Here is a 51355-nt window from a genome sequence, read left to right as displayed (position 1 = left end):
ATCCGTCACAATCAATCCATGACGGGGTTGTGCATCATGCACTGGCTTTTAACACACTGTTGAGTTCTCAAGAAACGGACGCGTACACCCTCACCGAAATCCCTTCCGGACCCCGGTGCGAGAGGCGCACATTTCGTTTCCTTTAGACTACCAGATCCGGACGATCCTTGTCAAATCGCCCGATCCGGGAGCTTCCGGACCTGCCTCGCTTGGAGGCAACCCTGCTAACTTACTCTAACTTTCGGCTCTTGTCCAACCGCGCGGCTGGCGCAACCCGGAAGTCGGGGTTTGTTCACAGGGATGTCAGGGCTGATTGGCCCCGCGTTGAAAACTGTAGCAGCCTCAGGCCCGTGGAAGGTCCATCTTCGGTAACGAATGGACCTTCCCCTCGTACGTACGGTTCAAACACTCAGGCCGGCGAGCTGAGCCTCCAGCCGCTCGATGTCGGCGGACGCCTGCTCGGCCCGGCTCCTGACCTTGTCCACCACGTCCTGCGGCGCCTTGGCCATGAACTGCTCGTTGCCCAGCTTGGCGGCCACCTGGGCGGCCTCCTTGCGCGCGGCCGCGAGATCCTTCTCCAGGCGCTTGCGCTCCGCGGCGACGTCGATGGCGCCGGCGGTGTCGATCTCCACCGTCACCGCGCCCACCGCGAACCGCGCCGTGGCGTTGAACGACTCCGACGGGTCCGTCAGGCGCAGCAGCGCCCGGATCGCCGACTCCTGGCCGGCCAGGGGCGTCCCGCTCAGCCCGAGCCGCGCGGCCACCTTCTGGCCCGGCTTGAGCCCCTGATCCGACCGGAACCTGCGGACCTCCGTCACCAGCTCCTGCAGCGCCTCGATCTCCGCCTCGGCCGCGCGGTCGGCGTAGCGCGCCTCGGCCACCGGCCACGGGGCCACGACGAGCGATTCGCCGCCGGTGACGGCCCGCCACAGCTCCTCGGTCACGAACGGCACCAGCGGATGCAGCAGCCGCAGGATCGCGTCGAGCACGTGGCCGAGCACCAGCCGGGTATGCTCCAGCCCCTCACCCAGCTGGATCTTGGCCAGCTCCAGGTACCAGTCGCAGACCTCGTCCCACGCGAAGTGGTAGAGCAGGTCGGACGCCTTGGCGAACTCGAACTCCTCGAAGGCCGTGTCGGCCGCCGTGATGACGGTCTGCAGGCGCGACAGGATCCACCGGTCGGCCGCGGTCAGCTCGGCGCCGTCGAGTGAGCCCACGGCGGCGCCGTTCATCAGGGCGAATCTGGTGGCGTTCCAGATCTTGTTGCAGAAGTTGCGGGAGCCGGCCGCCCATTCCTCGCTCACCGCGACGTCGGAGCCGGGGTTGGCGCCGCGCAGCAGGGTGAAGCGGGTGGCGTCGGCGCCGAAGCGGTCGATCCAGTCGAGGGGATCGACCACGTTGCCGAACGACTTGGACATCTTCTTGCCGTACTGGTCGCGGACCATGCCGTGCAGCGCGACGACGCGGAACGGCGGCTCGCCGTCCATGGCGTAGAGCCCGAACATCATCATCCTGGCGACCCAGAAGAACAGGATGTCGTAGCCGGTGACCAGCACGGACGTCGGGTAGAAGCGCGCCAGCTCGGGTGTCTGGTCAGGCCAGCCCATCGTCGAGAACGGCCACAGCCCGGAGGAGAACCAGGTGTCGAGGACGTCGGAGTCCTGCGTGTAGCCGGCCGGCGGCTCCTCGTCAGGGCCCACGCACACGACCTCGCCGGCGGGGCCGTACCAGACCGGGATGCGGTGACCCCACCACAGCTGCCGGGAGATGCACCAGTCGTGCATGTCGTCGACCCAGTCGAAGTAGCGCTTGGCCAGCTCCGGCGGGTGGATGCGGGTGCGCCCGTCGCGGACGGCGTCGCCCGCGGCCTTGGCCAGCGGCGCGACGTTGACGAACCACTGCAGCGAAAGCCTGGGCTCGACCACGGTCTTGCAGCGCGAGCAGTGACCGACCGAGTGCACGTAGGGCCGCTTCTCCGCGACGATCCTGCCCTCGGCGCGCAGCGCGGCGACCACGGCGGGACGGGCCTCGAAGCGGTCGAGCCCCTCGAACGGCCCGTGGGCGGTGATCACGCCGCGCTCGTCCATCACCGTCAGCGACGGCAGCGAATGGCGCCGGCCGATCTCGAAGTCGTTGGGGTCATGGGCGGGGGTCACCTTGACCGCGCCGGTGCCGAACGTCGGATCGACGTGCTCGTCGGCGACCACGGGGATCATGCGGCCGGTGAGCGGCACCTCCACCATCGTGCCGATCAGGTGGGCGTAGCGCTCGTCGGAGGGGTGCACGGCCACGGCGGTGTCGCCGAGCATGGTCTCGGCGCGCGTGGTGGCGACCACGATCTCGTCGGAGTAGCGGATCGAGACGAGCTCGCCCTCGTCCTCGCTGTGCTCCACCTCGATGTCGGACAGCGCGGTCAGGCAGCGGGGGCACCAGTTGATGATCCGCTCGGCGCGGTAGATCAGCCCGTCGTCGAACAGCTTCTTGAAGATGGTCTGCACGGCCCGCGAGAGCCCCGGGTCCATCGTGAACCGCTCGCGCGACCAGTCGACGCCGTCGCCGAGCTTGCGCATCTGGCCGAGGATGCGGCCGCCGGACTCCTCCTTCCACTCCCAGACCCGCTCGACGAACGCCTCGCGCCCCAGGTCGTGGCGGGACTTGCCCTGCTTGGCCAGCTCGCGCTCGACGACGTTCTGGGTGGCGATGCCGGCGTGGTCCATGCCGGGCAGCCACAACGTCTCGAGGCCGCGCATGCGCGCGCGGCGGGTCAGCGCGTCCTGGATGGAGTGGTCGAGGGCGTGCCCGATGTGCAGCACGCCCGTCACGTTGGGCGGCGGCAGGACGATGCTGTACGGCTCGCGCGAGCTGCCCGGGTCGGCGCGGAAGTAGCCTTCGGATACCCAGCGCTCGTAGCTACGGGTCTCGACGTCGGCCGGTGTGTACTGGGTAGGCAGCTCTGGCGTTGTCACAGTGACCAATTCTAGGGAGGCGGGCAAGCGAAACGCCCCATGGTTCGAAACCACGGGGCGTTCGCGGAACCGCAGGCGAGTGTCAGGCCGACTTCTCGCGCGGCGTGCGCTGCTGCTTGGCGGCGAGCTGGTCGCGCGGCACGAGCGTCGGGATGGCGTGCTCGAGCACCGACTCGCGGGTGATGACCACCCGGGCGACATCCTGCCTGGAGGGCACCTCGTACATGACGGACTGGAGCACCTCCTCCAGGATCGCGCGCAGCCCGCGGGCGCCGGTGCCGCGCAGGATGGCCTGGTCGGCGATGGCCTCGAGAGCGCCGTCGGTGAACTCCAGCTCCACCCCGTCGAGCTCGAGCAACTTGCGGTATTGCTTGACCAGCGCGTTGCGCGGCTCGGTGAGGATCTGGATGAGCGCCTCACGGTCGAGGTTGTGCACCGAGGTGATGACCGGCAGGCGGCCGACGAACTCGGGGATCATGCCGAACTTCAGCAGGTCCTCCGGCATCACGTCGCCGAAGATGTCGGCCGTGTCGACCTCTTCCTTCGACCGGATGATGGCGTTGAAGCCGATGCCCTTCTTGCCGATGCGCGACTCGATGATCTTTTCCAGACCGGCGAACGCACCACCGCAGATGAACAGCACGTTGGTCGTGTCGATCTGGATGAACTCCTGGTGCGGGTGCTTGCGGCCGCCCTGCGGAGGCACCGAGGCCGTGGTGCCCTCCAGGATCTTCAGCAGCGCCTGCTGCACACCCTCGCCGGAGACGTCGCGCGTGATCGACGGGTTCTCGCTCTTGCGAGCGATCTTGTCGACCTCGTCGATGTAGATGATGCCGGTCTCGGCCTTCTTGACGTCGTAGTCGGCGGCCTGGATGAGCTTGAGGAGGATGTTCTCGACATCCTCGCCGACGTATCCCGCCTCGGTCAGCGCGGTGGCGTCGGCGATGGCGAAGGGTACGTTGAGCATCTTCGCCAGGGTCTGCGCCAGCAGCGTCTTGCCCGAGCCGGTGGGCCCGAGCAACAAGATGTTGCTCTTGGCCAGCTCCAGGCCGTCGTCTCTGCCCCGGTCACCGGACTGCACCCGCTTGTAGTGGTTGTACACCGCCACCGAGAGAGCCTTCTTCGCCTTGTCCTGACCGATGACATAGGCGTCGAGGAACTCGTAGATCTCCCTCGGCTTGGGCAGGTTGTCCCACTTGAGCTCGGAGGACTCGGACAGCTCCTCCTCGATGATCTCGTTGCAGAGATCGATGCACTCATCGCAGATGTAGACGCCTGGACCGGCAATGAGCTTCTTGACTTGCTTCTGACTCTTTCCGCAGAAAGAGCACTTCAGCAGGTCTCCCCCGTCGCCGATGCGTGCCACCCCAGATACTCCTTTGCGTGGGACCGCCCTGCTTGCTCCCGCGAGCAGTGTCTCCGGACATCCTCCGGACTAGGCCGAACCGCTCAGGTTTCGACGTTACCGTCTTCTGGGCCCTCAGTGAGCCCCCTAGCGGCGAGTCGCACCGGAACGTGCCCTATAGGGCAGCGCTCCGGTGCGTCACGTCTCGTCTAGGAAGCTACGGCCTGAGCTCGTTTCTTCCTGGACGGGATAATGTCATCGATCAGACCATACGCCTTTGCCTCGTCCGCGTTGAGAATTTTGTCGCGTTCGATGTCCTTGCGGACTTCGGCGGATGGCTTGCCCGTGTGCCTGGCCACGATGTCCTCGAGCAGCGTGCGCATGCGCAGGATCTCGCGGGCCTGGATCTCGATGTCGCTGCCCTGGCCGCCACCCTCGGTGGACGGCTGGTGGATCAGCACCCGGGCGTTGGGCAGCGCGAAGCGCTTGCCCGGGGTGCCGCCGGACAGCAGCACAGCCGCCGCGGAGGCGGCCTGGCCGAGGCAGACGGTCTGGATCTCCGGCCGGACGAACTGCATCGTGTCGTAGATCGCCGTCATGGCGGTGAAGGAACCGCCGGGCGAGTTGATGTAGATGCTGATGTCACGGTCGGGGTCGAGCGACTCCAGCGTCAGCAGCTGGGCCATCACGTCGTTGGCCGACGCGTCGTCGATCTGCACTCCGAGGAAGATGATGCGGTCCTCGAAGAGCTTGTTGTACGGGTTCATCTCCTTCACGCCGTATGACGTGCGCTCGACGAAGGAGGGGAGAACGTAACGGCTTTGGATGTTCATGTCAGCTCCCCCTAAGAGACCGGGCCCGCAGAGGGCACCTGCCGCGCACTGCGCACGACGTGGTCGATGAAGCCATAGTCCTTGGCCTCCTCCGCCGTGAACCAGCGGTCGCGGTCGGAGTCGGACTCGATCTGGTCCAGCGGCTGGCCCGTGTGGAAGGCGATCCGCTCGGCGAGCGTCTTCTTCACGTAGAGCATCTGCTCGGCCTGGATGGCGATGTCGGCGGCGGTGCCACCGATGCCGCCCGACGGCTGGTGCATCATCACCCGGGCGTGCGGCAGGCCGTAACGCTTGCCACGCGCCCCCGCGGTCAGCAGGAACTGCCCCATGGAGGCAGCCATGCCCATCACGACCGTGGATACGTCGTTCGGCACGTATTCCATCATGTCGTAAATCGCCATGCCCGCACTCACCGAGCCCCCCGGCGAGTTGATGTACAGCGTGATGTCCCGCTCAGGGTCATCGGCCGCGAGCAGGAGGAGCTCGGCGCAGATGCGGTTGGCGATCTCGTCGTTGACCTCCTGTCCGAGCACAATGATGCGCTCGCGGAGCAGGCGCTGGTAAAGCTGGTCCTCAAGCCGGAAGGACGAGCCGTTCTCACGGCCTCGCGACTCAGGCTGATAGAAGGTCGGCGGGCTGGTCACAGCGTCACCTTCCGATGCGTCGTAATCGATTGGCTTTGCTTGTGACCTTAACGCGCGCCACCTACAGGTCATGCCCGGTCCCCCGGACTGTTCGCTGACGGCGCAGGTGCGTCCGTGCGCACACCTGTTCCCTTTGCAGGCCAATGCGGCTTTCGTCCCACGAGGGCCGGCCGGCGGCGGGCGACGTCCACCTCCCCTGGGCGCTCAGAGGGCGGATCAGGGTAGGGCAGACCGTGCAGGGGCGGTCGGAGCCGCGTACCGGCCCGTGATGCCGTCACAGGCCCTCTCAGCGCCCCCAAAGCGGAGGCCCCCGGACCGTTTCGGGTCCGGGGGCCTCGACGCCCAGGCGGATGTCACGCCTCGGGCTTGCCCTCGGCGTCGGCGTCCGAGTCGGAGGCGGCGGCCTCTTCCTCGACGACCTCGCCACCGTTGATCTCGGTGTAGATGGCCTTGAGGTCGACCTCGTTGCCCTCGGTGTCGACGACCTTGGCGGCGTCACCGAGCACCGACTTGGCCTTGTCGCGCACGATCTCGACCATGGCCAGCGTGAGCTGGTCGTTGTCGGCGAGGTGCTTGGCCAGCTCGTTCGGCTGCACGCCCATCTCCATGGCGCGGCGCACCACGAAGTTGGTCAGCTCCTGCTCCGAGACACCCAGCTCCTCGGACTTGACGATCTTGTCGAGCACGAACCCGACCTTGATCGCCCTGGCGGAGTTGGTCTCGAACTCGGCGAAACGCTCCTCCTCCGTCGTCTGGTAGAGGCGGAAGAAGGCGTCGCGGCTGAGACCGCTCTCGGCCACCTGGTGGTCGAGGTTGTGCTTGCGGGCATCGACCTCGGCCTTGAGCGCGCTCTCCGGCAGCGGGATGTCGATCTGGTCCAGCAGCGCGTCGAGCGCCTTCTCGCGGGCCTGGACGACCTGGTCGATCAGCTTGTTGCGGCGGGACTGCTCGCGGATGCTGGTCTTGAGCTCGTCGAGCGTGTCGAACTCGCTCGCGAGCTGGGCGAACTCGTCGTCCAGCTCGGGCAGGACCTTCTCCTTGACCGACTTGACGTTGATGATCACGTCGGCTTCCTCGCCGGCGTTCTCACCGCCGACCAGCTCGGTCTTGAAGCTCTTCTCCTCGCCCGCGGACATGCCCTCGAGCGCGTCGTCGAGGCCCTGCAGCACGGAGCCGGCGCCGACCTCGTAGGAGACCTCGCTGGCCTGCTGCTCCTCGATGTTCTTGCCGTCGATCTCGGCGCGCAGGTCCATGACGACGAAGTCGCCGTTGGCGGCGGCGCGCTCCACACCGGTCAGCGTGGCGAAGCGCTGGCGCAGCGCGTCGAGCTGGGCGTCCACGTCCTCGTCGGAGACCTCGGCGGAGTCGACCGTGATCTCGACGCCCGCGTAGTCGGGCACGTCGAAGTTGGGCCGGATGTCGACCTCGGCGGTGAACTCGATCTGCTCACCGTCGTCGATCTTCGTGACCTCGATGTCCGGCTGGCTGACCGGGAACACGTCGACCTCGTCGACGGCCTGGCCGTACAGCTTGGGCACCGCGTCGTTGAGGGTCTCCTCCAGCACTACCGCCCGGCCGAAGCGCTGCTCGATGATGCGGGCCGGAACCTTGCCAGGCCGGAACCCGGGGACGCGCACCTGCTGCGCGACCTTCTTGTACGCCGCATCCATGCTCGGGCGCAGCTCGTCGAACGGCACCTCGACAGTGAGCTTGACCCGGGTCGGGCTGAGCTCCTCGACAGCGGTCTTCACGGAATGGTCTCCTTGATCAAGCTACGAGTGATCGCGGGCGCGTCCATCGGTTCGGCTCACGCGCCGCGCCCACATGAGCGGTGTTGGGCATGCTCCGCCACGGCGGGTTCCAACGCCGATGGCCAGTCTAGGGCAGATGCATACCCAACCACGACGCCCGACGCCGTCAGAACTCGTCCGCGATCGTCCTCAACAACTCGATCGTCTCGTCCGGGGTGGTGCTCACGGCGCAGAGCCGCTCCATCACCTCGGTGTATCGGTCCACATCTTCCCGCTTGTCCAGGTAGAGCGCGCTGGCGAGTTGCTCCACGTACACCACGTCGGGCAGGTCGGTGTCGGGGAAGCGCAGAATGCTGAACGCGCCGCCCTCCGCGCTGTGCCCGCCGAAGCTGAACGGCATGATCTGGATCGTGATGCTGGGCTGGCGCATCAGGTCGATGAGGTGCTCGAGCTGGGCCCTCATCACCTCGGCGCCGCCGATGGGCCGCCGCAGCGCGGCCTCGTCGATCACCGCCCAGAAGACCGGCCCGTCGGGCCTGTCGAACATCCGCTGGCGCTCCAGGCGGAGATCCACCCTTCTGGCGATCTCCTCCGCCCCGATGCCCGCCGAACCGGCGGTCACCACAGCCCTTGCGTACTCCTTGGTCTGCAACAGTCCCGGCACGAACTGGACCTCGTAGGTCCTGATCCTGGCGGCGGCCTCTTCAAGGCCGACGAACGCCTGGAACCACGTGGGCAGGACGTCGTTGAACCGGTGCCACCAGCCAGGCTCATTGGCGGTGGCCACCAGGTCGAGTACGGCGGAGCGGGCCTGATGATCCACGACCCCGTACAGGGTCAGCAGGTCCGCCACGTCGCGTTCTTTGAACCCCACTCGGCCGAGTTCCATCCGGCTGATCTTGGATTCCGACCCCCGGATGAGGTGGCCGGCCTCCTCACGAGTGACGTTCTTCGCTTCCCTGAGCTTGCGCAGTTGGGAGCCCAGGAGGATGCGCAGCGCCGTCGGCCCGGAACCCGGCTGGTTCTGCGTCACTTTGCCTCCTATCAAGGTCCGCACACACAGTGACACCACATTGCCGGGTATGACAAGGTCTCAACCTCGTGTCCGATTCGGATATCTATGCCCCGAAAACGCCGCTTGCTACTGCACATTGCACTTGCACGTGCATTTGGGTCTTGCAGCTGCAGGCGATCGTGACCCATGATGGCTTAGTGCATATTGGGCCCAAACATGCACTAACCAAGGCTGAACGGGGAGGTATCGGCGGCATGGTGGAGGATCCTCTGGCCACTGCCGATTGCCTCCAGATCACCCGAGAGGTGGGTTTCGACCGCCTGCTCATGGGTGGTAAGCCGTACACCACCTCGTGCCCGCTGCCCTTCCAGGCAGACTCGGTGAAGACGGCCAGGGACGTCACCCGCTCGACGCTGCGCGGCTGGGGCCTGCATGAGCTGAGCGACGACGCCGCGCTGGTGGTCTCGGAGCTGGTGACGAACGCGGTCAGGTACGCGATGTACGCGCGCGGGCGCCGCGAGATAGAGCTGCTGCTGATGCGGGTCGCCCCCCACGTGCTGCTCGCCGTGGCCGACCCCAGCGACGAGGTGCCACGTCCCAAGGAGCCCGACTTCATCTCCGAGAACGGGCGTGGCCTTTACATCGTCGAAACCTACAGCCAGTGCTGGGGCTGGGACCCGCTGGCGCGCGGCGGCAAGGCCGTATGGGCGCTGTTCCGCGCCGACGCCTGAACCGTCTCCATCCCGCTGAGCCCGGCCCCCGGCAGGAGTGGCCGGAGGCCCGGGGCGTGCGTCATTCGCCGGTGACGCCGTCGATACGCTCGCGTAGCAGGTCAGCGTGACCGTTGTGGCGGGCGTACTCCTCGATCATGTGGACGAGGATCCAGCGGTGCGAGCATTCCTGCCCGTTGCGATCCCCCACGGCGTCGAGCGGCTTGGCGGCCGAAATGGCGCGCGCGTGCTCGATCTCCTCCTCCCACGTCGCGAACGCCTCCTTGACCGAGGCGGTGTCCACCTCGTTGAAGTCGGCGTCGTTGTCGCGGTCCTTGTCCCAGAGCTTGGGCAGGTCCTCGCCGTTGAGCACGCGCCGGAACCAGCTGCGTTCGACGTGCGCCAGGTGCCTGACCAGGCCCAGCAGGGAGAGGGTGGAGGGCGGGGCGGCGCGCAGGCGCAGCTGCTCGTCCGACAGGTCCGCGCACTTGACGGCCAGGGTCGCCCGGTGCCATTCGAGCCAGTTGTTCAGGACGGTCGGCTCGTCGCCGGTGTGGGGAGGGGGAGTTCGGGTGTCTGTCACGAGGCCCGACCTTATCCGGCCGCGTCCCCCGGCCCCGACCCGTTTCCCGGCCCCTTGCCCGACCCCCTGCCCGACCCGGGCCTGACCCGGCATTCGGCCTGGAGGAGCCGGTAGGCCGCCTCGCGTACGGTGTCGTCCCTGACGTTGTCCACGAACTCGTCGGGGGTGTTCCCGCACAGGTGGCGCAGGGCGGCGGATCCGTCCAGGAGCGACTGGATCAGCGTCCTCTGGGAGGTCAGGCGGCGGGGGTGGGCCCGGCCGTCTCCCGTGGCGAGGCAGCCGTGCCGGCCCTCGTACACGTAAGGGGGCGGCAGGCGGGTGCCGGACTCCAGGGTGACCGGGTCGGCGAGGGGTCGCCGGCGGTAGTTGGGCTCGGTCAGGTCCAGCGCCGCGAGCTGGTGCTCGTCCAGCCAGAGCACGAACAGCCTGGAGGTCTCGCCGGGGGTCTCGATCGGCGCGGCCGGTACGTAACCCCACCGGCTCACGTGGGCGGAGACGCCGGGGGCGACGCCGCGCACCTCGGCGACCGTCATGGGGACGAACGGGCGTACGCGGTGGTCGAGGAACTTCCTGCGCAGCTGGCTGGGGGCGGCGTTGGAGCCGACGGCCACGACGCGGTGGCGGGCCGCCAGCTCCTCGCCGCCCTCCCTTGCCAGCAGGGTTGCGAGCGTCTCCTCCCCCGCCCGCCAGCCGTCCGGGTCTCCGTCGGCCCGCAGGGGCACGTACGCGTCGTCGAGCAGGACGCCGGAGGCGGCCGGGATGCGTCCTGGGTAGGTGAGCGGGCGGGCCATGGGGTCGTCCGTGAAAAGATCCACGGCCCCCAGCATGCCCGTACGGCTCCAGGGCCGCCCGGAGACCCGCGGGGCTACGACCGCCCGGAGACCCGCGCCCAGAGCCGGCTCACGCCCGCCCTACGCCCCCAGGCGATCACGGCACTCAGCGCGAGCACGACCAGCGGCAGGACGACCCAGCCCCCGGACACGAAGGCCTCGGTCAGCGCCGCGCAGGCCATCAGCCCCACGAACGCCAGCGCGGCCGCCCCGGCCAGCCGCGGCACCAGCAACGCCACGGCCCCGGCCACCTCCAGCACCCCGATGAGGTGACGGAACCAGTCGCCCAGGCCGATCGCCTCGAACGTGGACGCGGACGGCTCCGCGCCGGTGAACTTCCCCAAGGCCGACATCACGAAGACGCCGGCGACGACGACCTGCAGGACCCACAGGGCGATGTGGGCCACGCGGCCGGTGGTGGTCTGGTGCGGTGCAGTGGTCACGATCCGTACCTCCTCGTCGTCGATGATCTCTACGCTAGAGAGGCAGGTCGGGAGGGACCATCGGGCTAGATACCGCACGGGGTGCACCTAGGTGCACCCTTGCCGTCACCCGGGGAGGGTCGCTGACGTCAGCGTTCGCGCACGAACGCGGGAAGCGCCGAGACGGCGGAGGCTCGGTCACGCGAAAGGCCACCTCCGTACCGGAAGTGGCCTTTCGAGCTGGTCGGGGCGACAGGATTTGAACCTGCGACTTCTTGCTCCCAAAGCAAGCGCGCTGCCAAGCTGCGCCACGCCCCGTTTCGTCGAGTGCGCATGCGGTCCGTGTCTCCGGTACGCTTACGCCCTGACGACCGGATGAAGTCTAGACCAGAGTTCGACCGGTTCGCGCGGACGTAGCTCAATGGTAGAGCCCTAGTCTTCCAAACTAGCTACGCGGGTTCGATTCCCGTCGTCCGCTCCAGGCAGTGAAAGGCCAGGTCATCCCGGGTGGGGTGCCTGGCCTTCGCGGTGCTCGCCGGGGTCGAGGAGTTCGGCCCACGATTCCAGCGTCGCCTCGGCGATGGCATGGATGCGGTGCCCGTACGCCGGGTGGCCGTCGGCGACGAAGCTGCCGTCGCTGACGGGCAGTCCGGTGAAGGCGACGCGGAAGTGCCCGGGCGGGCCGCCGGCCGGGAGGGGCGCGTACGGCTCCAGCGGCCTGCTGTCGTAGCCCGACCGGACCCTGTGGTTGTTGCGCGCCACCTGGTGGGCCTGCACGCGCAGCAGCGCGTCGAGGCCCTGGTGCGCGTAGAGCTGCAGCAGGCGGAACTGGCCGTCCAGGAAGTTCCCGCGGCCGGCGGAGGGGTGTTGCAGCAGGTACGCGCACACCACGACCGCGTGCCACCGGTACATCCCGGGATCGCCCTGCTCCTCGGCCAGGATCGCGTGGTAGTAGTCCGCGCACCCGCCGAGCGGTCCGGAGTCCGCACCGCAGTCGCACCGAGCCATGCCGGGCAATCTAGGACGCCCGCGACGGCCTTGTCGAAGGCATTTCCCGCGCCCATAAGCTGTGATCGATGCGCGCGCGACCGATCTCCCGTGAGGCCCTCGTCGAGGAGCTGGCCGAGCTGATCTCCGCCCGGCCACCGGGTGCGTGGGTGCGGGTGGCCGTGGACGGGGCGCCCGCGACACGCCCGGACGCGCTGGCCGACGAGCTGGTCGCGCCCCTCCGGCTGCGGGGGCGGCAGGTGGTGCGGGTGTCGGCGGGCGACTTCCTGCGGCCCGCCTCGCTGCGGCTGGAATACGGCAGGACCGACCCCGACGCCTTCTACGACGACTGGCTCGACGCCAAGGCGCTGCGCCGGGAGGTGCTGGACCCGCTGGAGCCGGGCGGGCCGGGGCGGGTGCTGCCGGCGCTGTGGGACAGCGGTATCGACCGGGCGTACCGGGTGCCGTACGCGGAGCTGCCGCCGGGCGGGGTGGTCGTCGTCGACGGGACGTTGCTGCTGGGGCGGGGGCTGGCGTTCGAGGTGAGCGTGCACCTGTGGTTGTCGCCGGGGGCGCTCGAACGCGGCACCCCGGAGGACGAGCGGTGGCGGTTGCCGGCCTACGAGCGCTACGAGCGGGAGGCGCGGCCCCAGGAGGCGGCCGACGTCGTGGTGCGGGCCGACCATCCCCGGCGACCGGCCGTGCTGGTCCGTGGCGGGTCTGGAACCTGACCCACCGGCGGCGCAGACTGAAGCGATGATCCCCAGCAACTGGTACAACATCGTTCCCGATCTGCCCGCCCCGCCTCCTCCGCCGCTGCACCCGGGCACGCGGCAGCCCATAGGCCCAGACGACCTGGCTCCGCTCTTCCCGATGGAGCTGATCGTGCAGGAGGTGAGCGGCGAGCGGTTCGTCCCGATCCCGCAGGAGGTGCTGGACGTCTACCGGCTCTGGCGGCCGACGCCGCTGATCCGGGCGCGCAGGCTGGAGAAGGCGCTCGGCACGCCGGCCCGGATCTACTACAAGTACGAGGGCGGCTCGCCCGCCGGCTCCCACAAGCCGAACACGGCCGTGCCCCAGGCGTACTACAACGCCCGGGAGGGCGTGCGGCTGCTGACCACCGAGACCGGCGCCGGGCAGTGGGGCTCGGCCCTGGCGTTCGCCTGTTCCCAGTTCGACGTGGAGTGCCAGGTCTGGATGGTCCGCGCCTCCTACGACCAGAAGCCGTACCGGCGCTCCCTCATGCAGGTGTACGGCGCCACCGTCCACGCCAGCCCCTCCCCCGTGACGGGCTCGGGCAGCAAGGTGCTGGCCGACGACCCCGACTCCCCGGGCAGCCTGGGCATCGCGATCAGCGAGGCCGTCGAGGTGGCGGCGGCGACGCCCGACGCCCGCTACGCGCTCGGCTCGGTGCTCAACCACGTCCTCATGCACCAGACCGTGATCGGCGAGGAGGCGCTGAAGCAGCTGCCCGAGCTGCCGGACCTGGTCATCGGCTGCACCGGCGGCGGCTCGAACTTCGCCGGCCTGGCCTTCCCGTTCCTGCGGGAGAAGCTGGCCGGGCGGATCGCCACGGTGTTCCGCGCGGTCGAGCCGGCGGCCTGCCCGTCGTTCACGCGGGGCGCGTACGCCTATGACTTCGGGGACACGGCCGGGTTCACGCCGCTGCTCAAGATGCACACGCTGGGGCACACGTTCGTACCGGACCCGATCCACGCGGGCGGCCTGCGCTATCACGGCATGTCGCCGCTCCTGTCGCACATGTACGAGCTGGGCATGTTCGAGGCGGTCACCCGCTCCCAGAGCGAGTGCTTCGAGGCCGGCGTCCGCTTCGCCAGGACCGAGGGCATCGTGCCGGCCCCCGAGCCCACGCACGCGCTGGCCGAGACCATCGCCGAGGCGCTGCGCTGCAAGGAGAGCGGCGAGGAGAAGGTCATCCTGACCGCCCTGTGCGGCCACGGTTTCTTCGACCTCGGCGCGTACGACCGCCATCTGGCCGGGCAGCTCGAGGACTACACGCTGCCGCAGGAGCGCATCGACCAGGCCCTCACCCAGCTGCCGGGATGAGCGAGCCGCGGGTGGCCGCCGGGGAGGGCGGCCACCCGCGGGTCATCGCGCCGTGGGACGCTTGCCGTGGTTCGCCTTCTTCTTCTTGCGTGCCTTGCCCTTGCGTGCGCGCCTGGCCATGCAGCTCGCCTCCGCTGATCGGTACGGCAGGAGTGACCAACGTCTCCTGCCCGCCCTGACCAGCGCAAGCATTCCGCGCTAACTAACATTCCCCAACAATTCCGTGTCATAATTTGGTGGAATCTGTTGGAAGGAGCGGGCGTGCTCGCACAGCAGCGGCAGCAGACGATCCTCGAGCGCGTGCGCAGCCACGGGGGCGTCCGGGTGGCCGATCTCGTACGCGAGCTCGGCGTCTCCGACATGACCATCCGCCGCGACCTCGAGGTGCTGGCCGAGCGCGGGCTGCTGGAGAAGGTGCACGGAGGCGCGACCGCGCTCGGCCCCGGCTCGACCGAGGAGCCCGGCTTCACCGCCAAGTCCGCCCGCCAGCAGCAGGAGAAGGACGCCATCGCGCGGCACGCGGCCACGCTCGTACGACCGGGCACGGCCGTGGCGCTGTCGGCGGGGACCACCACGTGGGCGCTGGCCCACCACCTGATCGGCGTGCCCGAGCTGACCGTGATCACCAACTCGATCCCGGTCGCCGAGGTCTTCCACCGCAACCCGCGCGCCGACCGCACCGTCGTGCTGACCGGCGGGGTGCGGACGCCGTCCGACGCGCTGGTGGGTCCGGTCGCCGTGGCGGCGATCCGCCGCCTGCACGTGGACACGCTCTTCCTCGGCGTGCACGGGATGAGCGTGCGGGCCGGGTTCACCACGCCCAACCTGCTCGAGTCCGAGACCGACAGGGAGCTGGTCGCGGCCGCGCACCGGCTGGTGGTCCCCGCCGACCACACCAAGTGGAACACGGTCGGCATCAGCACCATCGCCGAGCTGACCGAGGCCGACGTGGTCATCAGTGACGCGGGGCTGCCCGAGGACGCACGAACGGAGCTGGCCGAACGGGCCGGAGAACTCATCATCGCGGAGGGCTCGCTTTGAAGCGCACCATCACCCATCTGGCCGACGGCCGAGAGCTCATCTACTTCGACCGGCGTGACGACGCCGACAGGAGTGCGATCGACCGGCGGCCGCTGGAGCCCCGCCCCGTGGCCTCCGAGCTGCGTTACGACCCGCTGACCGAGGAGTGGATCGCGATCGCCGGGCACCGGCAGACGCGGACGTTCCTGCCGACCGGCGGCACGGCCGAGTGCCCGTTGTGCCCGTCGTCGGACACGCGGTCGTCGGAGATCCCCGCCTACGACTACGACGTGGTGGTGTTCGAGAACCGCTTCCCCTCTTTCTCCGGAAATTTCGGGACTTATGAGGAGGTGGGCGGCCTGAGCGAGGTCCGTCCGGGCGTGGGCCGGTGCGAGGTGGTGTGCTTCACCTCCGACCACTCGTCCTCCTTCTCCAAGCTCTCCGACGACCAGGTGGGGCTCGTCATGGAGGCGTGGGCCGACCGCACGGCCGAGCTGTCCACGATCGAGGGCGTCGAGCAGGTGTTCTGCTTCGAGAACCGGGGCGCGGAGATCGGCATCACGCTCGCCCACCCGCACGGCCAGATCTACGCCTACCCGTACGTCACGCCCAGGACCAGGCTGCAGCTCGGCGCGGCGGCCCGGTACAAGGGGCCGGGCAACCTGTTCGCCGACGTGCTGGCCGCCGAGCGGGAGGCGGGGACGCGGGTGGTGGCCGCCAACGAGCTGTGGACGGCCTTCGTGCCCGCCGCCGCGCGCTGGCCGTTCGAGGTGCACCTCTATCCGCACCGGCAGGTGCCCGACCTGGCCGCGCTCACGGAGGAGGAGCGGGCCGCGTTCGCGCCCCTCTACACCTCGGTCCTGCGGGCGCTGGACGGGCTGTTCGGGGTCGTGATGCCGTACGTGTCGGCCTGGCACCAGGCACCCGTACGGCAGGACCGGGAGCTGGGCTATCTGCACCTGGAGCTGTTCAGCATCCGCCGGGCGGCGAACAAGCTCAAATATCTGGCCGGCTCGGAGTCCGCGATGGGCGCCTTCGTCAACGACGTGCTGCCGGAGGAGGCGGCACGCATGCTTCGATCACAAGTAGATCACTAATAGATTTCTACTTAAGGTCGCATGACTCGTGATCTACCACTAATATCCCCATATGCACCGGCCGAAACAGCCGTGGCACGCCTAATCCCGAGCGCGTCGCCCGGGAGCCGGGGACCCATCGCACCTGGGGTGAATCCGCTTCGGCGGTAGGGATCAACTCCCCTGCCCGAACCCGTCAGCTAACCCGGCCGGCAGAGGGAGAGGAACACCTACGTGGCGGCTTCGTCCCCCGCGACTCTTGCCATCGGTCTCATCGCCGCCGCCGCCATCGCCGTCCTCCCGGCGACCGCGGCGTCGGCCGCCCCCAAACCCACGGAAGCCGAACTCCGTGCCCAGCTCAAACAGCTCAACACCAAGGTCGACAAGCTCATCGAGCAGTACAACCTCAAGCGCGTCGAGCTGGCCAAGGCCCAGCAGGCCGCCGAGACGGCCGAGGCCAAGCTGGCCACCGCCGAGCAGGCGCTGACCACGGCCGAGCAGCGGGTCGCCGAGATCGCCCGCCTGCGCTACCAGAACGCCGACCCCTCCGTGCCCACCTTGATGCTGCCCCAGAACGCCGGCAGCGCGGCCCTGCTCGAACAGCTCACCGCCGAACAACAGGCCGTCGTGCAGGGCGTCGCCAAGGCCCGCGACGACAAGCAGCAGGCCAGCGAGGAGGCCGCGGCGCTGGCGACCCGGATCAAGTCGGACACGGCCACGGTGGCCGAGCAGCGCGACGAGGCCGAGGACGTCATCGACGACATCAAGGACAAGCTCGAGGACCTCGTGCCATTCGGCACCGGCCGCAAGTCCGACGGCTCCTGGGCGCCCGAACTGCCCACGGGATCGGACAACATCACCTCGCGTACGCGGCTGATGAAGGCTCAGGTGGAGAAGAACTTCTCGCTGCCGTTCGAGGTGGGCTGCTTCCGCTCGGGCTCCAGCGGCGAGCACCCGCTCGGCCGGGCCTGCGACTTCATGATGAGCACGGGCGGCTCGATGCCCACCGCCGTCAACAACGCACTCGGCGACCGGATCGCGGCCTGGGCGATCAAGAACCAGGACAAGCTGGGCGTCAAGTACGTGATCTGGAAGCAGCGGATCAACCACGGATCGGGCTGGAGCTCGATGTCCGACCGGGGCAGCGTCACCGAGAACCACTTCGACCACGTGCACATCTCGATGAACTGACCCGCGGCAACCCGCGCCGGGCCCGGGGTCAGGGCAGGCGGGCGGCGAGGGACTGGGGGGCGATCCGGCGGTAGGCGTCCGTCACGATCTCCGCGATCTCCGCCCAGTCCACGTCCGGCACGTCCAGGTAGACCCCCAGCCACCCCCGATGCCCCACGTACGGTGGCCGGAAGAACCTCTCGGGGTCCTCCGCCACCATCTCCTCCTGCACCCCGGGAGGGGCCGCGCACCAGAACGCCAGCCGATCGTCATGATGGTGATCAGCGAACATCACGAACGTCTTCTTGCCCCTGACGAACCACGTCGGCTCCCCGTGCGAGAGCCGCTCGGTCGTCTCGGGCAGCGCCAGGCACAGGGCCCGCAGCCGCTCCAGGGCGTCCACGGCGGCGGCCTCAGTTCGTCAGCGTGAGCGGGTTGACCAGGTCGGCGTAGACGAGCAGGCCCGCCATGATCATCATCACGATCGCGATCGCGTACGTCAGCGGCAGCACCTTGGCGATGTCCACGTAACCCGGCTCCGGCCGCCGCATGATCCTGGCGAACGCCCGCTTGATGCCCTCCCACAGCCCGCCGGCGATGTGGCCGCCGTCGAGCGGCAGCAGCGGGATGAGGTTGAACATGCCGATCGCGAGGTTGAAGCCGGCCAGCAGGTTGATGAAGATGGCGATCTTCTTCTCGGTGGACAGCTGGTCGGAGGCCAGGATCTCGCCACCCATGCGGCCCGCGCCGACCACGCCCACGGGGCCCTCGGGGTCGCGCTCCTCGCCGGAGAAGGCCGCGTGCCAGACCCCGACCATCTTCTCCGGCAGGTTGAGCAGCGAGCCGGCCACCCTGGCCGTCAGCTCGCCCATGTAGCCGATGACCTGGCCCATGGTCTGCTGCTGCATGACCTCGGTGGGCAGCACGCCGAGGAAGCCGACGTTCCTGTCGATCTTCTGCGGGTCCTCCAGGTTGGGCCGGTCCTGGGCGATGAGCGTGACGTTGACCGTCATCGGCTTGCCGTCGCGGACGATGCCCAGCCGCACCGCGCCGGCGCCGTGGGAGCGGATCAGGCGGGTGGCGTCGTCCCAGGAGCCGATCTTCTGGCCGTTGAAGGCGACGATGTGGTCGCCGGGCTTCATGCCCGCCTGGACGGCGGGGGTGGGCTTGTCGGTGGGCTTGCACTCCGTACGCTGCTCCGAGATCGGGATCACGCACGTGTTGGTCTCGGGCGAGACGATCGGGGCCAGCGTGGGCAGGCCGATGCCGACCAGCAGGATGCTGAAGAAGACGAAGGCGAGCACGAAGTTCATCGCCGGGCCGCCGGACATGATGATGACCTTCTGCCACCACTTCTTCCGGTAGAAGACCTTCTCCTCGTCGCCCGGCCGCACCTCTTCCTGGGCGGCGTCGCGGGCGGACTCGATCAGGCCCTGCCACGGGCCCGTCGCGGTGCTCCTGAGCTTGCCGGGCTCGTCACCGGGACGCGGCGGCAGCATGCCGATCATGCGGATGTAGCCGCCGAACGGGATCCACTTGATGCCGTATTCGGTCTCGCCCTTGCGTCGTGACCACGCCGTCGAGCCGAAGCCCACCATGTACTGGGTCACCTTGACCCCGAACAGCTTGGCCGGGAGCAGGTGGCCGAGCTCGTGCAGCGCGATGGAGACCATCAACCCGAGCAGGAAGAGGACGATCCCCACGACGTAGAGCCAGTTCATCTAGGCGCGCTCCAGGCAGACGACAGGGCGGACCGGAGGACAGACGAAAGGTCCGACAGCCCCAGAGTAGTCGAACTCGACACACCGCACGGCTTACCGCTTTTGAAGAGCATTGACAGCCCGCGATCGGCCGATCACGCTAAGAGACGACGGAGGGGGACGTCTTGATCCGCATACTGATCGCAGAGCACCTGCCGTTGGTGCGCCGTGGCCTGCTCGCCACCCTCGGAGCCGAACCCGACCTGCGGGTCGTGGCCGAGGCCGAACGCGCGGAGGAGGTGGTGCGCGCGGCGAGGACCGCCGAGGCCGACGTGGCCGTCGTCGACCTCGACCTGCCGGGGCCTCCCGCGGCCGGCCGGCTGGCCGAGCACGTGCCCCGCTGCGGGGTGCTGATCCTGTCAGCCTCCCCCAATCCCGCCCAGGTGCGCGAGGCCCTGGCCGGACCGGCGCTCGGGTTCATGAGCCTGTGCGTGCCGCCGGAGCGGCTGGCCGAGGGGGTGCGCCAGGTGGCGGCGGGAGAGCGGGCCATCGAGGCGGAGCTGGCCGTTGCGGCGCTGCAGTGCGCGACGAACCCGCTGACCCGGCGGGAGCTGGACGTGCTGCGGGTCGCGGCGGGCGGGGCGCGTTCGACGGAGATCGCCGACGAGCTCTTCCTGTCGGTCGGCACCGTACGCAACCACCTGTCGCGCATCATGTGCAAGACGGGGGCGCGGAACCGGCTGGATGCCGTACGCATCGCCAGCGACAGCGGCTGGCTGTGACGGGTCCCCGGTGGAGCCGCGCCGCTCCGCCGGGGCCCGAACCTCTAGAGGATCTCAGGCGGACGGAGGCCCTTGCCAGTGACCGCCATCACGACCGGCCCATGTGAAACGTCACGGGTCTACGGCCGCCAGATGAGCACCAGCGCGCAGTCGTCGTTGTGTCCCGAGGACATGGCGTTGACCAGCGCCCTGGCGCCGTCGCGGAACCCGGAGGGCAGCAGCCGCTCCGCCTCGCCGAGCAGCCGGTCGAGGCCGGCGTCGATGTCGCGCCCCGGCTGCTCGATCAGCCCGTCGGTGTAGAGCAGCAGCGCGTCGCCCTTGCGCAGGGTGCCGCTGTCGGGCTCGCAGTGCAGGTCGGGAACCACGCCGAGCACCACGCCCTTGGCCGAGGCGACCTGCCAGTTGCCCGTGCCCGCGTCGAACTTGACCACCGGCGGATGTCCGGCCGAGGTGATCGTGTAGTCGCCCGTGGCCAGGTCGAGACGCACGTGCACGGCCGTGACGAATCCCTCGTCGCCGCGCTGCCGGTGCAGGTAGGCGTTGCACGCGGGCAGGAAGTCGTCGACCGAGCCGAGCAGCCCACCGAATGTGCCCGACAGCAGCAGCGCCCTGGTGCCCGCGTCGACGCCCTTGCCGGACACGTCGACCAGGGCGATCTCGACGGAGTTGCCGTCGCGCATGGAGACCATGAAGTCGCCGCCGAAGGAGGACCCGCCGGCCTGCTTGAGCACCACCTTGCCGCCCCAGTCCTTCGGCAGCGCGGGCAGCTCGCCCTGGCTCCTGAGCCGGTCGCGCAGCTCCAGCAGCATCGCGTCGCCGCGCAGCCCCTGGACGCCGAGCTTGCCCCTGGTGCGGGCCATGAGCACGGCGAGCACGGTGGTGAACACGATCGTCACCGACAGCCCCAGCCCGACGCGGCTCGCGCCCAGCGTGGCCGCGACGTAGCCGAGCGCGACCCCGATCCCCACCAGCAACTTGACCAGGCTGCGCAGCCGGAGCTGGAGCCCGCCGACGAGGGTGACCAGGATGAGCAGCGAGGGCGAGAACCACTCGGTCGAGACCTCGGCGGCGAGGAACCCGATGACGAGCGCCAGCACGATCAGCGTGATGAGCAGATTGCGGTCCCGGGCCAGCAGCACACGCCGAACGAACCGGACGATGGGCACCAGAAACGGCACCCGCACCAGGACCGCACGGACCCGTGGCGGGATGAGCGGCGCCGGTCGGGAACTCATGATGCGCCTGACTGTATCGGTCTGACCCGTGTTTGGGCAGCCCACTTGACCAACGCCTTGATCATTAAGCACGTATATTGGGTGGCCCTTCCCCTTTGCCCGCTCCTACCGTGGACGGATGACGTATCCGATCCGTCCGATTGACGAGTCTGAGTGGCCGGCCTTCGCCGGAGTGCTCGAAGAGGCGTTCGGCTGGACGCCGCATCCCACGCAGGCCGGGCGATTCAAGGCGGAGACAGAGTTCGACCGCACGCTGGCCGCCTTCGACGGCGACACGATCGCCGGAGTCACCTCCATCTTCAGCCTCACGATGACGATCCCCGGCGGGCAGCTGCCCGTGGCCGGGGTGACCGCCGTCAGCGTGCTCCCCTCCCACCGGCGCCGGGGCGTGCTGTCCTCCTTGATGCGCAGGCAGCTCACCGACATACGCGAGCGCGGCGAGTCCGTGGCCGCCCTCTACGCCTCCGAGGCGCTCATCTACGGCCGGTACGGATACGGCAGGGCCGCCAGCGAGCTGGCGTTCCGGATCCACAAGCACGCCTCGGCGTTCGTCCGCGAGGCACCCCAGGACCCGTCGCTCCGGCTCCGGGTCGCCAAGCCCGCCGACGTGCGCGGCGAGCTGGAGAAGCTGTTCGCCTCCGTCGTGACCCGCCGCCCCGGCCGGTACGAGCGCAGGTCCCAGACCTGGGACGGCCTGCTGGCCGACGAGGAGTTCGACCAGCGCGGCGCCGGGACGCTGCGCTCGATCCTGGTCGAGGACGACGGCGGCGTGCGCGGCTACGCCCTGTTCCGGATCAAGTCCTCCTCGGACGACAACGGCGTCCCCGACGGCACCCTGAAGCTGTACGAGCTGGAGGCGGCGGACCCGGCGGCCTACGCCCTGCTCTGGCGCAGCGTGCTGGACCGAGACCTGGTCACCAAGCTCGAGGCGGGCGGCAGGCCGGTGGACGACCCGCTGATCGCCCTGCTGGCCGACCAGCGCCAGCTCCGCGCGAGCTGGGCGGACGAGCTGTGGGTACGCCTGGTCGAGGTCGACCGGGCGCTGAGCTCGCGGGCCTACGCCGCTCCCGTGGACCTGGTGGTCGAGGTCGAGGACGACGTGTGCCCGTGGAACGCCCGCCGCTGGCGGCTCACCGCCGACCTGTCGGGGGCGGAGTGCAAGCCGGTGGAGGAGGAGCCGGACATGACGCTGCCGGTGGCCGCGCTGGGGTCGGCGTACCTGGGTGACGGTCTGCTCGGCGAGCAGCTCGACGCGGGCCTGCTGCGCGAGCACAACCCCGGCAGCGTACGCAGGCTGGCCACGGCCATGTCGTGGAGCCCGAAGCCCTGGGCGGGCCTGACGTTCTGACGGCGGAGGCGTTCTGGCGTAGGCTCGAGGGCATGGCACTGCAAAGTCTGCAGATCACGGCGGTCGTCGCCATGCGCGCCCGCGATGTGTCGAAGCCGTCGAAAGAGCAGCAGGAGGCCGCCGACCGGCGGCCCCTGCGTGACGAGATGCCCAGGCGCGACTCCAAGCGCAAGGGCTAGGGAAGCGAGGGCAGCTGGCCGATCGTCTCGTACGTGGCCAGCTGCGCGATCCGCCTGCTGTGGCGCTCGCTGCCGGAGAACGACGTGGTCAGGAAGACCTCCACGAACCTCGTGGCGTCCTCGACGGAGTGCATGCGGGCGCCGACGCTGACCACGTTGGCGTTGTTGTGCTCGCGGGCGAGGCCGGCCGTCTCCTCGCTCCAGGCCAGGGCCGCGCGGATGCCGCGCACCTTGTTGGCGGCGATCTGCTCGCCGTTGCCGGACCCTCCGATCACCACCCCCAGGCTGCCGGGGTCGCCGGCGACGCCCTCGGCCGCCCGCAGGACGAACGCCGGGTAGTCGTCCTCGGCGTCGTAGACGAAGGGACCGCAGTCGGTCACCTCGTGCCCGTGGTCCTTCAGCCAGGACACGAGATGGTTCTTGAGCTCATAGCCGGCATGGTCGGCACCGATGTAGACACGCACCCGCCCAGTCTTCCACAGCCCCGCCGATCGGGCTCGCTGACTAGAGTAAGGGCCTCCACCGTTGTCCAGTCCTTACGAAAGCGAAAGCAGAGAGCCATGCGAGAGATCCGCGTCATCGGCGATCCGGTCCTGCGCACGCCCGCCGAGCCGGTGACCGACTTCGACCGCGAGCTGCGCCGGCTGATCGACGAGATGTTCCAGGCCATGTACGCGGTCAACGGCGTGGGGCTGGCCGGCCCGCAGATCGGCGTGTCGCGGCGGCTGTTCGTCTATGACATCGCCGGGCGCAAGGGTCACGTGATCAACCCGCTGCTCACCGTCGACGACCCCGAGGAGGTGCTCGACGAGGAAGGCTGCCTGTCCGTGCCCGACCGCCAGTCCCGCCAGCCGATCTACGCGACGGTCGGACGCGCCGCGGGCGTCACGGTCGAGGGCCTGGACCGGCTGCAGCGGCCGGTACGCGTCAAGGCCCGCGGCTCTCTCGCCCGCTGCTTCCAGCACGAGACCGAGCACCTCGACGGCAAGCTGTACGTCGACCGCCTCCCCCGAGACGAAGCTCGCAAGATCATGCTCAGGGCATAGGGCGCAGAAACCGCAGCCTGTGCTGGCCCGCTGGACGCGGGCCATCATAAGTTGGCGGGATGAGCGTACTTTCCGGAAAAGGAGCATTGGTTACCGGAGGTTCCAGGGGCATCGGCAAGGCCATCGTGGAGCGACTGACCGGCGACGGCGCGGAGGTCGTCTTCTGTTACGCCAGCTCGGACGAGGCGGCGGAGCAGGTGGCCAAGGAGACGGGCGCGCACGCCGTACGGGCCGACCTCGGCGACAAGCAGGACCTGGAGCGGCTGTTCGCCGAGGCGGAGGCGCGGCTGCCCGGGGTGGACGTCCTGGTCAACAACGCGGCGACCGCCGAGGCGCAGAAGCCCATCGCCGACATCACGGACGAGGACTACGAGCGGGTGTTCGCGGTGAACACCAGGGCCGTCTTCCTGGCCATCCAGTGGGCCGGGCGGGTCATGCGCGACGGCGGCCGGATCATCAACGTCTCCTCGCTCAACACGCAGCTGCCCGCGCCGGCCCTGGCGCTCTACTGCGGCAGCAAGGGCGCCATGGAGCAGTTCGCCAAGGTGGCCGCGCGGGAGCTGGGCGGGCGCGGCATCACGGTGAACGTGGTCTCGTCCGGCGCCACGGACACCGACATGCTGCGGGGCGCCAACCCGCCGGAGGCGCTGGAGATGACGCCGACCTTCACCGCGCTGGGGCGGCTGGGCAGGCCCGACGACATCGCCGCGGTGGTCGCCATGCTGGCGGGCCCCGACGGGCGCTGGGTGACCGGGCAGAACGTGCTGGCGACCGGCGGGCTGTTCCTCTGACCGTGCGGCACGGCGGGCCGGGACGCCCGCCGTGCCTCCCCCACGAGATCCATGAGGCCCACGGGACTAGAGCTGCAGCGACTTGACCTCGAGGTATTCCTCGAGGCCCTGCTCGCCGAGCTCGCGGCCCACGCCCGACTGCTTGTAGCCGCCGAAGGGGGCCATCGGGTTGAACCGGCCGCCGTTGACGGACACCTGGCCCGTGCGCAGCCTGCGGGCGACCGCGACCGCGTGGTCCTCGGTGCCCGCCCACACGGCGCCGGCCAGGCCGTATTTGGTGCCGTTGGCGATCTCCACGGCCTGGTCCTCGGTCGTGTACGGGATCAGCGACAGGACCGGCCCGAAGATCTCCTCCTGCTCGATCGTCATGCCCGGCTCCACGCCCGCGAACACCGTGGGCTCGACGAAGTAGCCGCGCTCGTGCGGCCGGTCGGTGCCGCCGGCCACCAGCCGCGCACCCTCCTCCTGGCCCCGGTTGACGTAGCGGATCACGCGGTCGCGCTGGGTCGCCGACACCAGCGGGCCCATCCGGGTGGACTCGTCGAAGGGGTCGCCGACCTGGTAGCCGCGGGTGGCCTCGACGGCCAGGTGGACGGCCTCGTCGTACTGGTCGCGCTGGACGATCATGCGGCTCCACGCCGAGCAGGTCTGCCCGGCGTTGACGAAGCAGTTGGCCACGCCGACCTTGACGGCCAGGGCCAGGTCGGCGTCGGGCAGGATGATGTTGGCGGACTTGCCGCCCAGCTCGAGCGCGACCCGCTTGACCGTCTCGGCGGCGAGCGCGGAGACCCGGCGGCCCGCGGCGGTGGAGCCGGTGAAGGAGACCATGTCGACCTCGGGGTGGGCGGCCATCGCCTCGCCGACGACCGGCCCCCGCCCGCTGACCAGGTTGAACACGCCCGGCGGCAGGCCCACCTCGTCGAAGATCTCCGCCAGCGCGTACGCGGCCAGCGGCGCCACCTCGCTCGGCTTGAGCACCACGGTGCATCCGGCGGCCAGCGCGGGGGCGACCTTGCACACGATCTGGTGCAGCGGGTAGTTCCACGGCGTGATCGCCGCGACCACCCCGATCGGCTCCTTGACCACCAGCGAGTTGCCCACGCGGGACTCGCGCGGGTGGCTCTCGGCGAGCCGGGCGTAGGAGGCCAGGACGGTCGTGGGCATGAGCGTCTGCACCTTGAGCGCGAAGCCCAGCGGCGCCCCCATGTCGGTGGCGATGATCTTGGCCACCTCGTCGGAACGCTGTTTCAGCAGCTCGGCCGCGTCGGCGAGCAGCTTGCCGCGCTCGGCGGCGGCTGTTCGTGACCAGTCGGGGAACGCTTTTCTGGCAGCGCTCACGGCCGCCTCGACATCGTCGGGCGAGCCCGCGGGCACCCGGTCGATGATCTCTTCCGTGGCCGGGTTCACGACCTCGATGGGCTCGTCCGATGCCGAAGCGGTCCAGGAGCCGCCGATGTACAGCTGACGCATAGCCCCATCCTGACAGTGACCCGGGCCACAACGCGAGGCCGTCCTGACTCGGGGATAAGCCCTTTCCACCGCGACCCGGCTTTTCTTCTCCCGGGTGGGATCAGTCGAACTGCGGGCGCTTGGTGCGCGTGCGCTTCAGCTCGAAGAAGTCGTCGTACTGGGTGACGGCCAGCACGCCGTCCCAGAGCTTGCCCGCGTCGTCGCCACGGAGGATCTTGGTGATCACCGGACCGAAGAAGGCGTTGTCGCCGACGCGGATGATCGGGGTGCCGACCTCCTGGCCGACCAGGCCGATGCCCTCGTCGTGCGACGCGCGGATGATGCCGTCCCACTCCTGGGAGTGCATGGCCTCCGCGAGGCCGCGGTCGAGCCCGGCGTCGTCGAGGGCGCCCTCGATGACCTCGCGCAGGCGCTCCGGCTCCTTGCCGAGGCCCTGGTCGTGCAGGCGCGTGCCGAGCCCGGTGTAGAGCGGCCCGATGACCTGGTCGCCGTGCTTGGCGGCGGCCGCGGCCACCACCCTGACGGAGCCCATGGCCTGGGCGGCCCGCTCGAGGTAGTCGGCCGGGACGTCCTTCTCCTCGTTGAGGAAGTAGAGCGACATCTGCCGCCAGCGGGGCTCGATGGGCCGAACTTTCTCAACTTCGAGCAGCCACCGTGACGTAACCCATGCGAACGGGCAGGAAGGATCGAACCACAGATCCACGGGAATCTTCTCTGTCATGTCTGCCCGTAACCTGAGGTGGTTCGGGTCCTATTCCCGGCATGGCAGGATACGGACAACCCCGACGAAGTGGTGAAAAGGAGCGCAACTTGGCAGGCAACCTGACCCGGGACGAGGCTCGTGAGCGCGCCCGGCTGTTGAAGGTCGAGTCGTACGAGGTCGCACTCGACCTGACGGAGGGAGACGAGCGCTTCGAGAGCGTCACGACGGTCCGCTTCGCCGGGACCCGTCCGGGCTCCTCCACCTTCATCGACCTGCACGGGGCCAACGTCCGCAAGGTCACCCTCAACGGCGAGGACCTCGACGTGTCGGCCTACGACGCCGAGAAGGGCCGCTTCCCGCTCCCCTCCCTCGCCGAGTCCAACGAGCTGATCGTGGACGCCGACTGCAGCTACATGCGCACCGGCGAGGGCCTGCACCGCTTCGTCGACCCCGTGGATCAGGGGGTCTACCTGCACAGCCAGTTCGAGACGGCCGACGCGCACCGCATGTACGCCTGCTTCGACCAGCCCGACCTCAAGGCCACGTTCCAGCTGACGGTGCTGGCGCCGGCCGGCTGGGAGGTCGTCTCCAACGCCGCCGCCTCCACCGTGACGGAGCTGCCCGAGCAGCCCGGCCGGCACGGCACCGTGCAGGCGGCCAGGCGGTGGGAGTTCCCGGCCACGCCGGTCATGTCGACCTACATCACCGCGCTGGTGGCCGGGCCGTACCACAAGGTGACCTCCGAGCACGACGGCATCCCGCTGGGCATCTACTGCCGGGCCTCGCTGGCCGAGCACCTCGACGCCGACAACATCCTGGAGGTCACCCGGCAGGGCTTCGACTTCTTCCACCGGGTGTTCGGCGTGCGCTACCCGTTCGGGAAGTACGACCAGCTCTTCGTGCCCGAGTTCAACGCCGGCGCGATGGAGAACGCGGGCTGCGTGACGTTCCTGGAGGACTACGTCTTCCGCTCCCGGGTCACCGACGCGGTGGTCGAGCGGCGCGCCGAGACGATCCTGCACGAGATGGCGCACATGTGGTTCGGCGACCTCGTCACCATGCGCTGGTGGGACGACCTGTGGCTGAACGAGTCGTTCGCCACCTACATGTCCGTGCTGGCCCAGGCCGAGGCCACGCGGTGGGGTAAGGGCGCGTGGACCACGTTCGCGAACGTGGAGAAGTCCTGGGCCTACCGCCAGGACCAGCTGCCCTCCACCCACCCCATCGCCGCCGACATCCCCGACATGCAGGCGGTCGAGGTCAACTTCGACGGCATCACGTACGCCAAGGGCGCCTCGGTGCTCAAGCAGCTCGTGGCCTACGTCGGCCTGGACAACTTCCTGGCCGGCGTGCGCGACTACTTCGCCGAGCACGCCTGGGGCAACACCGAGCTGAAGGACCTGCTCAACGCCCTGGAGCGGACCTCGGGCCGCGACCTGTCGTCCTGGTCGAAGGAGTGGCTGGAGACCTCCTGGGTCAACACGCTGCGCCCGGAGTTCGAGGTGTCCGGGGGCCGCTTCACCAGGTTCGAGGTGCTGCAGGAGGCGCCGGCCGACTACCCGACGCTGCGCTCGCACCGGGTCGCGATCGGCCTCTACTCGATGGCCGGCGGCAAGCTGACCCGGACCAAGCGGGTCGAGCTGGACGTGGTCGGCGCCCGTACGAACGTGGCCCAGCTCATCGGCGAGGAGCAGCCCGACCTGGTGCTGCTCAACGACGACGACCTGACCTACGCCAAGATCCGCCTCGACGAGGGATCGATGCGGACGCTGGTCGACGGCGGCATCGCCGCGTTCACCGAGTCGCTGCCGCGCGCCCTGTGCTGGTCGGCGGCCTGGGACATGACCCGTGACGGCGAGATGTCCACGCGCGACTACGTCAGGCTGGTCGTCTCCGGCGCCGGCACGGTCGCCGACATCACGGTCCTGCAGGCGGTGCTGCGGCAGGCGCGGATGGCCGTGCAGCAGTACGCCGACCCGGCCTGGCGGGCCGAGGGCCTGTCACTGCTGGCCACCGAGCTGCGCTCGCTGCTCGGCTCGGCCGCGCCCGGCTCCGACCAGCAGCTCGCCTTCCTGCAGGCGTTCGCTCCAGTGGCCACCTCGGAGGCGGACCTGGGCGTGCTGCGGGGCATCCTCGACGGCTCCGCGGTGCCCGAGGGGCTGACCGTGGACGCCGACCTGCGCTGGACGCTCGTGCACGCGCTGGTCTCCGGCGGCGTGCTGGCCGAGGCCGACATCGACGCCGAGCTGGAGCGCGACCCTACGGCGACGGGTGAGCGCTCGGCCGCGCAGTGCCGGGCCGCGATCCCGACGGCCGAGGCCAAGGCGGCGGCGTGGGAGCGGATCGTGGGCGGCAAGCTGGCCAACCACATCGCCCGCACCACGATCGGCGGCTTCCAGGAGCCGCACCACCCCGAGCTGCTGGCCCCCTACCGGGACAAGTACTTCGCCGAGGTGGGCCGCATCTACCAGGAGTGGACGTTCGACCAGGCCTCGACGTTCGCCGTGGGCTGCTTCCCCTCGCTGCTCATCGAGCCGGCGACGGTGCAGGCGGCGCACGACTTCCTGGCGACCGCGCAGCCGCCGCAGGCGCTGCGCCGGCTCATCCTGGAGGGCGCCGACGGCGTGAGCCGCGCCCTGCGCAACCAGGAGAAGGACGCCGCGTCCGCCTGACCCCCGCCTGACCTGCGCAGCCGGTGGACCCCCGGGTTCACCGGCTGCGCCGACTTGACACGGGCATCCGACGCGTGGTGTTAGCCTCGAACCGTGCTAGGCGCCGGGACCACCCTCAACGACCGCTACGTGCTCGGCGACCGCCTCGGCGGCGGCGGCATGGGCGAGGTGTGGCGTGCCGACGACACGGTCCTCGGGCGCACAGTGGCGGTCAAGGTGCTCATGCCCGCGCTCACCGAGGACCCGACGTTCGCCCAGCGCTTCCAGAACGAGGCCAGGGCGATGGCCTCGCTGCGCCATCCCGGCATCGTCGACGTCTACGACTACGGCATCTGCGAGGTCGACGGGCGCCAGGTGAGCTTCCTGGTCATGGAATACGTGCAGGGCGAGTCGCTCGACCGCGTGCTGCGGCGCGGCCCGCTCGGCACCGAGGTCACCATGCGGCTGGTCGCGGAGGTCGCCGACGCGCTGACCGCGGCGCACGCCCAGGGCATCGTGCACCGCGACGTCAAGCCGGCCAACCTCATGGTCCGGCCCGACGGCAAGGTGGTGCTCACCGACTTCGGCATCGCCCACTCTGTCTCGGCCGGTCATCTGACGGCCACGGGCACGATGTTGTGCTCGGCCGGCTACTGCGCTCCGGAGATGGCCACCGCCAGCGACGTGACGCCTGCGGTCGACATCTACGCCCTGGGCGTGGTGGCGTACGAGTGCCTGAGCGGGCATCTGCCGTTCCAGGGCGACACTCCCGTACAGATCATCTTCAAGCACCTCAACTCCCCCATCCCCCGCCTGCCCGACAGCGTGCCGCCCGGCCCGCGGCAGGTGGTGGCGCGGGCGCTGGAGAAGACGCCCGACGCGCGCTGGCAGACGGCCCCGCAGATGGGCGAGGCCGCGCGCAGGGCGCTGGCCACTCCTGGCGCGCTGCCCGCGCCGCACCGCCGGCGCACCATGCGGGCGGTGCTCACCATGGCCGCCGCGGTGGTCGTGTCCGCGGCCGTGGCCGGCTCGGTGTGGCTGCGGCCCGCCGAGCCGACGACCAACGTCGAGGTCAGCCCGCCCAGCGTCAGCGGCACCGCGACCGACCTCGTCCCGACTTCGCCGTCGGCGACGCGGAAGCAGTCCGCGCCGCCCACCAAGCGCGTGCCCACCCCGCGGGCCACCCGGGCCACGCGTGTGCCGAGCCCCACCGCGTCGGCCACCGCGACCCCGACGGCGACGACGCCGACGGCCACCCCGACCACCTCCGAGCCGGAGCCGTCGCAGGAGCCGACCACGCCGGGCCCGGAGGAGCCGACGTCCGAGCCCACGATCAGCAGGCCACCCGGTGAGATCCAGTGCATCCGCGCCCCGTGCCCGGGATAGCACCTATGGGTTTCATGTCCGTAATAGCCCGCTGATCGTGAGAAAGTCATCGCGTGGACTCGACTCGTGACCTGTTCATCGCCCTCGCCCGCCGCTACGCCTTCGCCGATCTCGGAGCGCTCGCGCCCGACGTGGAGATCGCGGAGGTGTGCGAGTTCGGGCACCGGCTGCTCTCGCTCGACGCCGAGGACTTCGCGGCCGAGGCCCGGGTGGTGCCCGCCGACCTGCGGCGCCGCGCCCGGGCCTGCCACATGCCGCAGACCCCGCGGGAGCAGCCGCGTGGCGCGCTGGAGTCGCTCCGTCCCGCGTACGGGCTGCTGCTGGAGGTGATCGCCGCACGGTGGCACCGGCGCGAGCTGAGCCCGATGATCGCCGCGGTGCACATCGCCAGCGAATACCTGCCGCTGCTGGCCTTCGAGCCGCAGCTCGGCCACGCCGGCGACCCCGCCAGGTGGCCGGCGGGACTGAGCGCGCCCGGGAGCAGGTTCGGCGTGATCGGCGACCGGGAGTGCGACCACACCAAGTCCGAGCAGTCGGCCACGAACCGGACACTGCGGGTGTCGCTGGAGCCGGCCGAGGGCTGGCGGGCGTACTTCGACCGGCAGCACAGCCAGGTCGCGGGCGCGGTGGGCGTGTGCGTGGCCACCTGCCGCAACCCGTGCACGGCCATGGACTGGATCGGTCCCGAGGCGCGGGCCGACCTGCAGGCGCGGGCGCGTACGGCGCTGGCCTTCGCCGAGACCCCGCTCGTACGCCTGCGCCACGCGGCCCCGGTGGGTCACGGCTTCGGGGTGCCGTCGCCGGAGGAGGTGCTCGACGCCTGGGAGCGCAGCCGGGCGGCGCTCGACAAGAACCCGATCGGCACGGCGGCGCTGAAGGACGACGGGTTCCCGCTGCCGGGGCTGCCCGCGCTGTTCTCGGCCGTCGCGGACGCGACCATCGAGCCGGCGACGCTGCTGGCCGGGGTCAGCGCGCACGTCGTGACCCTGCTGGAGCGGACCTAGCGACGAGCCGGGGTGGCCTGCTCGCCGAGCGCGCCGATCCCGTACAGCAGGCCGCCGATCAGGTCCCCCACGCTGAACGCGGTGGCCATCGACATCGCGGTCAGCCGGCACGTGGTGTCGCTCAGCCGCCGCCGGGCGCGCTCGCCGGTCACGATCTCCAGGCCTCGGCCCACAGGGTCCACGAAGATCACCACGGCGTCGTCGGACTCCTCGCCCAGGGCGGCGTGCAGGCGTTCGGCGAAGTGCCGCCGCCCGCCCACCGGCTCCCCGAGGAACAAGCCGAACCGCAGCCCGCTGCGGCGCTCGGCGGTGTGCAGCGCCTGCCGGAGGTCGTCGGCCTGCGCGGCGGTCAGTCCTCGCATCGTCACCTCACCATCCCGCGGAGGCGCCGCCGGCCCGCCGGCCCGGCTCCGCCGTCTCGGCCGCCGCCACCCAGTCGTGCTCGGGCACCTCCGCCCAGTGCGCCACCCGGTCGGCCAGCACCAGGCCGGACGTGCTCACCCCGCGCTCGCTCCTGAGAGGGCCGCCCAGCCACGTCGGGCCCGACTCGATCCGGCGTTGCGCGCCGCGCCCCGGCACCATGACGATCAGGCTGATCAGCACGAACAGCCCCATGGACACGCCGATGAGAAAGAGCAGAATCTCCGCTGCGCTGTTCACACCAAGACCGTAATCCTCGTGAGCGGGTCCGGCCAGACCCGTCCTGCGTGTCTTACCAGACCCGCGGGCGCCGGTCGCCCCAGAAACCGCCCCTTTCCGCCTCGATCTGTGCGGACAAAGAGATCAGCGTGCCCTCGCCGCCGACCCGGCCGGCCAGCATGACGCCGATGGGCAGGCCGTCCTCGCTCCAGTGCAGGGGGAGGTTCACGGCGGGCTGGCCGCTGATGTTGTAGATGGCGGGGAAGGCGGCGAAGTGCTTCATCCGCTCGAACGTCTGCTCGGGGTCGCCACCGTCCTCGAACCAGCCCACCGGCCTGGGCGGCTGGGTGACGGTCGGGGTGAGCACGGCGTCGTAGGCGTTCGTGAGCTCCAGGGCGCCCCGGGTGGCGAGCTGGAGCCGGGCCTGGGCCTGAAGGAAGTCGGGGGCGGGAGTGGCGAAGCCGCGCTCGCGCAGCCAGCGCGTGAGGGGCCTGAGCAGGTCGTGGTGCTCGTCGGCGACCGGGTGCATGCAGGCGAAGGAGAACCACATGGTGACGAACTCGGGCACGAGCTCCGCCCCGAACGGGCGGGGGATCTCGACGACGTCGTGACCGAGGTCGTCGAGCGTCTTGGCGGCCTCCTCGTACGCGGCCAGCACCTCGGGGTCGAGCTCCGTGCCCGGCACGACGGGAGCGGCGTAACGGGCGATGCGCAGCCTTCCGGGGTCGCGCCCCGCGCAGGCCAGGAACGTCCCGTCGTGCGGCGGCGCCAGGTAGAGGTCGCCCGGCGCGTTGTGGGCCATGACATCGAGCAGCGCCGCGGCGTCGGCCACCGTCCTGGCGATGGGGCCGTTGGTGGACAGGCCCGCCAGGTCGGGGATGATCGGGGCCCAGCTGATGCGGCCGCGCGTGGGCTTGATGCCGTACAGGCCGCAGACCGAGGCGGGGATGCGGATCGAGCCGGCGCCGTCGCTGCCCTGGGCGGCGGGCGCGAGCCCGGCGGCCACGGCGGCGGCCGCTCCCCCGCTGGAGCCGCCGGCCGACGTCCGCGGGTCCCATGGCGAGCGGGTGGGCGGCGAGACGGAGGTCTCGGTGTAGCAGGGCAGCCCGAACTCGGGTGTGGCGGTCTTGCCGAGCATGACCGTGCCCGCCTCGCGCAGCCGGGTCACGACCGTGTCGTCCACCGGAGCCACGAAGTCCCGGTAGGTGGCCGAGCCGAACATGATCGGCACGTCCTTCACCAGGTTAAGATCTTTCACCGGGATCGGCACTCCGGCGAGGGGACCGTCCGGGAGCTCGCGCTCCAGGCGGCGCGCCTGGTCGAGTGCCTTTTCACCGGTCACGGTCACGTAGGCGCCGACCTGCGGGTCGATGCGTTCGATCCGGTCGAGGTAGTGCCGGGTGAGCTCGACCGGTGAGATCTCCCGGGAGCGGACGGCCTGAGCCTGCTCGAGCGCGGAAAGCTCGTGAAGTTCTCGCACGTTCGGCACCCTAGGCTTCTCTAGAGAAGAACAGTAGACATACCCCGAAAACATGCGTGGAACACGATGAGCTGGGCCATAAAACTATGGACACGGCAACACTAGGAATCGAACAGAACCCCGGGCTACGGTGAGTTACGTGGACTCCGACAACCAGCGTGAAGACGGTCACAACGCGTCACCCATCTGGGTGAGCGAACGGCCAGAAAAGGATGAGACCGCCGCCGCGAAGCCTTCGGCGCCCACCACAACGTACGCGCCCGTCGAGCGCGCGTCCGTACGCGGCCTGCTCCAACAGCCGCGTTTCCGCCGCCTGCGCAACCGCGTGATCCTGGCGGTCCTCGTCGGCCTGGCGGTGGGCTTCCTGGTGCGCGACTGGCGGGTGGGCGTGTCCGCGGGCGTGATCGCGGCCGTCCTGGAGGCGGTCTACCGTGCGCGCTCGAGCTCGTCCGTGCCCGCGTGGCGGCGGACGTCCGTGGCGGAGCGCCGCACCGAGGCGCAACTGCGCAAACTTGAGCGCAGCGGCTACCGCACCCTGCACGCCAGGGCGATCCCGGGCAGCGAGGCCCAGATCGACCACCTCGTGGTGGGCCCGACCGGTGTGTACGCGGTCGACTCGGAGAAGTGGGACCGGCGCCTGCCCGTACGCGTGCAGATGGGCAAGAAGCTCTTCCACGGCCCCTTCGACATGAAGCCCCGCCTCACCGAGGCCAAGTGGGAGGCGTCGCGGGCCAGCGAGCTGATCAGTGAGTCGTTCGGCCGCGAGATCTCCGTCGTGCCCTCGCTGGCCATCTACGGCCCGCCGGTGCCCTGGAAGATCATGACGATTCGCGGTGTGGACGTCTACCAGGGCGACCGCGCCCGCCGGTGGATCACCAAGCGGGAGCGGGCGCTGACCGCCGCCGAGATCGACCGGATTCACGACATCGCCGCCCAGGTGCTGCCCGCCCGCTACGGCGAGGGCTGATCTCCTTCCCCTCTGGCCGCCAGTCTCGCGCCGAAGGCGTCGAGGTGGGCGGCCAGTTCCGTGCTCGGGGGGAGCCGGCGCGGCAGCCGCGAGTAGACCGCCGCCCCGAACCCCGCCTGCCGCACGATGTGGTCGATCAGCGCCTCCCGGTCGCGCGGCCACGGGAACGACGGCTGGGCGATCAGCAGGGAGACGCAGCCGTGCACGGCCGACCAGAGGCCGAGCGCCAGCGCCTCGGGGTCGCCTTCGAGCACCCGGGTCTCCACGCAGGCCGAGACGGCGTTCACCATGTGCCCGAAGGCCTGCGCGGCGGCCGGCGGAACCCCGGGGGCCGCTGAGGGGCGCATCATCAGCACCCGGTACTGCACCGGGTGGTCGAGGGCGAAGCGGGCGTAGGCGCGGGCGCACTTGCCCAGGGCGAGGAACGGGTCGCCGCCGAGGTTGTCGGTGAACAGCCGGCCCAGCTCGTCCCACACCCGCAGGCAGACCGCCTCGACGAGCTCCTCCTTGTCGGCGAAGTGCAGGTAGACCGAGGGCGTGGAGACGCCGGCCCGCAAGGCGACGGCGCGCAGCGTGAGCGCGTCCTCGCTGCCGGACTCGGCCAGCAGGTCCTCGGCCGCGCGCAGGATCTCCTCGCGGAGCAGCGCGCCCTCTCCGCGCCTGGCGCGTACGCGTCTGGTGGTCATGGTCTCAGGTTGACGCCGTCAAGTTAACGGTGTCAATCTGACCCTCTGAGGAGGGGAGATTTGCCGAAAATGGGGACTTTTCAGGAAGCGACAGCATTGACGGTGCTTCGCGAGGGCGAGTTCGGCGCCGTGCTGGACGCGCAGTGGAGCGTCGGGACCCGGCTGCACGGCGGCTACCTGCTGGCCGTGCTGGCCAGGGCCGCCTGCGAGAGCCCGGCCGGGGCCGGGCACCCGCACGTGACCGCCGTCAGCGGCTCGTTCATCGAGCCGCCCGAGCCGGGCGAGGCCGTCGCGCGGGTCGAGACGCTGCGGGTGGGCAGGAGCGTGGCCCAGGTGAGGGCCGCGCTCGTGCAGGAGGGCCGCACGCGCGTCGAGGCGCACATCACGCTGGGCCTGCTGGACGACTCGGACCCCTGGTGGTCGGCGCACGAGCCGGTACGCCTGCCACCCGAGCAGGACTGCTTCCTGGCCCCCGTGGACCCGCCGGGCGCGGGCATGCACGTGCCCCTGATGGCCGTGGTCGAAGAACGCATCGACCCCGAGCACCTGGCCTTCGCCTTCGGCGCCCCCTCCAGGCGGGGCGTGATCGCGAGCTGGCAGCGGCTGGCCGACGGCTCCGACTGGGACCCGCTGAGCCTGCTGGTGGCGCTCGACCCGGTGCCACCGGTCTCGTTCGACCTGGGGCTGTCGGGGTGGGTGCCGACGATCCAGCTCTCGGCGTACATCCGCCGGCTGCCCGCCCCCGGGCCGATCCGGGTGCGGCTGTCGGCCACGGACGTCGGCGGCGACCGGATGGACGAGGTGGCCCACATCTGGGACGACAAGGGCCGCCTGGTGGGTCAGGCGACCCAGCTCGCCGCCGTACGGCTGCCGGCCTAGCGGTAGATCTCCGGGATCGAGTCGCACCACGGGAAGAACTCCGACCGGGTGGCCCGGGTGATGTTGCCGCACGCCCCGACCTGGGTGGGCCGCTCGGCGCCCTTGGCGCGCAGGATCAGCACGGCCTTGTCCAGCGGGTACTGCCGGGGCGAGGCCGCGCCGAAGTCCAGCGCGCCGGTGGCGCCCTCGATGGCGTGGCCGCTCTGGTCGGGGGTGTGCAGGGTGCCGAGCTGGCGCCAGACGGTGTAGGAGTTCACCGGGACGCGGTGCCGCTCCTTCCCGAGCCGCCGGATCGCGGTGATCATCGTCTCGGTGGCGTCGTACGACAGGGCGGCGTGCCCGTCCAGCGTCCGGCCGGGCCCCGGCTCCTCGCACTCGAAGGGGAAGGTGGCGAACAGGTCGGTGTAGAAGTCGTGCCGCTGCGGCTCGCCACACCTGTTGGGGGCGGCGGCGAACGACTCGTAGTAGTAGCCGATGCCGGTGACGGCCGACCGGACGCGTACGTCGGCGACGTACCTGGTGACGTCGTCGCCCCCGAGGATGGTCGGCGGTGAGCCCGCGCACTTGTCGGCCACCCCCTTCACGAACTCGGCGAAGTCGGGGATGCCGCGCCCGGCGAAGTACACCAGCCCGTCGAATCCGCAGGCCGACACGCCCGCGTCCCGCGGCTCGCCCGCGTAGGCGTCCTCGCTCCTGTCCGCCGCGCCCGGCTTGGCCGACCCGACCGGCGTGAAGCGGTGGCCCTCGGCCGCGAACCCGCGCTCCTTCAGCCGGGCCAGGACCCGGGCCCTGAGGTTGGCGGCGTAGTAGTCGGTCTCGTCGTGCGAGTAGTAGACGCGGGCCCGCCGCTTGATCTCGCCCTCGCGGACCAGCGAGTCGGCGAAGGCCGCGGCCATCCACGCCTGCCGGGAGTTCTGCGGCGCCACCTGGAAGTAGAACGGCGAGTCGCTGACCAGCCGATCGGCCGACAGCGTGGAGGCCACCATCGGTAACCCGGCCTTGCCCAGCTCCTGGATGGCCGCGACGGTCTCCTGGCGGCTCTGGTCCAGGCCCACCACGCCCACGATGGGCGCCTCGTCGTCGCGGTAGCGCAGCAGCAGCCGCGCGATGCGCGAGCCGTGCTGCATCCGGCCGCCCGCGTTGGCCAGCAGGATGCGTACGAGCGGCTCGCTGGGGCCCGCCGCGCCGTTCTGCCGCTTCTGGGCGATCGCGACACCCGCCAGGCCCTCGCGGGCGGCCGCCAGCGTGTCACGGTCGGAGGAGGTCAGCGCGGCCAGGTAGACGATCGTCACGTACGGCCGGTCGCCGCCCTCGTGCAGGCGGGCGGCCCGCTCGTTCTCCTGCCGCAGGACGGCCTGGACCCGCTCCATCTCGGCGTTGCCCGGCGCGAACAGGTAGTCGGGCTCGGCCACGCCGACGCACTCGGTGCCGGCCAGCTGCCTGCCGCTCTCCGCCCAGGGCGTCCACAGGCCGGTGGCGCAGGCGTTGCGGTGCCAGGCGGCGGTCTGGCCCGCGTACGCGCCCACAGCGCCCGCCAGGGCCATCCAGAACAGCGCGATCGCGGTCCACGACGACCACCAGGGCGCCACGCGGGCGGGCGGCACCCAGGTGGGGTCCGCGACGTCGTACCGGGCGAGGTCGGCCGGCCGGGCCGGCGCGCGGATGTCCAGCGGGGTCCGCAGCACCTGCCGCCAGGCCGCGGGGCCGTCGGCGGTGACCAGCTCCCTGCGCCAGCGGACGAGCATCCACAGCGGCTCCTCGTCGTCCTCCAGCAGGACCGTGTCGGGCGTGTACGAGACCACCACGACCGGGTCGAACCTGTCGACGTCCGCCCGCCGTTCCTCGATCAGCTCCACCAGGGCGCCGCCGTGCTCGTTGAGCAGCAGGAGCGGGTAGAACACGTGACCGGCGCCCCGGACGTGCAGGGGCGAGCGCTCGTACTGCCTGGCGAGATCGTCCATGAACGCCCTCAGCAGCAGCCGGGAGACGCGGTCCTCGTCGGCCGGGTCCAGGTCCGCGAGCAGGGCCGGCACGCCCGGCGCCGAACGGTCGTCCCGCGACAGCGCCCGCCGCAGCCAGCGGAAGCGCCCGCCCAGTCCCGGGACCCGCCCGCCGAGCCGCAGGTCGTGCAGGAACCCGGGTAACAGCCGCAGCAGCAGGTTGACCGGAAAAGGGACGTGCTCCGCGCCCGCGCCCGCCGTGTCCACCCCCCAGCCCCAGGTGCGGTCCGCCTCGCGCAGGACGCGGCGGGCGTGCTCCTCCCGGCCGTGGGTCTCCTCGAGCTGCTCGACGAGCAGCGCGACCAGCCGGTATCGCGGGAAGCGCAACCGGTTGCTGCGCAGCGCGGACACGATCCGGGAGAGCATCTTCGGCACCGGCTCGCCCGGCTGGATGTCCGGGTTGGCGCGCGGGATCCCCGGCGAGATGACGTGGGTGGCGGTTCTGTCCTTCCCCGGCTCCTGCGCCGTCTTCTGCGCCGTTTTCTGCGCCGTCTTCTGGGGCGCCAGCACCGCCGGCCAGTCGCCCGCCTCGCTGAGCTGGACGAGCGGGATCCCCCTCCGGCCGGTGTGCTGGCCGTCGTCCGTCCCCCTGCGCCACGAGGCCAGCAGGGGCCGTCTGGCGACGTGTGGAGAGTCCTGGACCCCCTCGCCCTTGGCCGGTCTGCGGCACAGGCGGTCTATCGTGTGAATGAAGTTGCCGACCCGGGCGGAGTCGTCCAGCATGGCTGCCCCGTGGCTCATCTGATCTCTCTAACACGAGTTCGAGCGCCGTCGGCTTCGATTCCGGCACGATCCGGTAACCAAGCGTCCGATCTGTGGACAGGCGTCTCAGTCACCGGGCGGTGGCCGTAACATGTGAAGACTCGCTAGCGATGGGAGATGCCCAATGCCCGCCCTCAGGTCACGTACAGTCACCCACGGCAGGAATATGGCCGGTGCCCGGGCCCTGCTCCGGGCGACCGGCGTAGCCGGGAGCGATTTCGGCAAGCCCATCATCGCGGTGGCCAACAGCTTCACCCAGTTCGTGCCGGGCCATGTGCACCTGCAGGACGTCGGCAAGGTGGTGTCCGACGCGATCCGGGAGGCGGGGGCCATCCCCCGCGAGTTCAACACGATCGCGGTCGACGACGGCATCGCGATGGGCCATGGCGGGATGCTCTACTCCCTGCCGTCGCGCGAGCTGATCGCCGACGCCGTCGAGTACATGGTGGAGGCCCACTGCGCCGACGCGATGATCTGCGTGTCCAACTGTGACAAGATCACGCCGGGCATGCTGCTCGCCGCGTTCCGGCTGAACATCCCGACGGTCTTCGTCTCAGGCGGCCCCATGGAGGCCGGCAAGACGCCGGGCAAGAAGCTCGACCTGATCGACCCGATGATCGCCTCCGCCGACGACTCCGTCTCCGACGCCGAGCTGCTGGAGATGGAGGAGAGCGCCTGCCCGACCTGCGGCTCCTGCTCGGGCATGTTCACCGCCAACTCGATGAACTGCCTGGCCGAGGCCATCGGCCTGGCGCTGCCCGGCAACGGCACGATCCTGGCCACGCACCGGTCCCGCAAGCAGCTGTTCGAGGACGCCGGCCGCCAGCTCGTGGAGATCACCCGCCGCTACTACGAGGACGGCGACGAGTCGGTGCTGCCGCGCTCGATCGCCACCCGCGAGGCGTTCGAGAACGCGATGACGCTCGACGTGGCGATGGGCGGCTCCACCAACACGATCCTGCACATCCTGGCCGCCGCCCGCGAGGCGAAGGTGGACTTCGGGCTCAAGGAGATCAACGAGATCTCGCTGCGGGTGCCGTGCCTGTGCAAGGTCGCGCCGGCCACGAACAAATACCACGTCGAGGACGTCCACCGCGCCGGTGGCATCCCCGCCATCCTGGGCGAGCTCGACCGGGCCGGGCTGCTCCACCGCGACCTGCCCACCGTCAACGGCGGCACGCTGGGCGACCTGCTGGCCGGCTGGGACGTGCGCTCGCCGTCGGTGAAGCCCGAGGCCGTGGAGCTGTGGCACGCGGCGCCCGGCAACGTGCGCACGGTCAAGCCCTACTCCCAGGACAACCGCTGGGACACCCTCGACCTCGACCGCGAGGCGGGCTGCATCCGCGACCTGGAGCACGCCTACACCGTGGACGGCGGCCTGGCCGTCCTCTACGGCAACATCTCGCGCGACGGCGCCGTGGTGAAGACGGCCGGGGTGGACGAGTCGATCTGGACGTTCAGCGGGCCCGCGGTGGTGTTCGAGTCGCAGGAGCAGGCGGTCGAGGGGATCCTCGGCGGCAAGGTCAAGGCCGGCGACGTGGTCGTCATCCGCTACGAGGGCCCCAAGGGGGGGCCCGGCATGCAGGAGATGCTCTACCCGACGTCCTTCCTGAAGGGCAAGGGCCTGGGCAAGGTCTGCGCGCTCATCACCGACGGGCGCTTCTCCGGCGGCACGTCCGGGCTGTCGATCGGGCACGCCTCGCCGGAGGCGGCCGAGGGCGGCACGATCGCGCTGGTCGAGGACGGCGACATCATCGACATCGACATCCCCAACCGGGCGATGGAGCTGCGGGTGCCCGAGGCCGAGCTGGCCGCGCGGCGCGAGCGGCTGCTGGCCGAGCTGGGCGGATACCGGCCGCGTGACCGCAACCGGCCGGTGAGCGTGGCGCTGCAGGCGTACGCGGCGATGACGACGTCCGCCTCGACGGGCGCCTCGCGCGACCTGTCACAGCTCTCGCGATAACCCTGATGCCTGTGCGGCGGAAGCCATATCCGCCGCACAGGTTTTCGAAAAATGTCGGTGGTCATCCCTATTCTTGGGGTATGACGACAGTCGTGAAGCACGATACTCGCCCGCTGACGACCGCCGAGATCGCCGCACTCGCCCTCTCCCTCGCTCACCTCGGAGCGGGCCCCCAGGCCGTCACCGCCAGGCGCGGCCTGCAACACGCATTCGAGCACCTGGAGCTCGACGACGACGTCATCGCCACCACGCTCGCGACCCTCACCGAGCCGCTGCCCACCGACGTGGCCTCCCGGGCCAGGCTCATGGCCGACGCCATCACCAGCCGTCTCAACATCCGCCTGCACTACCGCGACGCCTCCGGCACGATCACCGCGCGCGACGTCGAGCCGGTGACGTGCCTGGTGCACCGCGAATACTGGTATCTGGTCGGCGTGTGCAGGATGCGCCGGGCGATCAGGGCGTTCCGGTTCGACCGGATCATCGCGGTCGAGCCCACGCTCACGCCGTCCCGGCCGCACCTGGCCGACCGGTTCCTGCCGTTCCAGCGCCGCAAGCGGCGCGCCATCACGGCCGCGTAAAACTGGCCGTCCGTTGACCTGACGGGCCCCGGCCTTTGGGGTGGCGGCTGGCAGGCTCCCGCACATGCGCGTACGGGAGTCCTCGCTCTTCGCCGCCCTGCTGGTCGTCCTGCTCGTCGTGGGCCCCGGCTGTACGGCGCCGCCGGGCGCGGTGCCCCTTCCGACTCCCGTGTCGCTGACGCCGGAGACCGCCGGCGCAAGCGAGCTGCCCCCGGCCGAACGACGGGCGCTCGACCGGGCACTGGCCCGCTACCTGCGCGACCGTCCCGGGCGGGCCGCCCTGGCCGTCTACGACCGCACGACCGGGGCCAGGTACGCCTTCCGCGAGCGCACGCCGTTCCTGCTGGCCAGCGTGGCCAAGGTGGACATCCTGCTGGCGTTCCTTCTCGGCAAGCGGGGCGAGCGGCTCAGCGGCTACGAGCGCGCGCTGGCCTCACGGATGATCCGCTACAGCGACAACGACTGCGCGCACGAGCTCTACCTGACGATCGGCGGCCGGGCCGGGCTGGACCGGGCGCTGCACCGGCTGGACGTGCGGCACACGCGGCCCGGCTCGGGCCTGTACTGGGGATGGACCCGCAGCAGGCCGTCCGACCAGGTCAAGGTGCTGGAGCGGCTCACCGACCCCGGAGGGCCGCTGCCGGCCCGCAGCCGGCGCTACGCCCTCGAACTCATGTCGTCGGTGGAGCCGTCACAGGCGTGGGGGGTCAGCGCGGCCGCCGCGGAGGAGGGTGCGGTGGCGCTCAAGAACGGCTGGCTGCCCACCGAGGTCCACGACGGGCTGTGGACGGTCAACAGCGTGGGCCGGCTCCGCGTACGCGGGCACGACCTGCTGATGGCCGTGCTGTCGGAGCGCAGCCCGGACATGGAGAGCGGCATCGACACCGTCGAGCGGCTGGCCAGGCTGACGGTGCGCGCGCTGACCCGGCCGGCGACGCCACCGGCCCCCTGGGCCACCGCCGAGGTCTAGGACGAGCAGCACCCGCCGCCGCAGCAGCCGCCGCTCGCCTTGGGGGCGGCCGCGCCGCCCGTCATGGAGACCGTGGACAGCAGCTTGACCGTGTCGTCGTGGCCGTCGGGGCAGGTCGCCGGGGCGTCGGAGGCCGACATGGGGCGGGAGACCTCGAACGTGGAGCCGCAGGCGCGGCAGCGGAAGTCGTAACGCGGCATGGGCCAAGGGTAACCGCAGCGGAGCGCGGAAGTCCCTACGGGGCGTAGGTGACGTGGGCGAAGTCGGACACGGGCTCGTAGCCGATCGCCTGGTAGATGGCGTTGCTGGTCGGGTTGCCCAGGTCGGTGAAGAGCACCACCTCCGTGCACCGCTCCGCCAGGCCGGTCCGGCTGGCGAAGGCCGTGACGGCGGCACCGTAGCCGCGCCGCCGGCACGAGGGCGGCGTGTACACCGGGCCGATGCGGCAGACCCCGCCCGCCGCGGGCGAGAGGGCGGCGAGCGACACCGGCGCCCCGCCCTCCTCCCACACGAACAGCTCACGGGCGGCCAGCCGCTGCGCGACCCGCTCGGCCACGTCGTCGGCCTCGCCCATGCCGACCTCGTCGCCGAACGCGTGGTACCAGCTCACCAGCAGCGGGAAGTCACCGGGAACGGCGAGCCTGCCCCGGCCCGGGACGTCGGGGACGGTGAGCGTGCCGAGGCGGTAGAGCCGCTCCGACACCAGCCGCGCGGGCGCGCCCAGCAGCCGCGTGGCCTCGGCCGTCACCTCGACCGGCCCCACGAACATGGACAGCTCGCCCTTCAGCGCCTCAACCAGCGGCGCGACCGCCTCGACGGGCACGGCGAAGAGCCCGGCGGGATGGGGCGGCGTATGGAACACCGCCCCGCGAACCTCGCCATCCACCGTCCACCAGCCGAAGAGGGGGCTCTTCACGGGCATGCCCGCCCGCAGGTTGGCCAGGATCGTCAGCGGAACGGTGTTGCGCACCGGGTCGCCGAGCAGGAACGGCTCGGCGACCGCGGCGTACTCCTCGACATCTGAGGTGAGGGTCCACATGCCTGCACATGGTGTCAGGCAGCGGCCCCCTGCTCAATGCGCTTTTCTCAGGCCGCGGCCTCGAGGTAGGGCGCCCATTGCGGGTCACCGACGAGCGAGGCGCCGATGAGCCGCCAGTGGGCGCCCCGTGGCACCGCAGGGCTGACGCGAAGCGTCCACCCCAGCTCCTCCAGGTATTTGTCGGCCTTGCGGTGGTTGCAGGTGGTGCACGAGGCGACGCAGTTTTCCCAGGTGTGCGTGCCCCCTCTGGACCGGGGGATGACGTGGTCGATGGTCTCGGCCTTCTGCCCGCAGTAGGCGCAACGGTAGTCGTCGCGCCGCATGAGGGCGGCCCTGGTCAGCGGGATGCGGGACCGGTAGGGGATGCGGACATATCTGCGAAGCCTGATCACCGAGGGGACATCGAGCGTGCGGCTCGCGGAGCGCAGCACGGCGCCCCTTCCGTCGCGGTGCACGACGTCGGCCTTCTCCCGCAGCACGAGCACGATGGCGCGGTGCAGCGAGAGGGTGGTCAGTGGCTCGTAGGTTGCGTTGAGCAGCAGGACTTGGCGCATCATCGGGCCTCTCCCTGCTGCGCGGGTATCAAAGGGGACATGCCGCGGCATGTCCCAGCTGTCGGCCCCTCCTGGGGCACTAGTGCTTCCGTCACGTGGACCTCCGCCGGACGGCCCAGCGGATGGTCACCACGGCACCGTCCTGTCACCAAGTTTGGCGTTTGCACCGTGGTCCCCGCCACCCCAAAAACCTCCTGCCGGAATGACCAGAGGGACGCACGGTACGTTTTATGCCCGCTCTACCAGCGCTTTACGCATGCCCGTTGGCAGTAGGGTTCCTGCATGACAGGAGAGCCGTACCCGACCGCACGCCGCGAAGACATCGTCGACATCCTGCACGAAACGCCTGTGCCCGACCCCTACAGGTGGCTCGAGGACCCGGACAGCCCCGAGACCAAGGGATGGCTGCTCGCACAGGCGGAGTTGTTCGGCAGCGAGCGCGGGCCGCAGCGGTTCAAGAGCCGCATCGCGGAGCTGCTCAGGTCCGGGTCCGTGGGTGCCCCGGCCTGGCGCGGTGAGCGCTACTTCTTCTCGCGTCGCACTCCCGACCAGGAGCACGCCGTCTACTACGTGGTCGAGCCCGACGGCACCGAGCGGGCCCTCATCGACCCGATGGCGATCGACCCGTCCGGCCTGACCACGCTCGACACGGTGCAGCCGGACAAGGAGGGGCGCCTGCTGGCGTACCAGATCTCGGTGGGTGGCGACGAGGAGTCGGTCCTCTACGTCATCGACGTCGCCACGGGCGCGCGGGTCGAGGGGCCGATCGACCGGTGCCGCTACTCCCCGATCGCGTGGCTGCCGGGCGGGGAGGCGTTCTACTACGTACGCCGGCTGCCGAGCACCGAGGTGCCGGAGAACGAGACCCAGTTCCACCGCCGCGTCTACCTGCACCGCGTCGGCACCTCCACCGAGGACGACGTGATGATCTTCGGCGAGGGCCTGAAGATGACCAACTACTACGGCGTCTCGGTCTCGCGCGACGGCCACTGGCTGCAGGTGTCCGCCAACGAGGGCACCGCCCCGCGCAACGACCTCTGGGTGGCCGACCTGACCACGTCCCCGGCCGAGCGTCCCGACCTGCGGGTCGTGCAGGAGGGCGTGGACGCGCAGTCCGGGCTGGTGTTCGGCCGCGACGGCCGGCTCTACGTGCACACCGACCGCGACGCGCCCCGCGCCCGGGTGTGCGTCACCGACCCGGCCGACCCGTCGTTCGAGACCTGGCGCGACCTGATCCCCGAGGACCCGGAGGCGGTGCTGTCCGACTTCGCCATCCTCGACGACCTGGAGCGCCCGGTCATGCTGGTGGGCTGGACGCGCCACGCGATCAGCGAGATCACCATTCACGACCTGGAGACCGGCGAGCGGCTCGGCGAGGTGCCCACACCGGGGCTCGGCACGATCGGCGGCATCGCGGAGCGCCCCGAGGGCGGTCACGAGGCGTGGTTCGGCTACACCGACAACACCACGCCGCCCACCATCCAGCGCTACGACGCCAGGACCGGCGAGACCACGCTCTGGGCCGCCTCCCCCGGCGCGGTCGAGGTGCCCGAAGTGCGCACCGAGCAGGTCGTCTACCGGTCCAAGGACGGCACGGACGTCCGCATGCTGATCATCTCCCCGGTCGGCGAGGCGCAGGGGCCGCGGCCCACGATCCTGTACGGCTACGGCGGCTTCGGCCTGTCCATGACCCCCGGCTACTCGGCGTCCATCCTGACCTGGGTGGAGGCGGGCGGCGTCTACGCCATCGCCAACCTGCGGGGCGGCGGCGAGGAGGGCGAGGACTGGCACCGCGCGGGGATGCTGGCCAACAAGCAGAACGTGTTCGACGACTTCCACGCGGCAGCCGAACACCTGATCGCCACCGGCGTGACCACGCCCGCCCAGCTCGGCATCTCCGGCGGCTCCAACGGCGGCCTGCTGGTGGGCGCCGCGCTGACACAGCGCCCCGAGCTGTACGCCGCCGTGGTCTGCTCCGCGCCGCTGCTCGACATGATCAGGTACGAGAAGTTCGGCCTCGGTGCCACCTGGAACGTCGAATACGGCTCGGCCGACGACCCCGAGCAGTTCGGCTGGCTGCTGGGCTACTCTCCCTACCACCACGTCCAGGAGTCGGTGCCGTACCCGGCGACGCTCTTCACCGTCTTCCAGTCCGACACACGCGTGCACCCGCTGCACGCGTGGAAGATGTGCGCGGCGCTGCAGCACGCCTCCACCGGCGAGCGGCCGGTGCTGCTGCGCAACGAGGCCGAGGTCGGGCACGGCGCGCGCTCGGTCAGCAGGTCGGTGGACCTGTCGGCCGACACGCTGACGTTCCTCGCCCGGCACACCGGCCTATAGTCTCGACGGCATGAGCACGCTGGGGCTGGCCATGGTCGAGGCCACCCCCAGCGCTGCGCTGCGGCCCTACGTGACCAGGCTGTGCGCCTACCGCGAGCACTACTCCGCGCCGGTGACCCGGTCGGAGGCGGCGATGCCGGGAGCCGTGCTCATCCTCGCCTTCGGCACGCCGATGGAGGCGGGCGGACGGCGGATGACCGCGTTCGGCGGGGGGCTCGGCGACCGCTTCACCGTCACCCGCACGGACGGGCCGGCGGAGGGCGTGGAGGTCTTCCTGACGCCGTTCGGGGCCAGGCGGCTCTACGGGATGCCGATGCGGCACCTGACGAACCAGGTGCTGCCGGTCGGAGATCTCCTCGGGCCGTGGTCGGAGCTGATCGTGGAGCGGCTGGCCGCGACACCGTCGTGGCGGGACCGGCTGGCGCTGGCCGACCGACTGCTGTGCGAGCGCATCGCGGCGGGGCCGTCGCTGGGGCCTGAGGTGCCGTGGGCCTGGGCGCGGCTGCTGGAGTCGGGCGGCAGGCTCGGCGTGTCGTCGCTGGCCGAGTCGCTGGGCTGGAGCCATCGCCATCTCGTCGGCCGCTTCCAGGACCAGATCGGGCTGCCGCCGAAGACGGCGGCCCGGGTCATCCGGTTCGGGCGCGCCCTGCGCCTGCTGCGGTCGGGCGCGGCCCTGGCCGAGGTGGCGGCCGAATGCGGCTTCTACGACCAGGCCCACATGAACCGTGAGTTCCGGGCGCTGGGCGACACCACGCCAGGTCAGATTTGTCCAAGACCCGGCGTCACCGGCGCGGCATCCTGGGCCTCATGACACGAACCGTGTACGCACTCGCCCGATACCAGGATTGTCAGGCCGCGATCGACTTCCTGACCAGCGCGTTCGGGTTCCGGGTGCACGAAACGTCCAAGAACGACGAGGGTGTGGTCAACCACGCCGAGCTGGCCGTCGGCGACGACCTCATCATGATCGGCCAGGGAAGGCCCGGTGGGCCGGGCATCTACGTCGCGGTCGAGGACGTCGACGCCCACCATGCCCACGCCAGGGCGGCGGGGGCGTCGATCATCATGGAGCTGGTGGACCAGCCGTACGGGTCCCGCGAGTACGGCTGCACGGACCCGGAGGGCAATCCTTGGTATTTCGGGACTTGTCGGCCATGAGCTCATCGGCGGGCGGGTACCCGTACGTGGGGCCCGCCTCGCCGGCCGGCGCCGGGGGGCTTCCCGGGCAGGTGATCCGGTCGGCGGAGGAGCTGGCCGGGTGGCTCGCGGGACGGCCGCCGGAGCCGTTCACGTTCGTGGTGGACCTGGACGGGACGCTGCGGCTGGCGGCGCGCCGGAGCGAGCACGTGGCGTGCGCCGGCGGCCGGCCGGTGCTGAGCGCCGGCGAGATCGCCTTCGAGCGGTCCGCCGCCGGCTGGAACGTCGCCTGACGCGGGAAGCCGCCGGCGGCCGGCCGAGGACAGCTAGCGGGGGAAGATGATCGTCTTGTGACCGTCGAGCAGCACCCGCTGCTCGGCATGCCACTTGACCGCCCTGGCCAGCGCCACGCACTCCACGTCGCGCCCCATCGCCACGAGGTCCTCCGGGGAGTGGCTGTGGTTGACCCGGGCCACCTCCTGCTCGATGATCGGCCCCTCGTCCAGGTCGGCGGTGACGTAGTGGGCCGTCGCGCCGATGAGCTTGACGCCGCGGTTGTGGGCCTGGTGGTAGGGCTTGGCGCCCTTGAACGACGGCAGGAACGAGTGGTGGATGTTGATGGCCCGGCCCGCCAGCTTCTCGCAGAGGTCCTCCGAGAGCACCTGCATGTAGCGGGCCAGCACCACCAGGTCCACCTGGTAGTGCTCCACCAGCGCCAGCACCTCGGCCTCCTGCCTCGCCTTGGTCTCCGGCGTGACCGGCAGGTGGTGGTAGTCGATCCCGTTCGACTGGGTGAGCGGCCGCAGGTCGGGGTGGTTGGAGACGACCGCGACGATCTCGATGTCCAGTGCCTTGGAACGTACGCGGTAGAGCAGGTCGTTCAGGCAGTGGTCGAACTTGCTCACCATGATCAGCACTCGCGGCTTCCTGGCCACGTCGCTCAGCTTGAACTCCATGCCGAACTCGGGCGCGAGCGCGGCGAAGGCGGTGTTGAGCTCGTCTTCGCCCAGTGGCCCCGAGAACTGCACGCGCATGAAGAAGCGCTGCTCCACCCTGTCGCCGAACTGCTGGCTCTCGATGATGTTGCACCCGTGCCCGGCGAGCAGGCCGGAGACGGCGGCCACCACACCGGGCCGGTCGGGACAGGACAGCGTCAGGATGTATTCGGCGGGGCTGGTCATGCCTTCACTCTCGCGGACGTGGGCTGCGGGGCGCCGGATGGCTGATCTGGGCAGAGTACCGGTCGGCGGCCATGGTCGAGGGTACCCGCCGCGACGGGTCTTCCACTGCCGCACCCGGGATCGTGTCCATCATTCAACCGATCTTGGGTAGTAATCCGGCATTGCGCGTGAAACGGATGGGTGTCGGGGGTGGCGGCACGGGGGAACGGCTGTCTCTTGTAGGTGAGTCCAGCAGGCCCAGCCACAGCCGGGTGGGGCGGGAGGGAGCGCGTGTCCTTGGACGCCGTCGTACTGATCGTGCTCGCCTGCCTGTTCGCCGTGGTATCCGGGATCAACGACGGGGGCGCCCTCCTCGCGACCGGGCTCAAGCTGCCCACCATCCGCCCGGTGACCGGGATCGTCACGCTCGTCGTGCTGGTGGCGGCCGTACCGCTGGTCACGCATCAGGTGGCGTTGACGTTCGTGACCCGGCTGGCCTCGTTCGACGAGCCGGGTGGCCAGATCGCGATGACGATCGCGGTCGTCGCGTCGCTCGCCGTGGTGGCGGTGCTCAGCGCGAAGGGCCGCCCGACCAGCCTCACCCTGGCCATCGTGGGCGGCCTCACAGGTGCGGGGCTGGGCTGGGGACTGGCGGTCTCGCCTGGGTCGGTGGCGCTGGTGCTGGCGTTCGGGCTGGCGGCGCCGTTCGCCGGGGGGCTGGTGGCGTGGGTGCTCATCCGGGTGCTGGTGGCCACGACCACCGCCCGGGCGTTGCGGCGCTGGCACTGGGCGGGGTTCCTGCTCCAGACCCTCGCGTACGCGGCCAACGACGCGCAGAAGATGCTGGCCGTGTTCATGATCGCGGTCGGCTTCTCCGGGGCGCCGGTGGCGTACACGGTGCTGGTCGCCGTGCTGTTCGGGGTGGGCACCCTGTACGGGCTGCCCAAGGCGGGCCGTACGCTGAGCCGCGAGATCATCGTCTCCCGGCCCGCGCACGGGGTAACGGCGGAGCTGGCCGCGGGCACGGCCGTGATGGCGTGCGCGGTGGCGGGCATGCCGGTGAGCATGACTCAGGCCATCGCCGGCGGGCTCATCGGGGCCGGGGTGGCGCAAGGGGGCGGACGGGTCCGCTGGTACGCCGCGGGCAAGATTGTCGCGGCCTGGTTGCTGACGCTTCCCGTGAGCGGGCTGCTGGGGTGGGGGCTCGCGCTGCTGGTGAAGGGTTTCGCGAGTGTGAGGCTGTCATGAAAGGGGTGGTCGGGTCGTGAAGCGGCTGCGGCGGATCCGGGATCTCATGACCGGTCGTATGGACAGCGCGCTCTCGGAGGCCCTGCTCGGGCAGCTGGAGGCCACCAAGGAAGGCGCGTGGCTGGCCATGGCCATGATCGGCGGCGAGGTCGGCAGGACGGGGGCGCACGAGCAGATGCGCTCGATCGAGCACCTCGGGGACGAGGAACGGGCCCGCCTCATCGACGAGCTCAAGACCGCCCTCGTCACGCCCATCGACCGGGAGGACCTCTTCCGGCTCTCCAGGTCGATCGACGACGTCCTTGACTCCCTCCGGGACTTCGTCCGCGAGTCCCACCTCTACCGGGTGCCCGACCAGATCCGCTTCACCCCGCTGCTCGACCAGGTCATCGTCGGCATCGACGCCCTGGAGAGCGCCGTTCGCAACCTCGCCTCCAGCTCTTCGGTGGTGTCCCAGGACGCCCTTGAGGCGAAGAAGGCGGGCGGGGCCATCCGGCGGATGTACCAGTACGAGATCTCGCGGATCTTCTCCGGTGAGCTCACGGCGGAGGCGATGAAGGAGCGGGAGCTGGTGCGGCGCCTGGAGATCGTCGGCGTGGCCATCGGCGAGGCGGCGGACGCCATCGCCGACGGCGCGATGAAGCGATGAGGCCGTGGGGTCCTTCGGTCAGTGGGTGGTGGGGAAGGCGTTGATGCCGGTGAGCTCGGCTGACAGGGACCAGAGGCGGGCGGCCTGGTGTGGGTCGATCGCGTGGGCGCGGACGCCGCCGAGCGAGTCCGGGTCGGTGGAGAGCTCGGCGATGTCGCAGTCGTCGCAGTAGACCCCGCCCATCCCCTCCAACTGCGGTGACGTCGCCGCCCACACCATGGTGGCAGCCCCCTGCTCGGGCGTCTTGAAGCTCGTCTCCAGCGGGTTGCCCTCCTCGTCGATCCAGCCGGCCGCGATCATCTCCTCCTTCGGGAGGTGGCGCTGCAGCGGCGTGAGGATGCCCCCGGGGTGCAGGGAGAACGCGCGCACTCCCAGGTCGCGGGCCAGGGCGTCGAGGTGCACGGCGAACAGCACGTTCGCGGTCTTCGACTGCCCGTAGGCGAGCCACTTGTCGTAGCCGCGCTCGAACTGCACGTCGTCCCAGCGGATGCCGGAGCGGCGGTGCGCGCCGGACGAGACGGCCACCACCCGGCCCTGGCCGCGCGCGATGGCCGGCCAGAGGAGGTTGACCAGCGCGTAGTGCCCGA

51 protein-coding genes, 2 tRNA genes and 1 riboswitch (1 of these 54 only partly in view) are annotated in these 51355 nt (G+C 70.5%); of the genes, 26 read left to right on the top strand and 27 right to left on the bottom strand.

Annotated features, from left to right (window positions below; genetic code table 11):
- Nucleotides 1–401: 401 nt before the first annotated feature.
- The 6 genes from AB0J69_RS37120 to AB0J69_RS37095 all read right to left on the bottom strand — a co-directional run bounded on the left by AB0J69_RS37120 (nucleotide 402) and on the right by AB0J69_RS37095 (nucleotide 8572).
- A complete protein-coding gene (locus AB0J69_RS37120; protein WP_364127386.1) occupies nucleotides 402–2966 on the bottom strand; it encodes a valine--tRNA ligase in 2565 nt (854 codons plus the stop codon).
- An 82-nt stretch (nucleotides 2967–3048) separates the two neighbouring features.
- Nucleotides 3049–4332 (bottom strand): ATP-dependent Clp protease ATP-binding subunit ClpX, encoded by a 1284-nt coding sequence (gene clpX, locus AB0J69_RS37115; protein ID WP_185067261.1) that lies wholly within the window; start codon nucleotides 4330–4332, stop codon nucleotides 3049–3051.
- Nucleotides 4333–4520: 188 nt separating this feature from the next.
- Nucleotides 4521–5144, bottom strand: a complete 624-nt coding sequence (locus tag AB0J69_RS37110) for an ATP-dependent Clp protease proteolytic subunit (protein WP_357856360.1) — start codon at nucleotides 5142–5144, stop codon at nucleotides 4521–4523.
- An 11-nt stretch (nucleotides 5145–5155) separates the two neighbouring features.
- Nucleotides 5156–5788, bottom strand: coding sequence for an ATP-dependent Clp protease proteolytic subunit (locus tag AB0J69_RS37105; RefSeq protein WP_364127383.1), 633 nt, complete (start codon nucleotides 5786–5788; stop codon nucleotides 5156–5158).
- Nucleotides 5789–6141: 353 nt separating this feature from the next.
- Entirely contained in the window at nucleotides 6142–7539 is a 1398-nt protein-coding gene (gene tig, locus AB0J69_RS37100) for a trigger factor (RefSeq protein ID WP_364127381.1), read from the bottom strand.
- A 166-nt stretch (nucleotides 7540–7705) separates the two neighbouring features.
- The gene (locus tag AB0J69_RS37095; protein ID WP_364127379.1) at nucleotides 7706–8572 is read right to left on the bottom strand and encodes a helix-turn-helix transcriptional regulator; all 867 of its coding nucleotides are present in this window, start codon (nucleotides 8570–8572) and stop codon (nucleotides 7706–7708) included.
- Between the two features lie 236 nt (nucleotides 8573–8808).
- Between AB0J69_RS37095 and AB0J69_RS37090 the strand changes: the two genes are divergently transcribed.
- On the top strand, nucleotides 8809–9285 hold the full coding sequence (locus AB0J69_RS37090; RefSeq protein WP_364127377.1) for an ATP-binding protein: 477 nt from the start codon (nucleotides 8809–8811) through the stop codon (nucleotides 9283–9285).
- Between the two features lie 61 nt (nucleotides 9286–9346).
- Here the strand turns inward: AB0J69_RS37090 and AB0J69_RS37085 are convergent, their stop codons facing one another.
- The 4 genes from AB0J69_RS37085 to AB0J69_RS37070 form a co-directional block, all read right to left on the bottom strand.
- A complete protein-coding gene (locus tag AB0J69_RS37085; protein ID WP_364127374.1) occupies nucleotides 9347–9847 on the bottom strand; it encodes a DinB family protein in 501 nt (166 codons plus the stop codon).
- Nucleotides 9848–9858: 11 nt separating this feature from the next.
- Nucleotides 9859–10662: a hypothetical protein gene (locus AB0J69_RS37080; protein WP_364127372.1), complete on the bottom strand. Its 804-nt coding sequence runs from the start codon at nucleotides 10660–10662 to the stop codon at nucleotides 9859–9861.
- Between the two features lie 50 nt (nucleotides 10663–10712).
- Complete coding sequence (locus AB0J69_RS37075) at nucleotides 10713–11120, bottom strand: DoxX family protein (RefSeq protein ID WP_364127370.1); 408 nt, start codon at nucleotides 11118–11120, stop codon at nucleotides 10713–10715.
- Nucleotides 11121–11340: 220 nt separating this feature from the next.
- Nucleotides 11341–11417: transfer RNA gene (locus AB0J69_RS37070), tRNA-Pro, on the bottom strand.
- Nucleotides 11418–11506: 89 nt separating this feature from the next.
- On the opposite strand from AB0J69_RS37070, the gene AB0J69_RS37065 reads away from it, so the two are divergent.
- Nucleotides 11507–11580, top strand: a tRNA-Gly gene (locus AB0J69_RS37065).
- A gap of 17 nt (nucleotides 11581–11597) precedes the next feature.
- Here the strand turns inward: AB0J69_RS37065 and AB0J69_RS37060 are convergent.
- Complete coding sequence (locus AB0J69_RS37060) at nucleotides 11598–12107, bottom strand: DUF5946 family protein (protein ID WP_364127367.1); 510 nt, start codon at nucleotides 12105–12107, stop codon at nucleotides 11598–11600.
- Between the two features lie 68 nt (nucleotides 12108–12175).
- Between AB0J69_RS37060 and AB0J69_RS37055 the strand changes: the two genes are divergently transcribed.
- The 5 genes from AB0J69_RS37055 (at nucleotide 12176) to AB0J69_RS37035 (ending at nucleotide 17440) form a co-directional block, all read left to right on the top strand.
- Nucleotides 12176–12817: a uridine kinase gene (locus tag AB0J69_RS37055; RefSeq protein WP_364127365.1), complete on the top strand. Its 642-nt coding sequence runs from the start codon at nucleotides 12176–12178 to the stop codon at nucleotides 12815–12817.
- Nucleotides 12818–12842: 25 nt separating this feature from the next.
- The gene (locus tag AB0J69_RS37050; protein WP_364127363.1) at nucleotides 12843–14153 is read left to right on the top strand and encodes a TrpB-like pyridoxal phosphate-dependent enzyme; all 1311 of its coding nucleotides are present in this window, start codon (nucleotides 12843–12845) and stop codon (nucleotides 14151–14153) included.
- 261 nt (nucleotides 14154–14414) lie between these two features.
- A complete protein-coding gene (locus AB0J69_RS37045) occupies nucleotides 14415–15194 on the top strand; it encodes a DeoR/GlpR family DNA-binding transcription regulator (RefSeq protein ID WP_364127360.1) in 780 nt (259 codons plus the stop codon).
- Nucleotides 15191–16270, top strand: coding sequence for a galactose-1-phosphate uridylyltransferase (gene galT / locus AB0J69_RS37040; RefSeq protein WP_364127358.1), 1080 nt, complete (start codon nucleotides 15191–15193; stop codon nucleotides 16268–16270). Before AB0J69_RS37045 ends, galT begins: the two co-directional genes overlap by 4 nt.
- A gap of 68 nt (nucleotides 16271–16338) precedes the next feature.
- Nucleotides 16339–16478, top strand: a riboswitch (cyclic di-AMP (ydaO/yuaA leader).
- 5 nt (nucleotides 16479–16483) lie between these two features.
- Entirely contained in the window at nucleotides 16484–17440 is a 957-nt protein-coding gene (locus AB0J69_RS37035; RefSeq protein WP_364127355.1) for a hypothetical protein, read from the top strand.
- A gap of 28 nt (nucleotides 17441–17468) precedes the next feature.
- Here AB0J69_RS37035 and AB0J69_RS37030 read toward each other — a convergent pair whose 3' ends face one another.
- On the bottom strand, nucleotides 17469–17822 hold the full coding sequence (locus AB0J69_RS37030) for an MmcQ/YjbR family DNA-binding protein (RefSeq protein ID WP_364127353.1): 354 nt from the start codon (nucleotides 17820–17822) through the stop codon (nucleotides 17469–17471).
- Nucleotides 17823–17832: 10 nt separating this feature from the next.
- Complete coding sequence (locus AB0J69_RS37025) at nucleotides 17833–19140, bottom strand: site-2 protease family protein (protein ID WP_364127350.1); 1308 nt, start codon at nucleotides 19138–19140, stop codon at nucleotides 17833–17835.
- A gap of 164 nt (nucleotides 19141–19304) precedes the next feature.
- Here AB0J69_RS37025 and AB0J69_RS37020 point away from each other — a divergent pair, with 164 nt between their 5' ends.
- Nucleotides 19305–19901: a response regulator transcription factor gene (locus tag AB0J69_RS37020; protein ID WP_364127347.1), complete on the top strand. Its 597-nt coding sequence runs from the start codon at nucleotides 19305–19307 to the stop codon at nucleotides 19899–19901.
- 119 nt (nucleotides 19902–20020) lie between these two features.
- Here the strand turns inward: AB0J69_RS37020 and AB0J69_RS37015 are convergent, their stop codons facing one another.
- Nucleotides 20021–21136 (bottom strand): SpoIIE family protein phosphatase, encoded by a 1116-nt coding sequence (locus AB0J69_RS37015; protein WP_364127345.1) that lies wholly within the window; start codon nucleotides 21134–21136, stop codon nucleotides 20021–20023.
- A 118-nt stretch (nucleotides 21137–21254) separates the two neighbouring features.
- Here AB0J69_RS37015 and AB0J69_RS37010 point away from each other — a divergent pair, with 118 nt between their 5' ends.
- Together AB0J69_RS37010 and AB0J69_RS37005 are read left to right on the top strand one after the other, a co-directional pair.
- Nucleotides 21255–22484: a GNAT family N-acetyltransferase gene (locus tag AB0J69_RS37010; protein ID WP_364127343.1), complete on the top strand. Its 1230-nt coding sequence runs from the start codon at nucleotides 21255–21257 to the stop codon at nucleotides 22482–22484.
- 32 nt (nucleotides 22485–22516) lie between these two features.
- Nucleotides 22517–22663 carry a hypothetical protein gene (locus tag AB0J69_RS37005; protein ID WP_357856309.1) on the top strand — a complete coding sequence of 49 codons (147 nt, stop codon included), beginning with the start codon at nucleotides 22517–22519 and terminating at the stop codon, nucleotides 22661–22663.
- Here AB0J69_RS37005 and AB0J69_RS37000 read toward each other — a convergent pair.
- Nucleotides 22660–23127 (bottom strand): ribose-5-phosphate isomerase, encoded by a 468-nt coding sequence (locus tag AB0J69_RS37000; protein WP_364127340.1) that lies wholly within the window; start codon nucleotides 23125–23127, stop codon nucleotides 22660–22662. The two genes, AB0J69_RS37005 and AB0J69_RS37000, sit on opposite strands and share 4 nt — an antisense overlap.
- A 96-nt stretch (nucleotides 23128–23223) precedes the next feature.
- Here AB0J69_RS37000 and def point away from each other — a divergent pair, with 96 nt between their 5' ends.
- On the top strand, nucleotides 23224–23709 hold the full coding sequence (gene def, locus AB0J69_RS36995) for a peptide deformylase (protein WP_364127338.1): 486 nt from the start codon (nucleotides 23224–23226) through the stop codon (nucleotides 23707–23709).
- Nucleotides 23710–23768: 59 nt separating this feature from the next.
- The gene (locus AB0J69_RS36990; protein WP_364127336.1) at nucleotides 23769–24500 is read left to right on the top strand and encodes an SDR family oxidoreductase; all 732 of its coding nucleotides are present in this window, start codon (nucleotides 23769–23771) and stop codon (nucleotides 24498–24500) included.
- Nucleotides 24501–24566: 66 nt separating this feature from the next.
- Here AB0J69_RS36990 and AB0J69_RS36985 read toward each other — a convergent pair whose 3' ends face one another.
- On the bottom strand, nucleotides 24567–25970 hold the full coding sequence (locus AB0J69_RS36985; protein WP_364127334.1) for an aldehyde dehydrogenase family protein: 1404 nt from the start codon (nucleotides 25968–25970) through the stop codon (nucleotides 24567–24569).
- Between the two features lie 100 nt (nucleotides 25971–26070).
- On the bottom strand, nucleotides 26071–26571 hold the full coding sequence (locus tag AB0J69_RS36980) for a disulfide bond formation protein DsbA (protein WP_364127331.1): 501 nt from the start codon (nucleotides 26569–26571) through the stop codon (nucleotides 26071–26073).
- A gap of 209 nt (nucleotides 26572–26780) precedes the next feature.
- Between AB0J69_RS36980 and pepN the strand changes: the two genes are divergently transcribed.
- From pepN to AB0J69_RS36965, 3 genes are all read left to right on the top strand, one after another.
- A complete protein-coding gene (pepN, locus tag AB0J69_RS36975; RefSeq protein WP_364127329.1) occupies nucleotides 26781–29345 on the top strand; it encodes an aminopeptidase N in 2565 nt (854 codons plus the stop codon).
- Nucleotides 29346–29438: 93 nt separating this feature from the next.
- On the top strand, nucleotides 29439–30710 hold the full coding sequence (locus AB0J69_RS36970) for a protein kinase (RefSeq protein ID WP_364127327.1): 1272 nt from the start codon (nucleotides 29439–29441) through the stop codon (nucleotides 30708–30710).
- 53 nt (nucleotides 30711–30763) lie between these two features.
- Nucleotides 30764–31714, top strand: coding sequence for a hypothetical protein (locus tag AB0J69_RS36965; protein ID WP_364127325.1), 951 nt, complete (start codon nucleotides 30764–30766; stop codon nucleotides 31712–31714).
- Here AB0J69_RS36965 and AB0J69_RS36960 read toward each other — a convergent pair.
- The 3 genes from AB0J69_RS36960 to AB0J69_RS36950 are packed head-to-tail and all read right to left on the bottom strand — an operon-like array spanning nucleotide 31711 to nucleotide 33833.
- Nucleotides 31711–32076: a DUF5130 family protein gene (locus tag AB0J69_RS36960; RefSeq protein ID WP_364127323.1), complete on the bottom strand. Its 366-nt coding sequence runs from the start codon at nucleotides 32074–32076 to the stop codon at nucleotides 31711–31713. The genes AB0J69_RS36965 and AB0J69_RS36960 overlap by 4 nt on opposite strands.
- Before the next feature lie 7 nt (nucleotides 32077–32083).
- On the bottom strand, nucleotides 32084–32374 hold the full coding sequence (locus AB0J69_RS36955; RefSeq protein ID WP_364127321.1) for a hypothetical protein: 291 nt from the start codon (nucleotides 32372–32374) through the stop codon (nucleotides 32084–32086).
- Nucleotides 32375–32426: 52 nt separating this feature from the next.
- Nucleotides 32427–33833 (bottom strand): amidase, encoded by a 1407-nt coding sequence (locus AB0J69_RS36950; protein ID WP_364127318.1) that lies wholly within the window; start codon nucleotides 33831–33833, stop codon nucleotides 32427–32429.
- 139 nt (nucleotides 33834–33972) lie between these two features.
- Here AB0J69_RS36950 and AB0J69_RS36945 point away from each other — a divergent pair, with 139 nt between their 5' ends.
- Entirely contained in the window at nucleotides 33973–34800 is an 828-nt protein-coding gene (locus AB0J69_RS36945; protein WP_364127315.1) for a nuclease-related domain-containing protein, read from the top strand.
- On the opposite strand, the gene AB0J69_RS36940 is transcribed toward AB0J69_RS36945, so the two are convergent.
- Nucleotides 34785–35486 (bottom strand): TetR/AcrR family transcriptional regulator, encoded by a 702-nt coding sequence (locus AB0J69_RS36940; protein ID WP_364127312.1) that lies wholly within the window; start codon nucleotides 35484–35486, stop codon nucleotides 34785–34787. The genes AB0J69_RS36945 and AB0J69_RS36940 overlap by 16 nt on opposite strands.
- A 102-nt stretch (nucleotides 35487–35588) precedes the next feature.
- Here AB0J69_RS36940 and AB0J69_RS36935 point away from each other — a divergent pair, with 102 nt between their 5' ends.
- The gene (locus tag AB0J69_RS36935; protein WP_364127396.1) at nucleotides 35589–36365 is read left to right on the top strand and encodes a thioesterase family protein; all 777 of its coding nucleotides are present in this window, start codon (nucleotides 35589–35591) and stop codon (nucleotides 36363–36365) included.
- Here the strand turns inward: AB0J69_RS36935 and AB0J69_RS36930 are convergent.
- A complete protein-coding gene (locus AB0J69_RS36930; protein WP_364127310.1) occupies nucleotides 36362–39106 on the bottom strand; it encodes an ABC transporter substrate-binding protein in 2745 nt (914 codons plus the stop codon). The two genes, AB0J69_RS36935 and AB0J69_RS36930, sit on opposite strands and share 4 nt — an antisense overlap.
- A 145-nt stretch (nucleotides 39107–39251) precedes the next feature.
- Here AB0J69_RS36930 and ilvD point away from each other — a divergent pair, with 145 nt between their 5' ends.
- From ilvD to AB0J69_RS36915, 3 genes are all read left to right on the top strand, one after another.
- On the top strand, nucleotides 39252–41090 hold the full coding sequence (gene ilvD / locus AB0J69_RS36925; protein ID WP_364127307.1) for a dihydroxy-acid dehydratase: 1839 nt from the start codon (nucleotides 39252–39254) through the stop codon (nucleotides 41088–41090).
- Nucleotides 41091–41170: 80 nt separating this feature from the next.
- Nucleotides 41171–41671: a WYL domain-containing protein gene (locus AB0J69_RS36920; protein WP_364127305.1), complete on the top strand. Its 501-nt coding sequence runs from the start codon at nucleotides 41171–41173 to the stop codon at nucleotides 41669–41671.
- Nucleotides 41672–41735: 64 nt separating this feature from the next.
- Entirely contained in the window at nucleotides 41736–42641 is a 906-nt protein-coding gene (locus AB0J69_RS36915; RefSeq protein WP_364127302.1) for a serine hydrolase, read from the top strand.
- On the opposite strand, the gene AB0J69_RS36910 is transcribed toward AB0J69_RS36915, so the two are convergent.
- Genes AB0J69_RS36910 through AB0J69_RS36900 form a run of 3 tightly spaced genes read right to left on the bottom strand, consistent with a single transcriptional unit; the run spans nucleotide 42638 to nucleotide 44234 of the window.
- Complete coding sequence (locus AB0J69_RS36910; RefSeq protein ID WP_364127299.1) at nucleotides 42638–42841, bottom strand: zinc ribbon domain-containing protein; 204 nt, start codon at nucleotides 42839–42841, stop codon at nucleotides 42638–42640. The two genes, AB0J69_RS36915 and AB0J69_RS36910, sit on opposite strands and share 4 nt — an antisense overlap.
- Before the next feature lie 35 nt (nucleotides 42842–42876).
- Nucleotides 42877–43680 (bottom strand): GNAT family N-acetyltransferase, encoded by an 804-nt coding sequence (locus AB0J69_RS36905; protein ID WP_364127297.1) that lies wholly within the window; start codon nucleotides 43678–43680, stop codon nucleotides 42877–42879.
- A gap of 47 nt (nucleotides 43681–43727) precedes the next feature.
- Nucleotides 43728–44234 carry an HNH endonuclease gene (locus AB0J69_RS36900; protein WP_364127394.1) on the bottom strand — a complete coding sequence of 169 codons (507 nt, stop codon included), beginning with the start codon at nucleotides 44232–44234 and terminating at the stop codon, nucleotides 43728–43730.
- Between the two features lie 282 nt (nucleotides 44235–44516).
- Here AB0J69_RS36900 and AB0J69_RS36895 point away from each other — a divergent pair, with 282 nt between their 5' ends.
- Genes AB0J69_RS36895 through AB0J69_RS36880 form a run of 4 tightly spaced genes read left to right on the top strand, consistent with a single transcriptional unit; the run spans nucleotide 44517 to nucleotide 48004 of the window.
- Complete coding sequence (locus tag AB0J69_RS36895; protein WP_364127294.1) at nucleotides 44517–46574, top strand: prolyl oligopeptidase family serine peptidase; 2058 nt, start codon at nucleotides 44517–44519, stop codon at nucleotides 46572–46574.
- A 10-nt stretch (nucleotides 46575–46584) separates the two neighbouring features.
- Nucleotides 46585–47385: an AraC family transcriptional regulator gene (locus AB0J69_RS36890; protein ID WP_364127291.1), complete on the top strand. Its 801-nt coding sequence runs from the start codon at nucleotides 46585–46587 to the stop codon at nucleotides 47383–47385.
- Complete coding sequence (locus AB0J69_RS36885; RefSeq protein ID WP_364127289.1) at nucleotides 47382–47732, top strand: VOC family protein; 351 nt, start codon at nucleotides 47382–47384, stop codon at nucleotides 47730–47732. The genes AB0J69_RS36890 and AB0J69_RS36885 overlap by 4 nt, the downstream gene beginning before the upstream one ends.
- Complete coding sequence (locus tag AB0J69_RS36880) at nucleotides 47729–48004, top strand: hypothetical protein (RefSeq protein WP_364127287.1); 276 nt, start codon at nucleotides 47729–47731, stop codon at nucleotides 48002–48004. Before AB0J69_RS36885 ends, AB0J69_RS36880 begins: the two co-directional genes overlap by 4 nt.
- Nucleotides 48005–48037: 33 nt before the next feature.
- Here AB0J69_RS36880 and purU read toward each other — a convergent pair whose 3' ends face one another.
- Complete coding sequence (purU, locus tag AB0J69_RS36875; RefSeq protein ID WP_364127285.1) at nucleotides 48038–48892, bottom strand: formyltetrahydrofolate deformylase; 855 nt, start codon at nucleotides 48890–48892, stop codon at nucleotides 48038–48040.
- Between the two features lie 270 nt (nucleotides 48893–49162).
- On the opposite strand from purU, the gene AB0J69_RS36870 reads away from it, so the two are divergent.
- Both AB0J69_RS36870 and AB0J69_RS36865 read left to right on the top strand, forming a co-directional pair.
- A complete protein-coding gene (locus AB0J69_RS36870; RefSeq protein ID WP_364127283.1) occupies nucleotides 49163–50119 on the top strand; it encodes an inorganic phosphate transporter in 957 nt (318 codons plus the stop codon).
- Nucleotides 50120–50165: 46 nt separating this feature from the next.
- Nucleotides 50166–50768 carry a DUF47 family protein gene (locus tag AB0J69_RS36865; protein WP_364127280.1) on the top strand — a complete coding sequence of 201 codons (603 nt, stop codon included), beginning with the start codon at nucleotides 50166–50168 and terminating at the stop codon, nucleotides 50766–50768.
- Nucleotides 50769–50786: 18 nt separating this feature from the next.
- On the opposite strand, the gene AB0J69_RS36860 is transcribed toward AB0J69_RS36865, so the two are convergent.
- Nucleotides 50787–51355, bottom strand: partial view of an SDR family NAD(P)-dependent oxidoreductase gene (locus AB0J69_RS36860; protein ID WP_364127277.1) — the 3' portion only. It continues 397 nt past the right edge of the window; 569 of the gene's 966 nt are visible here — the last part of the coding sequence; its start codon lies beyond the right edge, outside the window — the gene reads right to left on this strand; the stop codon is at nucleotides 50787–50789.

Source organism: Nonomuraea sp. NPDC049709, from assembly GCF_040674815.1.
Lineage (GTDB): Bacteria > Actinomycetota > Actinomycetes > Streptosporangiales > Streptosporangiaceae > Nonomuraea.
Note: the sequence above shows the minus strand (reverse complement) of the source record. Positions and strands in the feature narration are given on the sequence as shown.

What these genes read in the sequence shown, in the direction of transcription:
- AB0J69_RS37110 (WP_357856360.1), bottom strand. Translation starts at nt 5,144, where the DNA reads ATGAACATCCAAAGCCGTTACGTTCTCCCCTCCTTCGTCGAGCGCACG.
- AB0J69_RS37090 (WP_364127377.1), top strand. Translation starts at nt 8,809, where the DNA reads ATGGTGGAGGATCCTCTGGCCACTGCCGATTGCCTCCAGATCACCCGA.
- AB0J69_RS37060 (WP_364127367.1), bottom strand. Translation starts at nt 12,107, where the DNA reads ATGGCTCGGTGCGACTGCGGTGCGGACTCCGGACCGCTCGGCGGGTGC.
- AB0J69_RS37055 (WP_364127365.1), top strand. Translation starts at nt 12,176, where the DNA reads ATGCGCGCGCGACCGATCTCCCGTGAGGCCCTCGTCGAGGAGCTGGCC.
- AB0J69_RS37050 (WP_364127363.1), top strand. Translation starts at nt 12,843, where the DNA reads ATGATCCCCAGCAACTGGTACAACATCGTTCCCGATCTGCCCGCCCCG.
- AB0J69_RS37025 (WP_364127350.1), bottom strand. Translation starts at nt 19,140, where the DNA reads ATGAACTGGCTCTACGTCGTGGGGATCGTCCTCTTCCTGCTCGGGTTG.
- AB0J69_RS37015 (WP_364127345.1), bottom strand. Translation starts at nt 21,136, where the DNA reads ATGAGTTCCCGACCGGCGCCGCTCATCCCGCCACGGGTCCGTGCGGTC.
- AB0J69_RS37010 (WP_364127343.1), top strand. Translation starts at nt 21,255, where the DNA reads ATGACGTATCCGATCCGTCCGATTGACGAGTCTGAGTGGCCGGCCTTC.
- AB0J69_RS37005 (WP_357856309.1), top strand. Translation starts at nt 22,517, where the DNA reads ATGGCACTGCAAAGTCTGCAGATCACGGCGGTCGTCGCCATGCGCGCC.
- def (WP_364127338.1), top strand. Translation starts at nt 23,224, where the DNA reads ATGCGAGAGATCCGCGTCATCGGCGATCCGGTCCTGCGCACGCCCGCC.
- AB0J69_RS36990 (WP_364127336.1), top strand. Translation starts at nt 23,769, where the DNA reads ATGAGCGTACTTTCCGGAAAAGGAGCATTGGTTACCGGAGGTTCCAGG.
- AB0J69_RS36985 (WP_364127334.1), bottom strand. Translation starts at nt 25,970, where the DNA reads ATGCGTCAGCTGTACATCGGCGGCTCCTGGACCGCTTCGGCATCGGAC.
- AB0J69_RS36980 (WP_364127331.1), bottom strand. Translation starts at nt 26,571, where the DNA reads ATGTCGCTCTACTTCCTCAACGAGGAGAAGGACGTCCCGGCCGACTAC.
- AB0J69_RS36960 (WP_364127323.1), bottom strand. Translation starts at nt 32,076, where the DNA reads ATGCGAGGACTGACCGCCGCGCAGGCCGACGACCTCCGGCAGGCGCTG.
- AB0J69_RS36940 (WP_364127312.1), bottom strand. Translation starts at nt 35,486, where the DNA reads ATGACCACCAGACGCGTACGCGCCAGGCGCGGAGAGGGCGCGCTGCTC.
- AB0J69_RS36930 (WP_364127310.1), bottom strand. Translation starts at nt 39,106, where the DNA reads ATGAGCCACGGGGCAGCCATGCTGGACGACTCCGCCCGGGTCGGCAAC.
- ilvD (WP_364127307.1), top strand. Translation starts at nt 39,252, where the DNA reads ATGCCCGCCCTCAGGTCACGTACAGTCACCCACGGCAGGAATATGGCC.
- AB0J69_RS36920 (WP_364127305.1), top strand. Translation starts at nt 41,171, where the DNA reads ATGACGACAGTCGTGAAGCACGATACTCGCCCGCTGACGACCGCCGAG.
- AB0J69_RS36915 (WP_364127302.1), top strand. Translation starts at nt 41,736, where the DNA reads ATGCGCGTACGGGAGTCCTCGCTCTTCGCCGCCCTGCTGGTCGTCCTG.
- AB0J69_RS36910 (WP_364127299.1), bottom strand. Translation starts at nt 42,841, where the DNA reads ATGCCGCGTTACGACTTCCGCTGCCGCGCCTGCGGCTCCACGTTCGAG.
- AB0J69_RS36905 (WP_364127297.1), bottom strand. Translation starts at nt 43,680, where the DNA reads ATGTGGACCCTCACCTCAGATGTCGAGGAGTACGCCGCGGTCGCCGAG.
- AB0J69_RS36900 (WP_364127394.1), bottom strand. Translation starts at nt 44,234, where the DNA reads ATGCGCCAAGTCCTGCTGCTCAACGCAACCTACGAGCCACTGACCACC.
- AB0J69_RS36895 (WP_364127294.1), top strand. Translation starts at nt 44,517, where the DNA reads ATGACAGGAGAGCCGTACCCGACCGCACGCCGCGAAGACATCGTCGAC.
- AB0J69_RS36890 (WP_364127291.1), top strand. Translation starts at nt 46,585, where the DNA reads ATGAGCACGCTGGGGCTGGCCATGGTCGAGGCCACCCCCAGCGCTGCG.
- AB0J69_RS36885 (WP_364127289.1), top strand. Translation starts at nt 47,382, where the DNA reads ATGACACGAACCGTGTACGCACTCGCCCGATACCAGGATTGTCAGGCC.
- AB0J69_RS36880 (WP_364127287.1), top strand. Translation starts at nt 47,729, where the DNA reads ATGAGCTCATCGGCGGGCGGGTACCCGTACGTGGGGCCCGCCTCGCCG.
- purU (WP_364127285.1), bottom strand. Translation starts at nt 48,892, where the DNA reads ATGACCAGCCCCGCCGAATACATCCTGACGCTGTCCTGTCCCGACCGG.
- AB0J69_RS36865 (WP_364127280.1), top strand. Translation starts at nt 50,166, where the DNA reads ATGACCGGTCGTATGGACAGCGCGCTCTCGGAGGCCCTGCTCGGGCAG.